Raw genomic sequence first — 57,671 nt, forward strand, 5'->3', positions numbered from 1 at the left:
TGGCAGGCGGATGGGTTAAGCTGCGCCCAGCCCACAGGAGCCCCCATGAACCTCATCGCCACCGATTTTCCCGGCAGTCGCATGCAGTCGCTGGTGTCATACCTCGAACACGATCTGCGTCCGACCATCGTGCTCGACACCGGCTACAACATCATTGCCGCCAACACCGCCTACCAGCGCCAGTTCGGCGTCGAAGGCACGCCGCATGTGGGTGAGAAGTGTTATCGGGTGTCGCATCAGTTTGCGGTGCCGTGCGACCAGGCAGGTGAGCATTGCCCGATGCGTAAGGCCCATGAAACACGGCTCCCGGAGCGTCTGCTGCACATTCACCACACACCACGCGGCCCCGAGCATGTGGATGTGGAGCTGCGGCCTATTCTCGACGATCAGGGTGAGGTCATTGCCTATGTCGAGCGGCTGAGCTCGGTGGCGGTGGCATCGGTCCAGCCACAGCAACATGGGCTGGTGGGGCGCTCGGCGGCTTTCAAGGAAGTGCTGAGCGCTCTGCAACGTGCTGCGCCCGCGCAGATTCCGGTGTTGCTGCAAGGCGAGTCGGGCACCGGCAAGGAGTTGTTCGCGCGTGCACTGCACGCCAGCAGCGCCAGGTCCGCCGGACCGCTGGTGGTGGTCGACTGCACCGGGCTTACCGAAACCCTGCTGGAGAGCGAGCTGTTCGGCTATGAGAAGGGTGCCTTCACGGGCGCATTGCAGCGCAAGACCGGACTGGCCGAAGCCGCCCATGGCGGGACATTGTTCCTTGATGAGATCGGCGAAGTGCCGCTGGCCATGCAGGTCAAGCTGTTGCGGCTGATCGAGTCGGGCAGTTTTCGTCCGGTGGGCAGCCTGCGCACGGTGCACTCGGATTTTCGGCTGGTGGTGGCCACCCACAAACCGCTCAGGGAGATGGTCGCCGACGGCAGCTTTCGCCAAGATTTGTTTTACCGCATCAGCGCCTTTCCGATTCGCCTGCCGGCCCTGCGCGAACGCAGCGACGACCTGCCGCTGCTGATCGACAGCCTGCTGCAACGAATTGCGCCCGGCGCCGCGCCGCGTGTCGACGCCGAGGCCATGAAGCTGCTGAGTCTGTACAGCTACCCCGGTAATATTCGCGAGCTGCGCAACGTACTCGAGCGCGCCCGTTTATTTACCGATGACGGCATCATTCGCGCGCAGGATCTGCCCGCCGAAGTACGCGGGCAGGGCGAGGCGGGTGGCGTGACTTACCGCCAGCAGGACGACGGCCTGGAGAAACTCGCCCATGCGCTGCGAGTGTTCAACGGCTCGCGCAGCGAACTGGCCAAGGAGCTGGGGCTGAGCGAACGCACCCTGTATCGACGTTTGCGCGCCCTGGGGATTCCGCGCTGAAGCACGCACGCTATGACGCAGAGCGTCGAGAACTGCATTCCCACGCTGGAGCGTGAGGAACGATAATCGCAACTATCGTGCGGCGCTCCGCGTCGCATGCCTTTCTGGACGCTCCGCTCCTCTTGGCGACGCAAAGCGTCGAGACCTGCATTCCCACGCTGGAGCGTGCGGAACGATCATCGCAACTATCGTGCGGCGCTCTGCGTCGCATGCCTTTCCGGACGCTCGCGTCCTCTTGGCGACGCAGAGCGTCGAGAACTGCATGCCCACGCTGGAGCGAGAGGAACGATCATCGCAACTATCGTGCGGCGCTCCGCGTCGCATGCCTTTCTGGACGCTCCGCGTCCTCTTGGCGACGCAGAGCGTCACGAACGGCATTCCCACGCTGGAGCGTGAGGAACGATCATCGCAACTATCGTGCGGCGCTCCGCGTCGCATGCCTTTCTGGACGCTCCGCGTCCTCTTGGCGACGCAAAGCGTCGAGAACTGCATTCCCACGCTGGAGCGTGCGGAACGATAACCGCAACTATCGTGCGGCGCTCCGCGTCGCATGCCTTTCTGGACGCTCCGCGTCCTCTTGGCGACGCAGAGCGTCAAGAACGGCATTCCCACGCTGGAGCGTGCGGAACGATAACCGTATCGTGCGGTGCTCCGCGTCGTATGCCTTTCTGGACGCTCTGCGTCCACCCTCGGGAGCCTTACTTGAACGTCACGACCCCACCGGCCAGTGATTCGACCCGCGCCAGGGATTCGACGCGATAGCCCTGGGCATCCAGCTCGGCGCGGCCGCCCTGGAAAGATTTCTCGATCACGATGCCCAGCCCGGCCACTGTGGCGCCAGCCTGTTTGATGATCGAGATCAGCGCCTGCGAGGCTTTGCCGTTGGCCAGGAAGTCATCGATGATCAGCACCTTATCGTCGCTGCTCAGATGGCGCGGCGAGATGGCCACGGTGCTTTCCACCTGCTTGGTGAATGAGTACACGGTCGCCGACAGCAGGTTTTCGGTCAGAGTCAGGGACTGGTGCTTGCGGGCGAAGATCACCGGTACGCCCATGTTCAAACCCGCCATGACTGCCGGCGCGATGCCGGATGCTTCGATGGTCACGATCTTGGTCACGCCAGCGTCGGCGAACAGTCGGGCGAATTCGTCGCCGATTGCTTTCATCAGCGCCGGATCGATCTGATGGTTGAGAAACGCATCGACCTTCAGCACCTGATCGGACAATACGATGCCTTCTTCGCGAATTTTCTTGTGCAGTGCTTCCACTTCAATTCCTTGGCTGCGCCATTGCGCAATAAATGATCAATAGGGTGTCGGCTAGCGTTTCAGCATGGCGCGAATGTCGGCAAGCGCGGTGTTGCCGCGCACCGCTTTGACTTCCGTCGGGGTGTCGTCATTGCCTTCCCAGGCCAGGTCGTCCGGGGGCAGCTCATCCAGAAAGCGGCTTGGCGCGCAGTCGATGATTTCACCGTACTGCTTGCGCTTGGCGGCAAAGGTGAAAGCCAGGGTCTGCCGTGCGCGGGTGATGCCCACGTAGGCCAGGCGGCGCTCTTCCTCGATGGTGTCGGCTTCGATGCTGGAGCGGTGCGGCAGGATTTCCTCTTCCATGCCCATGATGAACACATAAGGAAACTCCAGGCCCTTGGAGGCGTGCAAGGTCATCATCTGCACGCCTTCGGCACCGTCTTCCTCTTCCTGCTGACGTTCGAGCATGTCGCGCAGGACCAGCTTGCCGATGGCTTCCTCGATGGTCATGCCACCTTCTTCGTCCTTCTCCAGCGTGTTTTTCAACGCCTCGATCAGGAACCAGACGTTGCTCATCCGGTAATCGGCAGCCTTTTCGCTGGAGCTGTTCTGCCGCAGCCAGTTCTCGTAATCGATGTCCATGACCATGCTGCGCAGCGCGGCGATGGGATCGTTCTGCGCGCACTGCTGGCGCACCCCGTCCATCCAGCGCTTGAAGCGCTGCAAGCGGTCGGTGTAACGGCTGTCCAGATGCTCGCCCAGACCGATCTCGTCGGTCGCGGCGTACATCGACACCTTGCGCTCGGTGGCGTAATTACCGAGCTTTTCCAGCGTGGTCGAGCCGATCTCGCGACGCGGAACGTTGATCACCCGCAGGAAGGCATTGTCGTCGTCCGGGTTCACCAGCAGGCGGAAATAGGCCATCAGGTCCTTCACTTCCTGGCGGCCGAAGAAGCTGTTGCCGCCCGACAGTCGATACGGCACCTGATGGTGCTGCAGTTTCAGCTCGATCAGCTTGGCCTGGTAGTTGCCGCGATAGAGGATGGCGAAATCGCTGTACGGGCGGTCGGTGCGCAGGTGCAGGGTGAGGATTTCCATGGCCACCCGCTCGGCCTCGGCGTCTTCGTTACGGCAGCGGATCACGCGGATCTCGTCGCCGTGGCCCATCTCGGACCACAGTTGTTTTTCGAAGGCGTGCGGGTTGTTGGAGATCAGCACGTTGGCGCAGCGCAGAATGCGGCTGGTCGAACGGTAGTTCTGCTCCAGCATGACCACTTTCAACGACGGGTAGTCGTCCTTGAGCAGCATCAGGTTTTCCGGCCGAGCACCCCGCCAGGCGTAGATCGACTGGTCGTCGTCGCCCACCACGGTGAACTGATGGCGCGTACCGATCAGCAGCTTCACCAGCAGGTACTGGCTGGCGTTGGTGTCCTGATATTCGTCCACCAGCAGGTAACGCACCTTGTTCTGCCACTTTTCCAGGATGTCGGCGTGTTCCTGGAACAGCTTGACCGGCAACAGAATCAGATCGTCAAAGTCCACCGCGTTGTACGCCTTGAGCGTGCGCTGATAGTGGGTGTAGACGATGGCGGCGGTCTGCTCCTTGGGGTTGCGGGCGTTTTCCAGCGCCTCGGCGGGCAGGATCAGGTCGTTTTTCCACGAGCCGATCATGTTCTTGATTTCGTCGACACCGTCATCGCCGGAATACTCTTTCTGCATGATGTCGGTCATCAGCGCCTTGACGTCGGTCTCGTCAAAGATCGAGAAGCCCGGCTTGTAGCCCAGCCGCGTGTGCTCCTTGCGGATGATGTTCAGACCCAGGTTGTGGAAGGTCGAAACCGTCAGGCCGCGTCCTTCGCCGCCTCTGAGCAGCGTGCCGACCCGCTCTTTCATCTCGCGCGCGGCCTTGTTGGTAAAGGTCATGGCGACGATGTACTGGGCACGGATACCGCAGTTCTGGATCAGATGCGCGATTTTGCGGGTGATCACGCTGGTCTTGCCGGAACCGGCACCGGCGAGCACCAAAAGAGGGCCGCCGACGTAGTTCACGGCTTCCTGCTGCCGGGGATTGAGTCGGGACATGGCGGTATGAAGAGTCGTCTGCAAAAAAGGTCGGGCATTTTAACAGGCCCACGGTTTTGTGCAGTGCTCATCGTCGTCAGACAGTGACTGCTATCTAATTCTTCTGTTTTTGTTACATTTGCGCCGCGACGCGCGATACGTGTATTTGTCGCGCTCCTGCGAGAGTGCGGCCACCGGTTTTTCCTTTGCACTTAGGAAGTTAGATTGCCTACACCTGTCGAACCCTTGCGATTGCTGCTACTGGCGCACGAGCCCTTCTGGCAGGCGCTGCTTAGCGGCTGCCTCACCGCGCCGGGAAGCAACGTAATACTTCTGCATGGCGCGAACTGGGACGTTTTCAGTGCGCGATACGCTAACGAGCGCAATACCGTGCTGCTGACCACGCCTGATCTGCAGCCCAGGACCGGGGCCTGCCTGTTGCCAACGGTAGTGCTGCTCGAGACCGAACCACTGGTCGGACCGACCGGTGTCAGTGACTGGCTGGTGCGCGATGCCTTGACCGGTGACACGCTTCGGCGCTGCCTGCGCTATGTCCACGAGCGCAGTCGCCTGGAAGACAGCCTGCGACGCCTGGTCGGCCAGGACCCGTTGACCGGCATCGCTAACCGCCAGGGATTTCAGGCGCTGCTGTCGGCTCGTCTGAGCGAAGGCGGCAGCCTGGCGCTGGGGCATCTGGATCTGGACAACTTTCGCCGCGCCAACGATTCACTGGGTCATCAGGCCGGTGACCGACTGATCCTGCAAGTCGTGGCGCGCTTGAAAAACCAGCTTGATGCCGGTGATCAGATCGCCCGCCTGGGGGGCGACGAATTCGCCCTGCTGATCGACACCCGAACAGCCCCCGAACGCGCCCTGCAAATGGCCGAACGTATCACCGACGTGCTGTCCGAACCCTATTGGGTCGATGGCGAAAGCCTGTTGCTGGGTTGCAGCCTGGGCATTGCGCATTCACAAGCCCAGCCCGAAGCCGACCCGCTGATGTGGCATGCACATATCGCCATGCGTCAGGCCAAGAGCATGCAGGGCTGTACTTACCACCTGTTCGACGAGCGTATCAACCGCAACGCCCGCAGCCTCGCCGATCTGGAAGGTGAACTGCGACGCGCCTTGCGCCGCGATGAGCTGGAACTGCATTACCAGCCGCGTCTGTGCCTGGACAGCGGGCGTATCGTCGGCCTGGAAGCGCTGGTGCGCTGGCGCCATCAGGAACGCGGGCTGCTGCCGCCCAGCGAATTCGTGCCACTGGCCGAGCAAAGCGGCCTGATCGTGCCGCTCGGCTACTGGGTCATCTTCCGCGCTCTGCGTGACATGCAGGCCCTGCGAGAACAAGGCTTTGCCCCGCTGCACATGGCGATCAACCTGTCGTTCCGGCAGTTTCAGGACAGCCAGTTGCTGCCGACCTTGAATCGCCTGATCGCGGAACACGATGTCGACGCGCGCTGGCTGGAGTTCGAGCTGACCGAAACCGCGGTCATGCGACGCAGCGAGCAGGTCAGGCAGACCATGGATGCATTGCGGCAACTGGGCGTGCGCTTTTCGCTGGATGACTTCGGCACCGGCTACTCGTCGTTCATGCACCTCAACAGCCTGCCCATCGCGCTGCTCAAGATCGACATGGGCTTTGTCGCGCAGATGGAGCTACGCGAAGAGAACCGCAAGCTGGTCAACGCCATGATCACTCTGGCGCACAACCTGAACCTGGAAGTGGTCGCCGAGGGTGTGGAAACCGCCGGGCAACTGGAGTTGCTGCGCAGTTTCGGCTGCAATCAGGTGCAAGGCTATCTGATCAGCAGGCCGCTGCCGGTGGAAGAACTGGTGACCTATCTACGCTCGGAAACTGCGCACGCAGACACCTCCAGATCCGGGTGACGGTGCGCCGGATCAGCCCGGCACCGCCACCCCGGCTGCGTCCTGGCGCAACAGACGAGCAGTCTTCCATTCAAACGCGTAGGTCAGCGCCACGGCCGAGCAGAACAGGCCCAGTGCCAGCCCCCACCACACGCCTGAAGCGCCGGCATCGGTAGAGAAGCCGAGCAACCACGCGGCAGGCGCAGCGATCAGCCAGTAACAGCCCAGGCCGATCAGGAAGGTGGTGCGTGCATCCTTGAGCCCACGAATGGCGCCCATGGCAATGGTCTGGGTGCCGTCGAAAAACTCGAACAGGGCGGCAATGGCCAGCAGTTTTGTGGCCAGTACGACGATCTCGGCAAACGCCGGGTCGTTGATATCCAGAAACAGACCGATGACCAGATGCGGTGCCAGCCAGAACAGCATCCCGAACATCAGCATCACACAGCCGCCAAAACCGATGCCCAGACGACCGGCCATGCGCACCATCAACAGGTTGCCCGCACCATAATGCTGGCCGATACGCATGGTGACCGCGTAGGACATCCCCACCGGAACCATGAACGCCATGGACACGGTCTGCAGGGCAATCTGGTGCGCCGCCATCTGCGTACTGCCCATCGCCCCCATGCAGAACGCCGCAAAGGTGAACAGCCCGACTTCCACTGCATAGGTGCCGCCAATCGGCAAACCGAGCCGCCACAGCTCGCCCAGGTGACTGCGTGACAGTTTCGAAAGCCCCTTTCTGATCGGATACGCCGCGTAGGCCGGATGCCACCTGATATGCAGAGCCAGCGCGAGGGCCATGCAGTTGGTGACGATCGCGGTGACCAGCCCGATGCCCATCAACCCCAGGTTGGGTAGCCCCAGCCATTGATGGATCAATGCGTAATTGAGCACAAAGTTTGCTGCCGCACCGGCCAGGCTAATAGTCATCACCGGCCCCGCGCGCCCCAGTGCGCTGGTGAAGCCGCGCAATGCCATGAAGCTGAGCAGGCCGGGCAGGGCAAAGGGCAGGGTGATCAGAAATTGAGCAGCCATGTGCACGTTGGCTTCGGCCTGACCGAACTGCAACAGGATGGGTTCGAGGTTCCACAGCAACAACGCGGCAACCAGCGCCATGCCCCAGGCCAGCCACAGACCGGCCTGGGTCAGACGGGTCGCGCCCTCGGTGTCGCCGGCGCCGTGACGAATCGAGACCAGCGTGCCCACTGCAGCCATCACGCCGACGCAAAAGAACGACACGAAGCTGTACGTGGCAGCGCCCAGGCCACCGCCCGCCAGGGCCTCCGGGCCGATCTTGCCCATCATCACGGTGTCGGTGAACACCATCAGCATGTGCGCCATCTGCGACGCAATCAGCGGCCCCGCCAGGCGCAGGATGATCCAGAGTTCTTTGAGGGCGGAATGCTGCATGGTGGCGGTGCTCTACGGCGAAAGGACGATTGAGCGACGTATTCTGGGCAGTTGCCCGACTAAACACAAAACGATAAATCCGATGCTCAGCATGACTAAAACTCATCTGAAGCAAATTGCAGCATTTGCAGTAAAGTAGCCGTCTATCTTCCGCAGGAAGCGCCCCATGCCTCGCAGTCTCCCTCCTCTTTATGCACTAAGGGCTTTTGAAGCGGCTGCGCGGCATACCTCGTTTACCCGCGCGGCCGAGGAACTTTCGATCACCCAGAGTGCAGTAAGCCGTCACATCCGCACGCTGGAAGAGCACTTTGCCTGTCGCTTGTTTCAGCGCAACGGACGCAACTTGCAGCTCACCGAATCGGCACGCGCGTTGTTGCCCGGCGTACGCGATGGCTTCCTGGCACTGGAACGAGCCTGCAGCACCTTGCAGACCGAAGAGGGCATTCTGCGCATGAAAGCCCCGTCGACCCTGACCATGCGCTGGCTGCTCGCGCGGCTCAGTCGCTTCCGTCATCTGCAGGTGGGCAATGAAGTGCAACTGACCAGCGCCTGGATGGAAATCGATGCGGTGGACTTTACCCAGGAGCCGTTTGACTGCGCGATTCTGCTCAGCCAGGGGCATTTCCCGTCTGACTGGGAAGCCACATTACTGTTTCCCGAGATGCTGATTCCGGTCGGTGCGCCCACTTTGTTGCAGGACCCGCCATGGAACGTCGAACGGCTGGCAAAAGCTGAGTTGCTGCATCCCACCCCTGATCGTCGTGACTGGCGCACCTGGCTGAACCGCATGGGTCTGGCCGATCAGGTGTCGCTCAAAGGCGGGCAGGTATTCGACACCCTGGAGTTGGGCATGATTGCCGCAGCACGTGGCTACGGTGTGTCGATGGGCGACCTGCTGATGGTCGCCGAGGACGTAGCGCAGGCCCGTCTGAGCCTGCCGTGGCGAACGGCGGTGTTCAGTGGCGAAAACTATTATCTGGTTTGGCCGCGTACAAGGCCCGGCGCAGAGCGGTTGCGACGCCTCAGCGATTTTCTTCAGGCAGAGGTGGGCGCCATGCAGTTGCCGTTAGTTGAAGTACTCTATTAAAATTTAGTTTAATATTGAACTGCCATCATCTGTAAATGTCACGCTCCACTCTCAAGTAACGACCTTGGTGGCCGAAGCATTGCTTGAAGATTGCTCGTTCAAATAGCGTAAAAACACCAACTAAATCTATCAGCTGAATGGTAAGCCACGGACCCGGCGACTCCAATCATTCGGCACGGAGTCTCTATGTCCAAGCCTCGTACCCGAATTGCTTCGCAACTTGGTATTGCTCTGGCCGTGATCCTGGCGGTGGTTATCAGCGGTAGTACCCTGTTCGCGTTGAGGTCTCTGGACGCGTCCAACCTGGTCATTCGTGAAGAGCACATGTCGAGTGAAGCCAGGCTCCTCGCTGACCAGCTCAACACGTTCCACAGCACGCTGCGCGACAGCACTCAGCGCCTGAGTGGCCTGTTCGAAAAACGCTTCGCCGAGGGCCTGAGCCTGCAAGCCGACAAGCCGGTCACGGTGGCGGGCACGTCCACGCCAGGCCTGTTCCTGCGTGATGCCGCGCTGAACAACGACTTCACCGAAGTCGATGAATTCCGCTCGATGACCGCCGGCGTCGCGACCATTTTCGTGCGCAGCGGCGACGACTTCATCCGTATCAGCACCTCCCTGAGCAAGCAGGATGGCACGCGCGCCATCGGCACCGTGCTGGACCGCAAGGGCGCAGCCTACGAGCGCCTGATGGCCGGTCAGAGCTATGTCGGCAAAGCGGTGTTGTTCGATCGTTATTACATGACCCAGTACAGCCCGGTCCGCGACAGCAGCGGCAAGATCATTGCGGCGCTGTTCGTAGGGTTCGATTACACCGATGCGCAGAAGACCCAGTTCGATAACCTCAAGAGCTTCCGTATCGGCTCTACCGGTTCGCTGGCACTGCTCGACGACAAGGGCACCTGGCTGGTTCCACCGGCAGGCGTCAAATCCCTCGACGGTGCCGCCAAGTCAGTTGCAGAGCTCGCCAGCAAACCGGGCAAGGCGCAGTTCTGGAATGACGGTGATGACAACTATTACAGCGTCGGCCAGCCGTTCGCTGGTGGCCCCTGGACCGTCATCGCCAGCATGCCGCGCAAGGAAATCAGCGAAGTGACCTGGCACGTCGGCACGCAACTGGCGATCGGCAGTCTGCTGGCCATGATTATCGCGGTGATCAGCGCCATCTGGCTGCTGCGCAGCAAGCTGCGTCCGCTGTCCGAACTGGTACGCCAGGCCGATGCACTGGGTGCGGGCGACCTCAGCGTACGCCTGAATGTGACCAGCAATGACGAGATCGGGCAGTTGTCGGGCAGCTTCAACAAGATGAGCGAAGCACTGTCATCGATGGTGGCGCATATTCGTACTGCAGCGCAGGAAGTCAGCAGTCGTGCCAACGCATTGTCCGGCCTGTCGGGTGGCGCGTTCGAGGGCATGGAGCAGCAATCCGGCGAGATCACCAGCATGGCCGGTGCCGTCGAAGAGTTCAGCGCCACGTCGATGAACATCGCTGACAACATGGGCAATACCGAACGTCTGGCCCAGGAAAATGCCCAGCAGACGCGCATCGGTCGTACTTCGATGGAAGAGGCGTCTTCGTCGCTGCAACAGATCGCCACTTCGCTGAGCAGCACCGCGAAAGTCATCGACACGCTGGGTCAGCGCTCCCAGGAAATCGGCAGCATCGTCGGGGTGATTACCTCGATTGCCGACCAGACCAACCTGCTCGCGCTCAACGCTGCCATCGAGGCCGCGCGTGCCGGTGAACAAGGTCGCGGCTTTGCCGTGGTGGCTGACGAAGTCCGCAGCCTGGCCTCGCGCACCCGTGAAGCCACGGACGAGATTTCCGGCATGATCGCCAGCATCCAGCAGGAAACCGGCAACGCCATCACCACCATGCAGCAGGGCAATACGCTGATGCAGGAAGGCTTGTCGCTGAACGCCAAAGTGGCCTCCGCGCTGGCCCAGATCGACGAGCAAAGCCGCTCGGCCGGTCACCAGTTCGCCGCCATCACCACCGCAACCCAGGAGCAAAGCAGCACCGCGACCATGCTCAGCAGCAACCTGCAAAGCATCGCCATGGCCAACAGCGAACAGCGCCAGGTCATGTCCAACCTCGCCATCACCGCCCAGGAGCTGAATGGTCTGGCGACAGAACTGCGTCACGAGGTTGACCGGTTCCGTTGATGGCTGATTGAGGGCTCACGACTATCGTGCCGTAGCAGCTCTGCTTCGGGGAACGATAAGAGCGCTCAAGAACACCATCGTACCCATGCTCTGCGTGGGTATGCCATTCCGGACGCTCTGCGTCCGATCCTGAGTGTGTGGCGCCGCGCAGGGTTGTGACGCGGAGCGTCACGCAAGGCATTCCCACGCTGGAGCGTGAGGAACGATAAGTGCTCTCAACGACACCATCCTACCCATGCTCCGCGTGGGTATGCCGTTCGTGACGCTCTGCGTCCTATCCTGAACAGACGGCGCGGCGCAGAGTTGTGACGCGGAGCGTCACGAAATGCATTCCCACGCTGGAGCGTGAGGAACGATAAGTGCTCTCAACGACACCATCCTACCCATGCTCCGCGTGGGTATGCCGTTCCAGACGCTCTGCGTCCTATCCTGAACAGGCGGCGCGACTCAGACCTGTGACGCAGAGCGTCACGAAATGCATTCCCACGCTGGAGCGTGAGGAACGATAAGTGCTCTCAAGGACACTCATCGTACCCATGCTCCGCGTGGGTATGCCGTTCCGAACGCTCTGCGTTCGATCCTGAGTGTGTGGCGCGGCGCAGAGTTGTGACGCGGTGCGTCACGCAAGGCATTCCCACGCTGGAGCGTGAGGAACGATAAGTGCTCTCAAGGACACTCATCGTACCCATGCTCCGCGTGGGTATGCCGTTCTGGACGCTCTGCGTCCTATCCTGAACAGACGGCGCGACTCAGACCTGTGACGCGGAGCGTCACGAAATGCATTCCCACGCTGGAGCGTGAGGAACGATAAGTGCTCTCAACGACACCATCCTACCCATGCTCCGCGTGGGTATGCCGTTCCAGACGCTCTGCGTCCTATCCTGAACAGGCGGCGCGACTCAGACCTGTGACGCAGAGCGTCACGAAATGCATTCCCACGCTGGAGCGTGAGGAACGATAAGTGCTCTCAAGGACACTCATCGTACCCATGCTCCGCGTGGGTATGCCGTTCCGAACGCTCTGCGTTCGATCCTGAGTGTGTGGCGCGGCGCAGAGTTGTGACGCGGTGCGTCACGCAAGGCATTCCCACGCTGGAGCGTGAGGAACGATAAGTGCTCTCAAGGACACTCATCGTACCCATGCTCCGCGTGGGTATGCCGTTCCGGACGCTCTGCGTCACCCATCCATGCGTTATGCTCAACACCGTACACAGCGTGTTCAGCACTGCATTCCCAAGCTGGAGGATGAGGAGCGTGATGCGAATGGGGTGTTGATTTATGACACTTTTATTTCAATGAAATCCGCGCTGTGCGATGCTGGCGCCAAGGCCCATGGCCGACTAAAAGCTTAGTGGAGCGTTTCACCCATCCCCGCTCGCTACACGCTGCATCTTTCAATTCATCGCCTGTATGGGCAAACCTCAGGGGGCTTTTCGCATGCTGACCCTGCTCGATTTGCTGTCTGCCGTCGCCCTGCTGATCTGGGGCACGCATATCGTGCGCACTGGCATCCTTCGTGTTTACGGTACACAACTTCGTCGTGTGCTCAGCCAGAACATGTCCAAACGACCGCTTGCGTTCATCGCTGGCATTCTGGTGACGGCGCTGGTGCAGAGCAGCAATGCCACCGCCATGCTGGTGACATCGTTTGTCGGCCAGGGGTTGATGACGCTGACGCCTGCGCTGGTGATCATGCTCGGCGCCGATGTCGGCACCGCCCTGATGTCCCGCGTCCTGACCTTCGATCTGTCATGGCTATCGCCGTTGCTGATTTTCCTCGGCGTGGTGTTCTTCCTGTCGCGCAAGCAGACCCGTGCCGGTCAACTGGGGCGGGTCGGTATCGGCCTGGGCCTGATCGTGCTGGCCTTGCAGCTGATCGTCGAGGCCGCCGCACCGATCACCCAGGCTGCAGGGGTCAAGGTGCTGTTCGCCTCGCTGACCGGCGACCTGCTGCTGGATGCGCTGGTGGGCGCCATGTTCGCGCTGATCTCCTATTCCAGCCTGGCGGCAGTGCTGCTGACGGCGACCCTGGCGGGTACTGAAGTCATTGGCTTGCCGGTGGCGATCGGCCTGGTGATCGGCGCCAACATCGGCAGCGGTCTGCTGGCCTTTCTCAGTACCAGCATGCAGAACGTTGCCGGGCGGCAGGTGGCGCTGGGCAGTCTGCTGTACAAACTGCTCGGCCTGCTGCTGATCTTTCCGGTGCTCGATCCGTTGGTTGCGTGGATCGACACGCTGGGCTTTAGCCCGCAGGAACTGGTCATCGGCTTTCACCTGCTCTACAACACGGTGCGCTGCCTGATCATGTTGCCTACCGTGGCCCCGATGGCACGGTTGTGCTCGTATCTGCTGCCGCAACAGAACGAAGTCGGCGGCCTGGCCAAACCGCGTCACCTGGACCTGACCGCCCTGTCCACGCCCAGCCTTGCGCTGGCCAATGCGGTGCGTGAAACCCTGCGCATGGGCGATCTGATCGAGAGCATGCTCGCCTCGATGCTGGCGGTGCTGCGCGGGACACAGACCGCGGTGACCCAGGAAGTGCGGCGTCTCAACGACGACGTCGAAGCGCTGTACAGCGCGATCAAGCTGTACCTGGCGCAGATGCCGCGTGAGGACCTCGGCGAGCACGATAACCGGCGCTGGGCCGAGATCATCGAGCTGACCATCAACCTGGAACTGGCCAGCGGCCTGATCGAGCGCATGCTGCGCAAGATCCAGCAGCAGAAGACGGCGCATCGCCGGTCGTTCTCTGAAGTCGGTCTTGAAGAGCTTGCCGATCTGCAGATCCAGTTGCAGTCGAACCTGCGTCTGGGCCTCTCGGTGTTCCTCAGCGGCGATCACGAAAGCGCGCGTCAGTTATTGCGCGAGAAGCGCCAGTTCAGGGCCGAGGAGCGACGCCTGGCGCACGCCCACGTCAGCCGTCTGCGCAACAAGGTGGTCCAGAGCATCGAAACCAGTTCGCTGCACCTGGAACTGATTGCCGACATGAAGCGTCTGAACTCGCTGTTTTGCAGCAGCGCCTACGTGGTGCTGGAAACCGCCGACACCGGCGCCTTGTCGAGCGAGGCCGAGGGCGACAGATCACTATGAACGTAAGGGCGGAGGTGAAGTCTGTTAAACATACCGGCCCGCCAGGAAAGCTGTTTTATGCGTTGCCTGCTGTTCGCTTGTCTGCTCCTCGGTTCACTCCCCTCATTCGCCCTTGACCGCCTTCAGGTCGAGGGCTACCTGCTGCCCAATGGTTTGCAAGTCATCCTGAAACCCGGTTACGACAGGGGCCACGTCGCCATCCGCCTGGTGGTGGGTATCGGCTTCGATGATTTCCCGTGCCAGGACAAGGAACTGCCGCACCTGCTGGAACACCTGCTGTTCAGCGGCGTGGATGACAGCGGTGAAGGCGGTCTGGAAGAGCGCATGCAGGCACTGGGCGGCGAGTGGAACGCCTTCACCAGCAACGCCGACACCACCTTCGTGATCGAAGCACCTGCACGAAACCAGCGCAAAGTGCTCGACCTGCTGCTGGAAATCATGACCAAAACCGAGCTGAGCCAGGCGCGGCTGGACGGTGTCAAACGCGTGGTCGAGCGTGAAGATGGAGGGCACTTCTCACACTTGCAGCGCTTGCTTGACCGGCGTGATTCCGGGCGCAGCGCCAGCAGTCAACTGGCTGTGGAGCTGGGCCTCAAATGCGCCGAACGTCCCGAGGTGGACGGCATCAAGCTGGAGCACATCGAAGACATCTTCGCCAACTGGTACGCCCCCAACAACATGACGCTGATTGTGGTGGGTGATCTGGACAAGCTGTTGCCAGCCTATCTGGAGCGCACCTACGGCAAGCTCGCACCCACCGACCCGATCGACCACCCGCCACTGGCGCAGGGCACCGGCTCGGCCGAACCGCGACGCGAGCTTGAACGCGGCGGGCTGGGCGAGAGCGCCAAGCTGCACCTGATCTACCCCGAGCCGCAGCTCGACGACCAGCACGACGAAACCTGGGAGCTGGTCAAAGCCTATCTGGACTGGACGCTCTACACTGAGCTGCGCCTGAAACACAGTTTGTCCTACGGCCCCTCTGCAGAGCGCGAAGTGTTCGGCGATGTCGGGTTTCTGAGCCTGAATGCCGATGTCGAGCGTGACGATGCCGAAGAAGCCGAACGCGACATTCGCGGCCTGGTCGAGCGTCTGCAAAAAGAAGGCATGCAGCCCGCTACGTTTGCGCGCCTGCAACAGCTCGCCATTGACCGGCAATCATGGGCCACACAAGGCAATAGCGCGCTGGCCGACTACTATTGGAGCGCGCTCAACGATTATGAAAACGGGCGCTTCGAGGATCCGGCCAAACGCATCAAGGCGGTGAAGCTGGAAACGGCCAATCAGGCGATGCGCCAATTGCTTGCCCAGCCGGGTTACCTGCGCATTGAAAAGCCGCTATTCAGTTATGACGGTCTGTATTGGCTGATTGGCGGGGTACTCGGTTTCATCGCACTGCTGGCCTTGTGGCGCTGGCGTGCACGCAGCAAATAGAATCCTGACGCCGAACTGCACCCAGGGTGCAGGCTCCGCGCCGCGTTTGTTACGCAGCGCGTTTTTTGTATGAACAGAACCGAGTGACCCCTCCGATGCTTGACGTGAATCGCTATGTGACACCCGTGCTCAACTTGATGCAGCGCTATCCGGGGCTCATTGCAGCGTTTGGTTTCGTTTCCGGTATCGCCAGTTTCATTCTGGTCGATCGCCAGGCGGGGCTGGCAACCTGGATCGCGGTGGTGATGCTGATCAGCTGGCTGTGGCTGATGGTCGAAAACACCATGGTCGGGTTGCTCAACAAGGCTCTGGGCCGCGAGATTCCGCAGGGTTTGCTGCGCTACGGCACGCAGATGATCCATCAGGAAAGCCTGTTCTTCGTGCTGCCGTTCTTTTTCATCACCACCACCTGGAACAGTGGTCAGGCAGTGTTCACTGCGGTGCTCGGGGCCGCCGGGTTGATCTCGATCATCGATCCCCTCTACTACAAATGGCTGGCGCCCAGGCGCTGGCTGTTCATGACGCTGCACACTCTGACACTGTTCGCGGCACTGCTGACCGCGCTGCCGATCATCCTGCACCTGACCACCGCCGAGAGTTACAAACTGGCCCTGGGCGTGGCGATGCTGCTATCGGCGCCCAGCCTGATGTCGAATTTCCCGCTCAACACCTGGCGCAGCGCGCTGGCCGTGATCAGCATCATTCTGGCCATCGGCGCGGCGGGCTGGTTGCTGCGCTCCTGGGTGCCGCCTGCGACGCTGTGGTTGACCGAAGTGGCGGTCAGCCCGGACTTCGATAACAAGAACCGTACGCCGGGCGACAGCATTTCGCTGATCAGCGCCAAACAGCTGCGCAACGGCGGGCTGTATGCGTACACCGCCATCAATGCGCCGCGCGGGCTGGATGAGCGTATCTACCATGTATGGTGGCATGAAGGCGAAGAGATGGACCGCATCGCGCTGGATATCCACGGCGGCCGCAAGGAAGGCTATCGCGCCTGGACGCGCAAACAGAACTTCCCGGAGGACGTGACGGGGCGCTGGCAGGTGAGGGTGCTGACCGAAGACGGCCAGATGATCGGCGTGCTGCGTTTTGTCGTCACTGACGATGACCAGCCGGCAGTCAGGCGACCTACCGGGCGGATAATCAAACTCAAGCCGGGCGGTGACTCGGCCGAAGAGGCCACACCTGAATCCGCGCCCGCAGATGAGGCGAAGCAGGAAAAACAGGAAGCTGCGCCTGCCGAGCCGGCACCTGCAGAGCCAGCACCCGCAGAGTCTGCGCCTCAGGCTCCGGCGCAGTAATGTTTCAGGAGGCGGTCGCGCCGAAGAACCAGTAGCAGACGAAGATCGCGGCCACTACACCGGAAAACTCGGCCAGCAGCGCGCAACCCACAGCGTGGCGGGCGCGCTGAATGCCCACGGCGCCGAAGTAAACGGCAAGTACGTAGAACGTGGTCTCGGTGCTGCCCTGAATCGTGGCGGCGGCCAACGCAGCGAAGCTGTCAACACCCTGGGTCTGCATGGTTTCGATCAACAGGGCACGGGCGGCGCTGCCCGAGAAGGGTTTGACCATCGCGGTCGGCAACGCGTCTACGAAGCGCGTGTCCAGCCCCAGCCATTGCACCAGATGCCGAATCCCTTCCAGACCGAAGTCCAGCGCGCCGGATGCGCGCAGCACGCCCACCGCGCAGAGCATGGCGACCAGATAAGGCAGCAGGCTCTTGGCGACGTCGAAGCCTTCTTTCGCACCTTCGACGAAGGCCTCGTAGACCAGCACCTTGCGTAACGTGCCGATGAGCAGAAACATCATGATCAGGCCGAACAGTGTGAGGTTGCCCAGAATCGACGACAAACCCGCCAGCGCAGCCGCCGACAGCGTGCCGAGAAAGGCCATGAACGTGCCGAGCAGCAGGGCACCGGGGATGAGGTAGGCGAGCACCACCGGATCCCACAGACGCAGACGCTGCATAAACGCGACCGACAGCAGGCCGACGATGGTCGAGACACTGGTGGCCAGCAGAATCGGCAGAAATACCAGAGTCGGGTCAGGCGCACCCTGCTGGGCGCGGTACATGAAGATCGTCACCGGCAGCAGGGTCAGGGATGAGGCGTTGAGCACCAGAAACAGGATCTGCGCGTTACTGGCGGCGGTCTTGCTGGGGTTGAGTTCCTGCAGCGAGCGCATGGCCTTCAGGCCGATAGGTGTAGCAGCGTTGTCGAGCCCCAGCGCATTGGCGGCGAAGTTGAGGGTGATCAGCCCCAGCGCAGGGTGGCCGGGCGGTACCTCCGGCATCAGGCGCAGAAACAACGGCCCGAGGACCTTGGCCAGCCAGTCGACAATGCCGGCCTTCTCCGCGATGCGCAAAAAGCCCAGCCACAGGGTCAGGGTGCCGAACAGCAGCACCATGACCTCGACCGACAGCTTGGCCATGGCAAAGATACTTTCGACCATCGCCGCAAAAATGCCGGCGTTGCCGCCCACCAGCCACTGCACGAGCGCGGAAATCGTCGCCACGACAAAAAAACCAAGCCACAGGCCATTGAGCATCGGATAAGTCCCCCACAAGAAGCGGGGATGATAGCGGCGGGGTGCGCCGGAGGGAAATCGGCAGGTGCTGAAAGAGTCGTAGGAACCATAGGCACTCGAGAGAATACCGTCGTTTCGTGACGCTCTGCGGCGCACCTTCAGGCTAGGACGCAGAGCGTCCAGAAGCGCATTCCCACGCGGAGCGTGGGAACGATGAAAACCTTGAGATGACTATCGTGCCAATGCTCCGCGTTGGCATGCAGGTCGTGACGCTCCGCGTCACATATCCGGGGCGCTACGCACGCTCAGGATAGGACGCAGAGCGTCCAGAAGCGCATTCCCACGCGGAGCATGGGAACGATGAAACCTTGAGATGACTATCGTGCCAATGCTCCGCGTTGGCATGCAGGTCGTGACGCTCCGCATCACATATCCGTGGCGCTACGCACGCTCAGGATAGGACGCAGAGCGTCCAGAAGCGCATTCCCACGCGGAGCATGGGAACGATGAAACCTTGAGATGACTATCGTGCCAATGCTCCGCGTTGGCACGCAGGTCGTGACGCTCCGCGTCACACATCTGTGCCGCGATGCACCTTCAGGAGCGGACGCAGAGCGTCCAGAACGGCATTCCCACGCGGAGCGTGGGAACGATGATCAGGGCCGGGCCGATCATCGTGCCAATGCTCCAGCGTGGGTGCAGACAGGCTCAACGCGTGGCCAGCAGTTCCTGGCCGCGAACCACAGCGGCGCGAACCTGTTCGGGGGCGGTGCCGCCGATATGGTTACGGGCATTTACCGAGCCTTCCAGAGTCAGCACGGCGAAGACGTCCTGCTCGATCTGGTTGCTGAACTGACGCAGCTCTTCCAGGCTCATCTCTGCCAGGTCCTTGCCGGTTTCGACACCGTATTTCACCGCGTGACCGACGATTTCGTGACAGTCACGGAACGGCAGGCCACGGCGTACCAGATAGTCGGCCAGATCGGTGGCGGTCGAGAAGCCGCGCAGCGCCGCTTCACGCATCATCGCGTGCTTGGGCTTGATCGCAGGGATCATGTCGGCGAACGCACGCAACGAATCACGCAGGGTGTCGGCGGCGTCGAACAGCGGTTCCTTGTCTTCCTGGTTGTCCTTGTTGTAAGCCAGAGGCTGGCCTTTCATCAGGGTCAGCAGGCCCATCAGGGCACCGAACACACGGCCGCTCTTGCCGCGAACCAGCTCAGGGACATCAGGGTTTTTCTTTTGCGGCATGATCGAGCTGCCGGTGCAGAAGCGGTCCGGCAGGTCGATGAACTGGAACTGCGCGCTGGTCCAGAGCACCAGCTCTTCCGAAAAGCGCGACAGGTGCATCATCGCGATGGACGCAGCCGAGCAGAATTCGATGGCGAAGTCGCGATCCGATACGCCGTCCAGCGAGTTGCCGCCTACCACGTCGAAGCCCAGCAGTTTGCAGGTCAGCTCGCGGTCGATCGGATAGGTGGTGCCCGCCAGCGCCGCGCTGCCCAGCGGCATGCGGTTGAGACGCTTGCGGCAGTCGACCAGACGCTCGTAGTCGCGGCTGAGCATTTCGAACCAGGCCAGCATATGGTGACCGAATGTTACCGGCTGGGCAGTCTGCAAATGGGTGAAACCGGGCATGATGGTTTCAGCTTCACGCTCGGCCTGGCCCAGCAGGCCTTGCTGCAGACGTGTGATTTCGCTGAGGATCAGATCGATTTCGTCGCGCAGCCACAGACGGATATCAGTAGCCACCTGATCGTTGCGGCTGCGACCGGTGTGCAGCTTCTTGCCGGTGATGCCGATGCGGTCGGTCAGGCGTGCTTCAATGTTCATGTGCACGTCTTCCAGATCGACGCGCCATTCGAATTGGCCCGCCTCGATCTCGGCCTGGATATTATTCAGGCCGTCAACGATGGTATCGCGCTCGGCGTCGGTAAGTACGCCCACCTTGGCCAACATCGTAGCGTGAGCGATGGAGCCCATGATGTCGTGGCGATACAGGCGTTGATCGAAGGTGACGGAGGCAGTGAAACGCGCGACAAACGCGTCGACGGGTTCACTGAAGCGGCCGCCCCAGGACTGGTTGGTCTTGTCGGTGCTCATGGATTCGCTCGTTGCTGACTGAAAGTGACGTGCCCGATACCTGGCACAAGAACGAACGCGATGATAACAGGGTTAATGCATTTTTATCCCCGGATAGCTTGCCGCTGACGAGGCCAGGGCAGAGACTGGAGCCATGCGAATCGAACCTGTGAAACACGCTGCCCGGCCCGCGCCCGGCAAAGACTTTTTCCTCCCTGAACTGTGCCTGCCGCAGGCATTGCTGGTGCTCGTCGTGCTGGCAGAGCTGCTGGTGCTGGTTCTGGTGCTGGTAGAACCGATGCGCAGCGGCTTCGACTGGGTACGCCTGGCGTTGATGTCGCTGTTCGTGCAATGGATCGTGCTACTGTCCGCAGCGCTGCTGTGCGGGCTGCGGCCCTGGCTGGCGCGATTGACGCCGGGGCTGGCGGGCCTGCTCAGTTGCCTGCTGGTGGTCGGTCTGACGCTGTTGTGCACAGCCGTCACCGATGTTTGTCAGCTCACCGGGCGGATTTCGGTCAGCGGCATGGTCGAGCGTTATCTGCGCTACTCGACGATTGCCCTGATCATGTCCGCCCTGATGCTGCGCTACTTCTATCTGCAGAGTCAGTGGCGCAAGCAGCAACAGGGCGAACTGCGTGCCAGGATCGAATCTCTGCAAGCGCGCATCCGCCCGCATTTCCTCTTCAATACACTCAACAGTATCGCCAGTCTGGTGGCCAGCAACCCGGTCAAGGCCGAGCAGGCGGTGCTGGATCTTTCGGATCTTTTTCGCGCCAGTCTGGCCAAGCCGGGCAGCCTGGTGACATGGGGTGAAGAGCTGGCATTGGCAAAACGATATTTATCGATTGAGCAATATCGTCTTGGCGAGCGTCTACAGTTGGACTGGAGGGTGAGTGCAATTCCCGATGACTTGCCAATCCCCCAGCTAACCTTGCAGCCATTACTTGAAAACGCTTTGATTTATGGCATTGCTCCGCGGGTCGAAGGGGGCGTTGTAACGGTCGAAGCGAACTATGAAGGGGGAGAGTTCATATTGAGCGTCAGCAATCCCTATGAAGAAGTTGCCAATCGGCAGACTTCCAACGGTACTCAGCAGGCTCTGACGAATATAGGCGCACGAATTGCGGCACTTTTTGGCCCGCACGCCAGTCTGAGCGTGGAGCGCCGTGACGGTCGTCACTACACCTGTCTACGCTATCCTTGTGCGAGACTCACGCAGGAAGCCAGAGCTATATGAATGTCCTGATCGTTGATGACGAACCCCTGGCCCGCGAGCGATTGAGCCGCATGGTCAATGAAATCGAGGGTTATCGAGTACTGGAACCCAGCGCGTCCAATGGCGAAGAAGCCTTGGCGCTGATCGAAGCCCACAAACCGGACGTAGTGCTGCTCGATATCCGCATGCCGGGTCTCGATGGCCTCCAGGTTGCAGCTCGCCTGTGCGAGCGGGAAGCACCGCCTGCAGTGGTCTTTTGCACCGCTCATGATGAATTTGCCCTGGAAGCTTTCCAGGTCAGTGCGGTGGGCTATCTGGTCAAGCCTGTGCGTTCCGAGCACCTTGTCGAAGCGTTGCGCAAAGCCGAGCGGCCAAACCGTGTGCAACTGGCGGCGTTGACCCGCCCGGCTGCCGAAAGCGGATCAGGGCCACGCAGCCACATCAGCGCGCGTACCCGCAAAGGCATCGAGCTGATTCCCCTGGATCAGGTGATCTACTTTATCGCCGATCACAAGTACGTGACCTTGCGTCACGAGGGCGGCGAAGTGCTGCTGGACGAACCGCTCAAGGCGCTGGAAGACGAGTTCGGCGACCGTTTCGTGCGCATTCACCGCAATGCGCTGGTGGCCCGCGAGCGAATAGAACGGTTGCAGCGCACCCCGCTGGGGCATTTCCAGCTGTTCCTCAGAGGGCTCAATGGCGATGCACTGATCGTCAGCCGCCGCCACGTCGCCGGAGTCCGCAAAATGATGCAGCAGCTCTAGCGCTTAGCCGCTCTGGAGCCTCTGCGCCCAGGCCGATACATGGAACGGGGAGAATCCCGGATCCATGTGTTTTTCGGCTGGCCTGCGGGCCGCCTTCCCCATGCGCCCCTCAGGCACTGCCGTTTGATTGATCGGCTTGGTGTCTGAAGCAAGTTCCAATCGGCGCCGAAGCCGCCCCGACCGAGATTGAGCTGTTATTATCCGTCGCATTCACTCAGTACGGATTGTTCAATGTCCTCTCGCGAAATCCGCATCGCCACTCGCAAAAGCGCGCTGGCACTCTGGCAGGCAGAATACGTCAAGGCCCGCCTGGAACAGGCGCACCCCGGCCTGCTGGTGACGCTGGTACCCATGGTCAGCCGTGGCGACAAACTGCTCGACTCCCCGCTGTCGAAAATCGGTGGCAAAGGCCTGTTCGTCAAGGAGCTGGAAACCGCGCTCCTGGAAAACAACGCCGACATCGCCGTGCATTCGATGAAAGACGTGCCGATGGATTTTCCACAAGGCCTGGGCCTGTTCTGCATCTGCGAGCGTGAAGACCCGCGCGATGCGTTCGTTTCCAACACCTTTGCCAGCCTCGACCAACTGCCGGCGGGCAGCATTGTCGGCACCTCCAGCCTGCGCCGTCAGGCGCAATTGCTGGCACGTCGACCCGATCTGCAGATCCGTTTCCTGCGCGGCAACGTCAATACCCGTCTGGCCAAGCTGGATGCCGGTGAATACGACGCCATCATCCTCGCTGCGGCTGGCCTGATCCGCCTGGGTTTCGAGGACCGCATCACTTCGGCGATCAGCGTCGACGACAGCCTGCCAGCGGGTGGCCAGGGCGCAGTGGGTATCGAATGCCGCAGCGTCGATGCCGAAATTCATGCGCTGCTTGCGCCTCTGCACCACGAAGACACTGCTGTGCGCGTAATTGCCGAGCGCTCCCTGAACAAGCACCTCAACGGTGGCTGTCAGGTACCGATCGCCTGCTATGCCGTACTGGAAGGCGATGACGTCTGGTTGCGCGGCCTGGTGGGCGATCCGTCCGGCAGCGTGTTGCTGCACGCGGACGCCCGGGCACCCCAGACCTCCGCTCAGGCACTGGGCGTGCAGGTAGCCGAAGCACTGCTGGAGCAGGGCGCCGCCGACATTCTGAAAGCGGTCTACGGCGAGGCCAATAACGAATGAGTGGCTGGCGTCTGCTGCTGACCCGTCCGGCCGAAGAGTCGGCAGCACTGGCCAGGGTGCTGGCCGAGGACGGTATCTTCAGCAGCAGTCTGCCGCTGCTTGAAACCGAGCCTTTGCCCTTGACGCCTGCACAGCGTTCGATCATTTTCGAGCTGCTCAATTATTGTGCAGTGATCGTGGTCAGCAAACCTGCCGCGCGACTGGCCATCGAATTGATCGACGAAGTATGGCCGCAACCGCCTCTGCAACCCTGGTTCAGTGTGGGTTCAGCAACCGGGCAGATACTGATCGATTACGGGCTCGATGCGAGCTGGCCGGAGCAGGGCGACGACAGCGAGGCGTTGCTTGAACTGCCGCGCCTCAAACAGGCGATTGCCGTACCGGGAAGCCGTGTGCTGATCATGCGCGGTGACGAGGGACGCGAACTATTGGCCGAGCAGCTGCGCGGGCTGGGGGTGGGCGTTGATTACCTGCCGCTGTATCGTCGCTATCTGCCGCAGCATGCGCCCGGTGCCCTGCCGCAACGTGTCGCGGTGGAACGCTTGAACGGGCTGGTGGTCAGCAGTGGGCAGGGTTTTGAACATTTGCTTCAGTTGGCGGGGGACTCATGGCCGGGCCTGGCCGGTCTGCCGCTGTTTGTACCGAGCCCCCGGGTTGCCAGCATTGCGCGAGCAGCCGGAGCACGGACCGTTATTGATTGTCGTGGCGCCAGCGCCGCGGCATTGCTGGCAGCGTTGCGGGAACAACCTCAGCCTGCCGTCAAGGCGTAATGATCGACACCTGTCGTTTACGCTATTACGCCAAAATGCAAAGGATGGGATACGTGAGCGAAACAGCCTTGCCTAAAGACGAAGAATCGGTGTTGAAAACGCCTGCATCCAAGCCTGAGCCAGTACGCACCGAGCGCACCGGCAGCCGTAACAGTGGCCTGGTGTTCCTGGCCTTGCTGCTGGCAATTGCCGGTATTGCCGTCGCCGGCTGGGGAGTCTGGCAACTGCGCATGTTGCAGGCCGGGCACCAGCAGCAACGCGGACAGGTCGAAGACATCGCCGAACAGACCCTGGTGCTGGCGCAGAATGACCAGCAACTGAGCGCACGCATTGCGCAATTCCCGCCAGCCAATCAATTGGAAGACAGTCGACGTCTGGTCGCGCAATTGCAAGGCGATCAGCAGCGTCTCAGCCAGCGACTCGAAACCGTGCTGGGGGCGAGCCGCAAGGACTGGCGCCTGGCCGAGGCCGAGCATCTGTTGCGTCTGGCCAGCCTGCGCCTTTCCGCGCTGCAGGACATCAACAGCGCGCAGGCGCTGGTTCAGGGTGCCGATGAAATTCTGCGTGAGCAGGACGATCCGGGCTCCTTCGCTGCCCGCGAGCAACTGGCCAAGAGCCTTGCCGCCCTGCGCAGCGTCGAACAGCCGGACCGCACCGGGCTGTTCCTGCAACTGGCCGCTCTGCGTGAGCAGGCTGTACAGCTCAACAAGCTGGCTCCGGAATACGAAGACAAGGGCGAGTCGCTTATGGGGCTGACCGCTGACAAGACCGAAACCAGCCGATGGTCGCAGTGGCGGGACGAGATCTCCCATTACTTCCGTATCGATTTCAACGCCGACAAGGACATCCGCCCGGTACTCGCCGGCCAAAGCCTCTCGCAGGTGCGCTTGGCCCTGAGTCTGGCGTTGGAGCAGGCGCAGTGGGCAGCGCTTAACGGCGAGCCCGAGGTTTATTCCAAGGCCATCACCGAAGCGCAAAGCGTTCTGAAAGCCAACTTCGATCAGGACGACCCACAGGGCAAGGTGCTTGGCCAAGGGCTTGATGCTGTCGCCAGCCAGCCGGTATCGGTGAAGACACCTGACCTGGCGCCGACCCTGAGCGCCGTGCAGGCCTACCTTGAACGCCGTCACGCTGCCGGCCAGCCAGCCGAGGCGCAACAGGGGACCAGCCGATGAAGCGCTTTTATGTGCTGTTATTCATCGCGATCGCCGCTGCAGCGCTGATTGGTGTCGCCATCGCCGAGCATTCCGGCTATGTCCTGATTGCCTATCAGAACTTCCGCTATGAATCGAGCCTCTGGGCGACCCTGGCGCTGCTGGTCGTTGTGTTACTGGTGATAGCGCTGCTGAGGCTGCTGATCACCTTGCTGACGACCTCAGGCCGTGTGGTCAACCCATGGTCGCGCCGCAACCGCCGTCGTCGTGTGCAAATAGCTATCGAGCAGGGTCAGATGGACCTCGCCGAGGGCCGCTGGTCCAGCGCCCAACGTCACCTGCAACGCGCGGCCGAAGCGGATACTCATCCGCTGCTGTACTACATTGGCGCCGCACGTGCTGCCAACGAGCAGGGCCGTTACGAAGACTGCGACGCCCTGCTGGAGCGTGCGCTCGAACGTCAGCCACAAGCCGAGCTGGCGATTGCGCTTAATCACGCTCAATTGCAGCAGGACCGTGGCGATACCGACGGTGCGCTTACCACGCTGCTGGCCATGAAAGAGCGTCATCCGCACAACCCTCAGGTGCTTCGTCAACTGCAACGCCTTTATCAGCAGCGTGGTGACTGGTCCAACGTTGTCCGCCTGATGCCGGAGCTGCGCAAGGACAAGGTCCTGCCACCCAAGGAGCTGGCCGAGCTGGAACGCCGCGCCTGGGGCGAGAACCTGAGCCTGGCGGCCTACCGCGAAGGCATCGAGGGCGCACCGACCGGGCTGCCTTCACTGGAAAGCGCCTGGCAGGGACTGGGTTCTGCGCAACGCCAGGAGCCGCAACTGGTGCTGGCGTATGCCGATCAATTGCGCCGTCTGGGTGCCGAAGCTCAGGCTGAAGAGGTGCTTCGCAGCGCCCTCAAGCGCGAGTACAACAGCCATCTGGCGCGTCTGTATGGTCTGGTTCGCGGCAGCGACCCGTTAAAGCAGCTGCAAACGGCGGAGGGCTGGCTCAAGCAGCATCCTGCTGATCCAAGCCTGTTGCTGAGCCTGGGACGTATCTGCCTGCAAGGCCGACTGTGGGGCAAGGCGCGGGATTATCTGGAGAGCAGCCTGCGTCTGGAACGCAATCCAGAGACCTGTGCAGAGCTGGCGCGTCTGCTGGGCCTGCTGGGTGAGACGGATCGCAGCAATCAGCTGTTTCAGGAGGGCCTGGGCCTGCTCGACGAGCGCCTCCTGTCACGTCCCCTGCCGGTACTGACCAAGGCATGAATCCGCCGGAGGGCCCTGCGTAAGGGCTCTCCGTGTTGCCTCGCCAGCGTGCAAAGATCGGCGTGTGAGAATCCTCCTACATCTACGGGTAAAAGAACCACGCGGCGGTGTGTTCTTTTTCCTCGGTAAACAGCGACGCATCCGTACGCCGCCACCTTGAATGCGCCGCACCCCTCCTCTACCGTAATCGTCTCGTTCTTTGTTACGGATTTGCCATGTACCTGGCTCGCACACGCTTCCTGTTTTCCCTGGCATCGCTGGCCTGTGCATTAATCATTGGCGCCGCCTTTTACCTTCAGCAAACCGTCGATCTCGGCCCTTGCGCTCTTTGCCAGGTACAGCGGACTGCGCTCATCGTCTGCGGTGTACTGGCACTGTTTGCTACCTGCCACGCGCCAGGCCCGCAAGGCATGCGTCGCTACAGCCTGGGATTTCTGCTGTTCGCCCTCGCAGGGCTCACAACGGCGGGCACTCAGGTGTGGCTGCAAACCGCTTCGGCAGATCAATTGATACCTTTTATTGCCAGGCTGGAGCATCTGTTTGGCCTGCTTTCCCTGGATAAATGTATCGACGGGCTGCGAAGCGATGCGATGTTTTGCGCCGAAATTACCTGGACGCTGTTCGGTATAAGCCTACCGGAGTGGAGTCTGCTGGCATTTACCGGTCTGGCGCTGTTGCCGCTGTATCCTCTTTTCAGTGAGTTCAGCCACTGGCTGACAACCAGAGATCGGGGCAGCTATTAAACGCTTGTATGAACTTTATCTCCTGCGTACCTTGATGGCCTTGTCGGGCGGGCATAATCTGGGCCGCACGCGTCACTGGAAATATGCTGTCCTGACGCATCTATCAGGCCAGGTCCCGGCCAATCATCGGGACCGGCACAGGACTGCATGCCCCTGAAGGGAAGAGAGAAGACCATGCTGGAAAGTTGTCAGAATGCTCAGGAACGCTGGGGCGGAGTGAACAAGCTGATCGATCGCTGGCTTCAAAGCCGTCTCGAACTGGTCGAAGCCTACGATGCGCTGGGCGACACGCCCGAAGCGCTGGCAGCCGACCGCGAAGGCTTGCAGAACTTCTGCGGCGTTCTTGTGGATTACGTCTCCGCCGGGCACTTCGAGGTCTACGAACAACTAGGCGATGAAGCCCGGGCGTTCAACGACGAGCGTGGGCTCGAACTGGCAGACACGATCTATCCGCGTCTCGACGTCATCACCAAGTTTGCGCTGACGTTCAACGATCGCTGCGACAAGGGCGATTGCTCGGATGCGGCGGTGGTGGCCCGGGAATTCAACCAGCTGGGGCAATTGCTGCACGAGCGTTTCGAGCTGGAAGACTGCCTGATCGAAGTGCTGCACAACTCGCACAAGGAACAGGTCGCCGCTCAGGTGTGACCGTGTCGGTGCAAGCGCTACACGCCAAGGGTGCTCATTGCACCCTTTCGCATTTCTGAATTCCGGTTTTACGTTCGCTTACTGTGAAACCGCAACCAGCTCGATTTCAAATACCAGCGGTGTAAACGGATCGATCAGATCGCCAGCGCCCTCGGCGCCATAGGCTTGATCAGAGGGGATCACCAGCCGCCACTTCGCGCCGGTCGGCATGTTCTGCAGTGCACTGGTCCAGCCGCTGATCACACTGTCGAGCCTGAACCACTGGGGCTGGGTGCTCTGATCGAAGATCGTACCGTCCGGCAAACGACCCACGTAACGCACTTCAACCCGGCCATTGGCATCAGGCTTGGGGCCGGTGCCCGCGGTCAGTTCGGTCATGAGAATCCCGTCAGCCAGCACCTTCACACCCGGTTTGGCCTTCTCGCTGTCCATGAACGTGCGCTCGGCCTTGAGGGCCGCCTCGGTCGGCGCATCCGTACCGGCGGTCTCGGCCTGAGCGATAGCGGCGTCATGCTCGCGCAGAATCTGGTCGATGCGGTCCTGCTTGAGCGCCAGAGGCTTGCCCTGATAAGCCTGCTGCAAGCCTTCTACCAGTGCCTTGAGGTCCAGGTCAGGAACTTCCTGATGCAACCGCTCGCCAAGGCTTGCACCCAGGCTGTAAGCGAGATCGTGGCCGTCATTGGACACAGACGGCGCCTCGGCGGCCTGAGCCAGGGGTAGCAAGAGGAACAACGACGTTAACAGGTAGCGCGACATTAATGCTCTCCGGCCTGGGAAGGCAGCGATTATGCCAGCGCCAGCGCGAGTAGTGACGAGTCTTGTGACGTGAATTTCACAATGCCTTTGCATCGTGCCGAGCAATCATTTCCGTCAGTATGCAACAGCGCCCCAAGGATGCTGTCAAGATGCCCTAGCGGCGATGCGCGCAGAAGCCTAATATGAGCCGCAATTTCGTCACCCAGGAGGTAAGTCATGTCGGCCAAAAAGAAGCCAGTAAATACTCCGTTGCATTTGCTCCAACAATTATCGGGCAGCTTGCTTGAACATCTGGAAGACGCCTGCTCACAAGCCTTGGCTGATGCCGAGAAACTGCTCGCCAAGCTTGAGAAACAACGCGGCAAGGCGCAGGAAAAACTGCATAACTCCCGCATCAAACTGCAGGACGCTGCCACCGCCGGAAAATCCAAGGCGCAGGCCAAGGCCAAAGGTGCTGTGTCCGAGCTGGAAGAGTTGCTGGACGCTCTCAAGGATCGCCAGACCGAAACTCGCACTTACATCCTGCACCTCAAGCGTGATGCCCAGGAAAGCCTGAAACTGGCCCAGGGTATCGGTCGCGTGAAAGAGGCGGTCGGCAAGATCCTGACAACTCGCGATGCCAAGCCTGCCGCGCCTAAAGCCGTCGCCAAGGCACCTGCTGGCAAGACACCTGCTGCCAAAGCTCCTGCAAAAACCGCAGCAAAAGCGCCGGTTAAAGCGGCCGCTGCCAAGCCAGTCGCCAAAGCCGCAGCCAAGCCTTCTGCGGTTGCCAAGCCAGCCGTCAAAACTGCTGTTGCCAAGGCCCCGGTGAAAGCCGCCGCCAAACCTGCCGCCCGTGCGACTGCAGCAGCCAAACCTGTCGCAGCCAAGACAACTGCTGCCAAACCGGCTGCGGCCAAGCCTGCCGCCACCAAGGCGCCGGCTGCCAAGACCACCGCCAGCAGTGCTGCCAAACCTGCAGCAGCAAAAGCAGCGGCCGCCAAACCTGCGGCGAAAGCGCCTGTGAAAGCGCCCGTCAAGGCACCGGCCAAAGCGCCTGCCAAGGCACCTTTGAAAGCAGCGGCCAAGCCAGTCGCCAAACCTGCAGCGAAGCCAGTCGCGAAGCCGGCCGCCGCAAAACCGGCCACGCCAGCGCCTGCTGCCGCAGCCAAGCCGACGACGCCTGCACCTGCTGCACCAGCCGCCGCACCGGCAACACCTGCCAACGGCGCAACGCCAACCAGCGCTTCCTAAGTCTGGTCGACGGCAAGTCCAACCGCGATGCGCAGCACATCCAGCGCATCGCGGTTTTTTTCTGCGTCTCCTTCGGCAAGCTCGAGCATCCACTCCTCTGCATTCCGCGCCTCACCCGCCGGCCAGTCCCCGGTGAGTGCCTCAAGTTTCAGCATCAGGCCTTGTTCGGCTTCCAGTTCCAGCGCCTTGACCTTCATCCGTAATGGGGTCAGCAACGGATCTTCAAGCGCCGCATTGCGCCATTGGTTACGCAAATCCCGCAGCGGACGCACCACATCGTCATGCCAGGGTGTCGCCAACTGCTTTATTTGCGCCACTCGCTGAGCGTCGCACGCCACGTCGCGCGTGCCCAGCCACACCCCGCAAAGCACCGTGCACACGTTGGCCCCGTTGGCTTGCAGCGTCAGACAAGCCTGTTCCACACCCGGACGGGCGTAGAAATCGAGGGTGAAACTCCAGAGCGCTGAAGGCATAGTGATCCACCTGTTCAGGACGAAGCTGGTAGACTCCGCCGCCATTATGATTCGACTTCAAAGCCTTACCTTACAGCGTGGTCCGCAACGTCTGCTAGAAGACGCCGAGCTGACTCTGCACGCCGGCCATAAAGCCGGTCTGATCGGTGCCAATGGCGCCGGTAAATCCAGCCTGTTTGCCCTGCTGCGTGGAGAGCTGACGCCGGATGCCGGCGACTGCCTGCTGCCCGCCGACTGGCGTATCGCGCACATGCGCCAGGAGGTCGACACGCTCGAACGCCTGGCCGTGGATTACGTGCTCGATGGCGACGAGCGCCTGCGGGAAGTACAGAGCTCGCTGGCCGAGGCCGAAGCGGCGCAGGACGGTGCCGCCCAGGCACGTCTGCATTCGGAGCTCGACAGCGCCGACGGTTATACCGCCGACGCACGCGCTCGCAAGCTGCTGGCCGGGCTGGGCTTCACCAACGAGCAGATGGAGCGTCAGGTCGGCAGTTTCTCCGGTGGCTGGCGTATGCGCCTGAACCTGGCGCAGGCATTGATGTGCCCCTCGGACCTACTGCTGCTCGACGAACCGACCAACCACTTGGACCTCGACGCCATTCTGTGGCTTGAAGACTGGCTCAAGAGTTACCCCGGCACCTTGCTGCTGATTTCCCACGACCGGGATTTTCTGGATGCCGTGGTCGATCACATCGCCCATGTCGAGCAACGCAAGATCACTCTTTATCGCGGCGGCTACAGCGCCTTCGAGCGGGCCCGTGCCGAACGTCTGGCCCAGCAGCAACAGGCCTACGAGAAGCAGCAGGCGCAACGTGCGCACATGGAAAAGTACATCGCGCGCTTCAAGGCCCAGGCCACCAAGGCCCGTCAGGCACAGAGCCGGATCAAGGCGCTGGAGCGCATGGAAGAGCTGTCGGCCGCGCACGTCGACTCTCCGTTCAACTTCGTTTTCCGTGAGTCCGACAAGATCTCCAGCCCATTGCTGGACCTGTCCGACGCGCGCCTGGGTTACGGCGACAAGACCATCCTCGAGAAGGTCAAGCTGCAACTCACGCCGGGCGCACGCATCGGCCTGCTGGGTCCGAACGGCGCAGGCAAGTCGACGCTGATCAAAAACCTCGCCGGCGAGCTTGAGCCGCAAAGCGGTCGGCTGGTGCGTGGCGAAAACCTCACCGTGGGCTACTTTGCCCAGCATCAGCTCGACTCACTGGACGCCAAGGCGACGCCGTTGCTGCACTTGCAGCGCCTGGCACCGACCGAGCGTGAACAGACACTGCGCGATTTCCTTGGTGGCTTCGACTTCCGTGGCGCGCGTCTGGATGAACCGGTACTGAATTTTTCCGGTGGCGAGAAAGCCCGTCTGGCGCTGGCACTGATCGCCTGGGAAAAGCCCAACCTGTTGCTGCTCGATGAACCGACCAACCACCTGGATCTGGAAATGCGCCTGGCGCTGACCATGGCCTTGCAGGAGTTCGGTGGCGCGGTTCTGGTGGTGTCTCACGATCGGCACTTGCTCAAAAGCACGACCGATGACTTCCTGCTGGTGGCCGACGGCCGCGTACAGGAGTTCGATGGCGATCTGGATGACTACACGCGCTGGCTGGCTGAATACCGGCTGCGCAACGCGCCGGTCAGCAACACGCCCGTCAACGCCGACAAGACCGACAAGAAAGCCCAGCGCCAGCAGGCGGCGGCCTTGCGTCAGCAACTGGCGCCGCACAAGCGTGAAGCCGACAAGCTGGAGCGTGATCTCGGGCTGGTGAATGAAAAACTCGCCAAGGTCGAAGAAGCGCTGGCCGACAGCACCAACTACGAGGCTGCCAACAAGGACAAGCTGCGCGATCTGCTGGCCGAACAGGCGAAGCTGAAAGTGCGTGAATCCGAGCTGGAAGACGCCTGGATGCAAGCGCTGGAACTGTTGGAATCAATGCAGGCCGAACTGGAAGCATTGTCGTGATCGAGGCAGGCAAGTGATGGACATGCTGGGCTTGCCGGTATCCGCGTACTGGCTTGAACCGCTGCTGGTGGGGGCGCAGATTCTGCTGATCCTGTTGGCCGGTTACGTACTGCAACGCATCGTCGGTGGTTTTCTGACCGGTCTGGGCGAGCGCTATCCGCTGCCGCCAGAGTTGCTGGTGCCGGTTCGCGGCGGCTTGCGCTGGCTGATCATGGGCAGCGCCTTTGTCCTCGTGCTGGGCCGACTCGGGGTTTCGGCCACAGTGCTGTGGACCGCTCTGTCCGGCTTCGTCGCCGTCGCGGCGGTGGCGTTCTTCGCAATGTGGAGCGTGCTGTCGAACCTGCTCTGCGCCATTCTGATCTTCACCATCGGCCCGTTCCGCATCGGTGACATGGTCGAGCTGGTCGATACGCTGGACAAGCCGGGCGTGAAGGGGCGGGTGGTCGCCATCAACCTGATGTTCACCACCCTGATCGAGACCCCGGAAGCCGGTGGCGCGCTGGTCCAGGTGCCCAACAGCCAGTTTTTCCAGAAGTCAGTACGCCGCTGGCGTGGCAGCGATCTGTTTCCGCAGATGGTGGTCGCAAAGCAGCCGGATGAGCAGGATTAGGGTCTGTACGAAAAGTGGCTGCGCCGGTGATGCTGCGTTAAAAACAGGCTCGGATGCGAGTCCAATCGGAATGCTCATTTACAACACGTAGAGTCGAACGCGACCCCGGCCGTTCCTCGCCTGTTTTTGCCTTGCCTGACCTTCGCTCGCCGACGTTTCGTAAAGACCCTAGAAATCGTTAGCTTTGCAAAGCATTAAGCCCTAATTTATTGCGCATTCGACTTTCCATGAGGTGCACGATGGCGCTTGAAACGTGGCTGGGCTTTTTTGCGGCCTGCTGGATCATCAGTCTTTCCCCCGGCGCAGGCGCCATCGCCTCGATGTCCTGCGGCCTGCAATACGGCTTCTTGCGTGGCTACTGGAATGCGCTGGGCTTGCAGATTGCGTTGGTGGCACAGATCGCGATTGTCGCGGCAGGTCTTGGTGCCGTGCTCGCAGCCTCCGATATGGCGTTCACGCTGATCAAGTGGTTCGGCGTGGCGTATCTGGTCTATCTGGGCATCAAGCAATGGCGCGCCTTGCCAGCCGACCTGGCCGACGAATCTGCCGTGCGCCCTGTGGGCAAACCGATGACGCTGGTATTGCGTGGTTTTCTGGTGAATATCAGCAACCCCAAGGCGCTGATCTTCATTCTGGCGATCCTGCCACAGTTCATCGACCCGGCCGCTCCGCTACTCATCCAGTACGCGATCATCGCGGCGACCATGGTGATGGTCGATCTGATCGTGATGGCGGGCTACACCGGGCTGGCATCCAAGGTGCTGCGCCTGCTCAAGACGCCTCGCCAGCAGCGTCGCATGAACCGCACCTTCGCCAGCCTGTTTGTGGGCGCAGCAGGTTTCCTCGCGACGTTGCATCGCGGTACGGCCTGAATCGTCCAGGTCTAGAGCCCTGAGCAGATATCCCTTTTGCTCAGGGCGACTGATGGTTGAATGTAAGATTCTGTAACAAAAATGGACCTCGACTATTGAGTAGTGCCGTTGCGGCGTTAACAATGCAACGCTTCGCATTCCCGTCGAGATTCTGTAATGCCCGTCCATTCTCGTTTTCTTGCCTGGTTACTGTTGCCGCTCATGGCGCTGGGCAGCTGCATTGCACTGGCTGACCCTGTCGAGGGTGCAGCACAGGCGCTGCATCTGCTGGATTACCTGGGGGCCGATTACCCGGCGACCATGGCGGATGGCAAGGTTGTGGATACCGCCAAGTATCAGCAGCAGGTCGATAACCTGGCTGCGTTGCAGGGCCTCGTTGTCGCCTTGCCGCAGCGCGCCGAGCGTGATGCTCTGGAGCAGGCGGTAACCCAGCTGAAAAGCGCTGTGGCGGGTCGACAGGACGCTGCGCAAGTCACTCGTCAGGCGCGGCAGTTGAGTGCGAAGCTCGCGCTTGCCTACGAGGTCAGTCAGGCACCGGCCATTACGCCGGACCCCGCCCGTGGCGCGCCCTTGTACGCCCAGCATTGCTCGGTGTGCCATGGCGACAGCGGTGCAGGGGATGGACCGGCAGGTATCGGCCTGGAACCGCCACCCTCGAACCTGCGGGATACCGCGCGGCTGGATCGCCTGAGTCTCTACGATCTCTACAACGCGACCGGACTGGGGATTGCCGGCACCGATATGCCCGCGTTCGCCGACCAGCTGGATGATCGCCAGCGCTGGGACATCGCGACCTATATCGCCAGCTTCAGCGCGCAACCTGTCGCCCAGCCAGCCAAGACCTTCAACCTCGCCGATCTGGCTCGCCAGACACCGGCCGAAATCCAGGCTGCCGAAGGTCCGGACGCTACCGCCACCTTCCGGGCCCAGCGTGCGCAGCCACCTCAGGTGCAGCGCGGCCCGGCGCAACTGCTGGATTACACCAGTGTAACGCTGGACAAGAGCCTGGCGGCCTACAAGGCCGGTGACCGTGAGCAGGCCTATGATTTGTCGGTCGCGGCGTATCTGGAGGGTTTCGAACTGGTCGAAAGCTCGCTGGATAACGTCGACGCCAATGTGCGCAAGGACACGGAAAAGAGCCTGATGGCTTACCGGCAGTCCTTGCAGGACAGCATGCCGTTACCTCAGGTTGCGCAGAAGCTGGAAGCAGCCAAAGGCAAGCTCAAAGAGTCGGCGGAGCTGTTGGGCAGCGACGGCCTGAGCCTGTCGCTGAGCTATATTTCGGGCCTGCTGATCCTGCTGCGTGAAGGGCTGGAAGCGATTCTGGTACTGGCGGCGATTCTGGCGTTTCTGCGCAACACCGGCCAGCAGTCTGCCGTGCGTAGCGTCAATATTGGCTGGGGTCTGGCGCTGCTGGCCGGGTTGGCCACCTGGGCGCTCGCTGCGTATGTCATCGACGTCAGCGGCGCACAGCGTGAACTGCTGGAAGGCGCCACCGCGTTGTTCGCCAGTGTGATGGTACTCTGGCTCGGGGTGTGGATGCACGACCGTCGTCACGCCGCTGCCTGGCAGGACTATGTGAAAAGCAGTCTGGTCGGCGGCGGCGGTCGTTTCGGCTTCGCAGTGCTGGCGTTCTTCTCGGTCTATCGCGAGCTGTTCGAAGTCATTCTGTTCTACGAAACCCTATGGCTGCAGGCAGGACCTGCCGGACACGATGCCGTGCTGGCGGGTGGCGCCACGGCGCTGGTGCTGCTCGTGGGCCTGGCGTGGGTCATCCTGCGCGGTTCGGCGAAGCTGCCGCTGTCGCTGTTCTTCGGCATCAACGCTGCACTGCTCTGCGCACTGTCAGTGGTGTTTGCCGGTCACGGCGTCAAGGCGCTGCAGGAGGCGGGCATATTCGGCACAAGGCCGGTGCCGTTCTTCGAGTTCGACTGGCTGGGCATTCATGCCGACCTGTACTCGCTCAGCGCACAGGCCATCGCCCTGATCGCCATTGCTGTGCTGTACGGCAGAAGTCGTCTGGCCGAGAAGCGCAGGCTGCAAACGGCAGACTGACGTTTTGCCAGCCAGGGACAAGTGCTGTTCACCACTTGTCCCTGCTTCCCTCACAGCGTTGCTACGACTCGCCGTCTTATGTCTCCGCCCTGTACAAAAAACCACCTGTTACTTCTGCCAGTAGACGCCCTTTTTCTTCAGGCCTAGTGTAGCGAAACGCCAACTCGGCTATCGGGTACTGGCGCATTTACCTGACAACGGGGTGGGTGATGGCCAAATATGAGATTCGGTTGTGGGCTGAAGACATTGAGGAACATGACCACCCTGAGATAGCCATTGAATTTTATGAAAACGATGACCTGCAAGAACACGCCTGGGTCAGGCTGCACCCGCAGGGGAACCACAAGATTCGCGGCGAACTGGGCAGGGATGAGGAAGTGCTGACGGTGCTGGCGCTGGCCTTCAGGAAGAAAGTGTCTGAGCTGGCCGACTGGTAATTCTGCCGTTGATGGCCTGAGGCACGGCGGACAATAAAAAAGGTTCGCTCAAACGAGCGAACCTTTCATGTTCAGCACCGGCCGATCACGTCACTCCAGATCAACCGGCTTCTTCAACTTCGGGTTCGGAAAGAACTGCACACCCTGTACTTTCGGGTCTGCCGGCTTGACCGCCACCTTGTTGACCCGCGTACCCAGCTCCTTCGGTATCGAAATACCCTGCTCGTTGAGCGTGTCGCTGTAGCCGCAACTCACGCACTCGCGATGCGGCACGTCGTTTTCGTTCCACATCATCAGTTTGTCAGGCTCGCTGCACGCCGGGCAAACCGCCCCGGCGATGAAGCGTTTCTTGGTAATGATTACCGGTGTATCGGTCATGCTGCCGCGTCCTCACTCAAGCCACTGTGGCGCAAGAGTGCGTCAATCGAAGGCTCGCGTCCGCGGAAGTCGACGAACAGCACCATCGGTGCCTGCGAACCGCCACGCGCCAGAATGGCTTCGCGGAAGGCGCGTCCGGTTTCAGCGTTGAGCACACCGTCTTCCTCGAATTTCGAGAACGCATCGGCAGACAGCACCTCGGCCCACTTGTAGCTGTAATAACCGGCTGCGTAACCGCCTGCGAAGATGTGCGCGAAGCTGTTCGGGAAGCGGTTATAGGCGGGTGGACGCATCACTGACACTTCGTCGCGAATACCTTCCAGCACGTCCAGCACGCTGCGGCCGTCGCCATGCGTGGCATGCAGTTCGAAATCGAACAGCGAGAACTCCAGCTGACGCACCATCATCAGGCCGGACTGGAAGTTCTTGGCAGCAAGCATCTTCTCCAGCAGGTCCTGCGGCAGTGGCTCGCCGGTTTCGTAATGACCGGAGATCAGCGCCAGGCCTTCAGGCTCCCAGCACCAGTTTTCCATGAACTGGCTTGGCAACTCGACGGCGTCCCAGGCCACGCCATTGATACCGGATACACCGGCATGCTCGACGCGGGTCAGCAGGTGATGCAGGCCATGGCCGAATTCGTGGAACAGCGTGGTGACTTCGTCGTGGGTCAGCAGCGCAGGCTTGCCCGCGACAGCGGGTGTGAAGTTGCACACCAGATTGGCCACCGGGCTTTGCAAGGTGCCTTGCGCCGTACGGCGACGATCGCGCGCGCCGTCCATCCAGGCACCACCACGCTTGTTGGCGCGGGCATACAGGTCGAAGAAGAAACGCCCGACGTGCTGGCCGTTTTCCTTGATCTCGAACAGACGAACGTCGGGGTGCCAGGTGTCGAAGCCTTTCTGCTCGGCAATCTCGATGCCGTACAGGCGCTGAACGATGGTGAACAGGCCGCCGAGCACCTTATCGACAGGGAAGTAGGCACGCAGGATTTCCTGGGAAACGCTGTAGCGCTGCTCGCGCAACTTCTCGCCGTAGAAACCGCTGTCCCAGCTTTGCAGATCCGGGCAGCCCTGTTCAGCGGCATAAGCCTTGAGCTGCTCCAGGTCCTGGGCAGCAAAAGGCTTGCTGCGTTTGGCCAGGTCACGCAGGAAGCTCAGCACCTGATCGCTGGACTCGGCCATCTTGGTCGCCAGGCTCAACTCAGCGTAGTTTGCATAGCCGAGCAGTTGCGCGAGTTCCTGACGCAGGTCGAGGATCTGCTCCATGACCGGCGTGTTGTCGTTCTTGCCCGCGTTCGGGCCTTGATTCGACGCGCGGGTGGCGTATGCCGCATAGACTTCCTCGCGCAGTGCACGGTCTTCGGCGTAAGTCATCACCGCGTAGTAGCTAGGGAATTCCAGCGTGATCAGATAGCCTTCCAGATCCTTGGCCTTGGCGGCGGCGGCCATCTGCTGTTTGGCAGAATCGGTCAGGCCGGCGAGGGCGGACTCATCGGCGACCAGCTTGGTCCAGGCCTGAGTGGCATCGAGCAACTGATTGGAAAACTGGCTGCCCAGCTCCGACAGTTTGCTCTGCACTTCGGCGTAACGCTTCTGCTGCTCTGGCGGCAGATCGATACCTGACAGACGGAAGTCGCGCAGCGACTGCTCCAGAATGGTCTTCTGGCCAACGTCGAAGCTGGCAGCTTCCGGGCCATTGGCCAAGGCTTCATAGGCCTGGAACAGCGCACGGTTCTGGCCCATCTCGGTGGAGTAGGCGCTCAAGGCCGGCAGGCATGATTCATACGCTTCGCGCAGCTCGGCGCTGTTGCACACGGCATTGAGGTGGCTGACGGGGCTCCAGGCAGCGCCCAGGCGGTCGTTCAGCTCGTCCATGGTCAGTACCAGCCCGGCCCAGGTCGGTGTCGAACCCTGTTTGGCGAGGATGTCGGCAATCGCGGCACGGTTATCCGCCAGGATCTGTTCGATAGCAGGTTTGACATGCTCGGCACGAATCGCCGAAAAGGGTGGCAGGTCGTACGATTGCAGAAGAGGGTTGTTCGCGCTCACGGTTTTGCACCTTGCCTTGAAGAAACACTCGGCCATCTTAATTACAATCGACGCCGACCGCAGCAACCAAACCCGCTCTACACGCCTATCACTGCCAAAGAAGGAGCCTATCGTGGCCATTCGCAAGTTTCAGGAGCACACCCCGGCCCTCGGCGAACGGGCCTTTGTCGATCATTCAGCGGTGGTTATCGGTGACGTCGAAATCGGCGCCGACAGCTCCGTCTGGCCGCTGACCGTGGTACGCGGCGACATGCACCGCATCCGCATCGGCGCCCGCACCAGCGTGCAGGACGGCAGCGTGCTGCACATCACCCACGCCGGCCCCTTCAACCCGGACGGTTTTCCACTGCTGATCGGCGATGAAGTGACCATCGGACACAAGGCCATGCTGCACGGCTGCACAATCGGCAACCGCATCCTGATCGGCATGGGCACGACCATCATGGATGGCGCGGTTGTCGAAGACGAAGTCATCATCGGCGCAGGCAGTCTGGTGCCGCCAGGCAAAGTGCTGGAAAGCGGCTTTCTGTACGTCGGTCGCCCGGTCAAACAGGTGCGCGCCCTCACCGAAAAGGAAATCGCCTTCTTCCCGTACAGCGCGACCAATTACGTGAAGCTCAAGGATCAGCACCTGGCGGAGGGGTTTGATAAGGGTTGAGGCTGGCCATCGTTCCTATGCTCCAGCGTAGGAATGCCTTTCGTGACGCTCCGCGTCACAATTCTGCGCCGTACCAAGTGCTCAAGATCGGACGCAGAGCGTCCAGAAAGGCATTACCACGCGGAGCGTAGTAACGAGAATCCATCAAGGCATCAACGCCCGCAGCGCCGCCTTGCGCGACTCGGCGGGCATGGCGCCCAACTTTTCCACAGCTCGATAAAAAGCCTGCCAGTCGCCATTTACCTGCCTGAACAAAGCCTCGAACGCTGGCACCCACTGATCGTAAAGACCAAAAGGCAGCAGTTTGGCGTTGTTCATCGGGCTGTTGATCCAGGCATCGAAACGCTTGTCGCCGGCCCACTGTTCATCCCGCAACGCGCGGTAGTCACGGCGCATCCGCTCGAACGCTTCAGCCTTGCGTGCGCGCATCACCTCGGCCGACAGCGGCTGACGATAAAGCGCCTTGAGCCGCTCCCGGGTGTCGAGCACCAACCGGGTAAACTGATCACGCCGCGCAGACTGCGAAACACTTTCCGGCGGCAGCCCCCGCGCTGCACGCCATTGCCGCGTACCTTCCTGCTCGACGAAACTGGCGTAGGACTCGTTGAACTCCGTGTCGTCCTTCACATAAAAACGCTGATGCGCCAACTCATGGAAAATCAGCGTCGCCAGACGCTCGTCACCCCAGCCCATCATCGAACTGAGAATCGGATCATTGAACCAACCCAGCGTCGAATAGGCTTCCACACCACTCAAATACACATCCTTGCCCGCCTGGCGCTGCAACGCCGCCTCGCCACGCGCCCCGCCAGGGCTGTAATAACCGCGATACGCGACACACCCGGCAATCGGAAAACAATGCGTGACCGGCTCCAGCGAAAACTCATCCGTCGCGAACACATTCCACACCACATAAGGGCGGCCCAGGTCCGCATACAGGCGGTAACTCTTGTTGTCCGGCAGATGCAAATGCTCGCTGGCAAACGCCCGCGCCAACTGCGACCGGGCCAGATGCTCGCGCAAACCTGCATCCCGGGTCGGGTCAGCCACGATCTTCTCCACCGGCTCACGTGCCTGTAACAGCTGCCACTGGCCCTGCGCGAGCTGGCCGTAGTAGGAAACGCTGGAGCAGCCGGCGAGCAGCATGACGGCCGTCAGCGCCAGCAGATGCAGGTAGCGAAGGCGTGGCAGGGAGAATGTGGCCATGAAGGGAAGGGCTTTCGTGATGTGGAGAAGATGATGTTATGCCGGACGGGTGTGGCAGGCTATGCTCAATCCACACAATCCGGAACCGCCCACATGCGCTTTACGACACTGCCAATCGCATTCGCGCTCGCCACCCTCACCGGATGCGCCGGCCCCTTGCCCGCCGTCAACCCGGACATGGCGTGGGTCGACATGCGTACCATCACCGGTCAGTTAATCATGGGCGACAAGCTCGATGGCAAGAACACTTACGACGGGCGCTACTTTCAGGTCACGCCGGGCAGCCATGAGTTGCAGGTGCGTTACGACTACGAGTACCGATCGGGCGGTATGGGGATGATCGGCGACGAGTACACCGAGATCACTTGTTACGTCAGTGTTCGTTACGACCACTTCGCCGCAGGGCAGCGCTATGTGCTGGAGGTACGCTCACTGGCGAACAGTGTCGATGCCTGGCTTTACGATGCAGAGCGCAAGGTGGTAGCCGAGGAGGAAGGAGAGGGCGGGGTGCACTGCATCTGATCAGCGGCCGTTGAGCTGATAGATGATCTTTTTCGTACCGTTGTCGCAGCTGCCGACGATCATGCTCGGATCGGTGGCTTCTTCGTTGCTCACGATTTCCAGCGTGTAGGACGTGACGTTATTGGCCTGGATCTTGGCTTCGATTTCAGCCTTGAGTTCTTCGCAGGATTTAGGTGCCGCCAGGGCGCTGGTGGCCAGCAGGGTGCAGGTCGCTGCCAGAATAAAACGTTTCATGCTCGACTCCTGATCATAATCAAACCATGCGTCAACCAACGCATGACCGATGAAGCAAGCCAGCTTTATACAGCAGATACAGGAGCGCACAAGGCGCCCCCGCAAGGCTGGCTGTGAATCAGCTCAGCAATGTAGCGTCCAGGGTGATCTTGGCGTTCAGTACCTTGGAAACCGGGCAGCCTTCTTTGGCCTGCTTGGTCAACTCGTCGAACTTCTCTTGGGTCGCGCCTGGCACTTTGGCCTTGAGGGTCAAATGCACAGCGCTGATCGCGAAACCGCCTTCTACCTGATCCAGCGACACCTCAGCCTGAGTATCGATGCTTTCAGCAGTCAGGCCTGCACCGCCCAGAATCATGGACAATGCCATCGAGAAACAGCCTGCGTGGGCTGCGCCGATCAATTCTTCAGGGTTGGTGCCCTTGCCGCCCTCAAAACGGGCCTTGAAGCCGTAAGGTGCTTCGCGCAACACGCCGGTTTCCGTGGAGATGCTGCCGATACCGCTTTTCAGATCACCTTCCCAGTGGGCGGATGCTTTCTTGACGATGCTCATGGTGGCTCCTTTTGGAATGAATTTGGATCGTTGCTGTTACAGCATTCTGAGGATAGACGGCTCTGGAAAGTTCAACCGTCGGAAAGACCTACCATTTCAGTAGGTTTTTCTACACTGCCCCATTGAAAAGCCGGACTTGCGCCCGCACTGCTGTTTCATCGTGGGCAGCTCCAGCAGCCGGCCCATCACAATTCGAGGAGCTACCCCGGCCTATGAAACGTCTGGCAGATGTAAAAATTTCAACCCTTGATCTGGTGCCGGTGCGCCACGACAAAGGGCCCGCCGAATCCCTGCGCAACTCGCTGAACCTTGCCCAGCATGTCGAAAAGCTGGGTTACAACCGCTTCTGGGTGGCCGAACACCACAACATGGACGGCATCGCCAGTTCAGCGACCTCGGTGCTGCTCGCGTACCTGGCAGGCGGTACGTCGACCATTCGTATCGGGTCGGGCGGGATCATGCTGCCCAACCACGCGCCGCTGGTGATTGCCGAGCAGTTCGGCACGCTGGCCAGCCTGTATCCCGGTCGCATCGACCTGGGGCTGGGCCGCGCACCGGGTTCCGACCAGATGACTGCGCGAGCCTTGCGCCGCGAGCGCTCCGGCAGCGCCGATGACTTTCCGGATGATGTCACCGAACTGATGGAATACCTGGGCCCGCGCACGCCTGATCAAAAAGTGATCGCCGTACCCGGTTCAAACACCAACGTGCCGATCTGGCTGCTGGGTTCAAGCCTGTTCAGCGCCCAGTTGGCAGGCATGCGCGGCTTGCCGTATGCGTTCGCATCGCACTTTGCACCGCGTTACATGCACGAGGCGATTCGCGTGTATCGCAATCACTTCCAGCCTTCCGAGGTGCTCGACAAGCCTTACGTGATGCTTGGCGTGCCCCTGTCGGCGGCAGACACGGACGAACATGCCGAATACCTGGCGACCTCGGTCTACCAGCGCATTCTGGCGCTGATGCGTGGGCACAGCCTGATGCAGCGCCCGCCTGTCGAATCAATGGACGGCCTGTGGCTGCCACACGAGCGTGAGGCGGTAGCAAGCTTCCTGGGGCTGGCGATGGTGGGTGGCCCGGACAAGATCCGCGCCAAACTGGATGTGCTGCTTGAGCAGACCGACGCTGATGAGTTGATCTTCACCTGTGACATGTACGAGCACGAGGATCGACTGCGCTCATACGAGATCCTCGCGCAGGTCGCACACGGCTAGGCGATTTTCCGAATCGGAAAAAACCAGCCACAAACAAAATCGCCCCGGACTGGATGACAGTCCGGGGCGATTCTGTTCGTGAACCTGCAAACGGGATTAACCGGGCAAACCGGCCTGAGCCGGGCCAGGTTGGCAATCAACCGCGCTTGTAAACGATTTCCTTGGTACCACCTTCGCAGGTGCCGACGACTTGCTTGTCGGCCGCGCTGCCTTTCTCGACCACTTCCAGCGTGTAGGAATTTACGCCCTTCGCCTGGAGTCTGGCATCGAGTTCACTTTTCAACTCTTCACACGACTTGCCTGCCGCGAGGGCAGTGCCTGCAATGCTCAGCAAGCCTACAGCCAACAAAAACTTCTTCATGGGTAATCCCTCTCGTCCGGCCAAATGAAGACGCCATTGGAACAGGCGCCCATTGAAATCCCCACGCTCACAAAGCGAACGCGTGGCCACATCTGCGTGTAGCGCAAGTTATGGCAATCGGCCAGCCGAAAGGTTCAGATCACCCTCAGCTGTTGGTGATGCGGAAGCCCACTTTCAACGTTACCTGGAAGTGCGCGACTTTGCCGTTTTCGATATGGCCGCGGGTTTCGGTCACTTCAAACCATTCCATCAGGTCGAGGCTTTTGCTGGCTTCGGCCAGGGCATTGTTGATGGCGTCTTCGATGGTGGTCGTGGAAGAGCCGACGATTTCAACTTTCTTGTACGTGTGATGATCCGACATGGCAGTTCTCCTGAGGTCTGAAAAAGACGCGATATAGAGCGCGCTCCCTGCTTCTGTCAGGAGAAGGCGCGCAAAAGTTCAGACCTTTGCAAAAATCCCATCGCACTTTCCAAAAAGCCCGGAGTCCGAAACAACACGCTCACTCATCATTGCAGGAGAAACACCATGGCTACTACGTCACTTCGCAAAGCCTCGTTGCAGAGTATGGAAGCTGAAATCGAGAGCCTCCTGAAGTCCCTCGAGGGCCTGAAAGCCGACGCTACCGACGAGTCGCGCAAGACACTGAAGAATCTGAAAGCCAACGCTGAAAGCGCGCTGAGCCACTCGCGCAGCCTGCTCAGCGATGTCTACGAAGACGTCAAAGAGAAAACCCGCGAAAACGCACTGGCAACCCGTGACTACGCTCAGGAACACCCTTGGACCACCGCCGGCGTTGCGGTAGGTGCCATTGGCCTGATCGCTGCCTACATGCTGTTCAAGCGCGGTAACTGATCAGTTTCTGATCGGTTCCCCGGACCGCTTCAGCTCATTTTTCAACCACTGAGCAAGCTGCTGCGCCCGTCCATCGGCCGCACGTCCGGGTACCCAAAGCGCCAGCTGCGCCGGGGTTTCACTGAATCCCCAAGGCGCAGCCAGGCGACCGGCTTTCAGGTCATCGATGACCAGAGGTTCCGGCGAAATCGCGATGCCAAGGCCCGCTACGGCCGCCTCCAGCAAATAATACAAATGCTCGAAACCCTGCCCGTAACGCAATGACTGCGGGTCGATGCCGTTCTGTTGCGCCCAGCTTGGCCACGCCTGCGGACGCGATGTGGTTTGCAGCAATGATTCTTCCAGCAACGCCTCGACAGGCGCATCGAACAAACGCTCGAATCGCGCGAAGCGTGGGCTCAATACCGGTCCGATTCGCTCGCTTGCCAGTTCGAATACCTGCATGTCTGCCGGCCATGGCGGCTCGGCAAATATCAGCAGGGCATCAAGGCCCGGCCGACGCGGGTCAAGATCACCTTCGCCTGCCGACAAGTGCAGACGCAGGTCCGGCAGCTCGGCATTCAGGCGGCTCAAGCGCGGAATGAACCAGCGCGCCAGCAGGCTGCCCGAGCAACCCAACACGAACGGCGCGTCTGCGCTGCCCTTGCTCAGCTCTGCACACACGACGCGCAGCCGGTCGAACGCGTCGCCGCTGACATCGCGTAGACGAATACCTGCATCTGTGAGTTTCAAGCCTCGTCCGTCCTTGCTGAACAGGCTTACGCCCAAGTGTTCTTCAAGCACTTTCAATTGGCGACTGACCGCGCCATGCGTCACGTTCAGCTGTTCGGCCGCCTGACTGACACTGCCAAACCGGGCAGTGCTTTCGAAGGCGCGCAGCGCATTGAGGGGAGGGAGGTCGCGGCTCATGATCTGTGAGTTTTCCTGACAGGTTGCAGCGATCTTATCGGTTTTCATCCGGCCTTGCGCTGGTTAAAGTGGACCCATTGCCAATACGGCTCGACCCATTCGCCCAATACTGCAACTGGAGCACTTCATGACCCAGACCAATTTCCGCAGCGGCCCCGACGCCAACGGCCTGTTCGGCTCATTCGGCGGCCGCTACGTGGCTGAAACTCTGATGCCGCTGGTGCTCGACCTCAACCGCGAGTACGAAGCCGCCAAGATCGATCCGGAATTCATCAAAGAGATGGCCTATTTCCAGCGCGATTACGTGGGCCGTCCAAACCCGCTGTACTTCGCCGAGCGCCTGACCGAGTTCTGCGGCGGCGCGAAGATCTACTTCAAGCGTGAAGAGCTCAATCACACCGGCGCACACAAGATCAACAACTGCATCGGCCAGGTGCTGCTGGCCAAACGCATGGGCAAAAAACGCCTGATCGCGGAAACCGGTGCCGGTATGCACGGCGTTGCGACTGCCACCGTTGCTGCACGTTTCGGCCTGCCTTGCGTGATCTACATGGGCGCCACCGACATCGAGCGCCAACAGGCGAACGTGTTCCGCATGAGGCTGCTGGGCGCTGAAATCGTCCCGGTCACTTCCGGCACCGGCACCCTGAAAGATGCGATGAACGAAGCGCTGCGTGACTGGGTAACCAACGTCGACGACACTTTCTACCTGATCGGTACCGTTGCAGGTCCGCACCCTTACCCGGCGATGGTCCGTGATTTCCAGGCCATCATCGGCAAGGAAACCAAAGAGCAGATGCTGGAGAAGGAAGGTCGTCTGCCAGACAGCCTGGTCGCCTGTGTCGGCGGCGGTTCCAACGCCATGGGCCTGTTCCATCCGTTCCTGGATGACGCCAGCGTGGAAATCATCGGCGTTGAAGCGGGCGGTCATGGCGTCAGCACCGACAAGCACGCGGCCAGCCTGAACGGCGGCGTACCGGGCGTGCTGCACGGCAACCGTACCTACCTGCTGCAGGACGGCGACGGACAGATCACCGATGCACACTCGATCTCTGCCGGCCTGGACTACCCGGGCATCGGCCCGGAGCACGCATTCCTGCACGAAGTGAAGCGCGTCGAGTACGTCAGCATCACCGATGACGAAGCGCTGGACGCTTTCCATCAGTGCTGCCTGCTCGAAGGCATCATCCCGGCGCTGGAAACCGCTCACGCCCTGGCCGAAGCCATGAAGCGCGCGAGCAACCTGCGCGACGATCACCTGATGGTCGTGTGCCTGTCCGGGCGCGGTGACAAAGACATGCAAACCGTCATGAACCATATGGCCGCCGCCGAACACACTCAGGAGCAGCTGGTATGAGCCGTCTAGAACATCGTTTCGCCCAGCTTAAAACCGAAGGTCGTGCGGCGCTGGTCTCCTTCATCACCGCCGGTGACCCTGGCTACGACACTTCGCTGAAAGTCCTGAAGGGCCTGCCTGCTGCGGGTGCCGATGTAATCGAGCTGGGCATGCCGTTCACCGATCCGATGGCTGACGGCGTGGCGATTCAGCTGGCGACCCTGCGTGCTCTGGACGCTGGCCAGACCTTGCAGAAAACCCTGCAGATGGTCAGCGAATTCCGTGTCGACGATCAGACCACGCCGATCGTGCTGATGGGTTACTACAACCCGATCCACCGCTTTGGTGTCGAAGCCTTTGTGGCGCAGGCAAAGGAAGCAGGCGTTGACGGTCTGATCATTGTTGACCTGCCACCCGAGCACGACGCCGAGCTGGCGACGCCTGCACAGGCGTCCGGCATCGATTTCATCCGTCTGACCACACCGACCACCGACGATGCGCGTCTGCCGCGTGTGCTGGAGCGCAGTTCCGGCTTCGTCTACTACGTGTCGGTTGCCGGTGTGACCGGTGCTGGCTCGGCCACCACCGAGCACGTCACTGAAGCCATCGCTCGCTTGCGCCGTCACACCGACCTGCCGATCAGCGTCGGTTTCGGTATCCGCACACCCGAGCAGGCCGCAGCGATTGCGCGTCTGGCTGACGGCGTGGTCGTGGGCTCGGCGTTCGTCGACAAGATCGCCAGCGCCGAGTCGCCGGAGCAGGCCGTCGACGGCGTGCTGACGCTGTGCGCGGCACTGGCCGAGGGCGTACGTAGCGCTCGCCGCTGAGGGTAAAGTTTCTGATACAGAGGAATCAAAGCCTGACCGGCGGTTCTATGTAGCAAGACATAAGGGGTTCATGACCAGCGTCATGAACCCCTTTTTGCTGCATCGCGTGAAGCCGAGGAAGCACCATGAAACTGCCAAACCGTTTTATCACCGGACTGGGTATCTTGATGATCAGCACCAGTCCGCTGCTGCAAGCTGCACCACCTGATCAACGCGGTGGTGGCCCGGACGACAACCGTGGTGCCCAGCAGCCGGGTCCGCAGAACGACGGCGGGAATAACCAACGCGGCAATGACCGTGGGCCGGGCAACGACAATGGCAGGGGTCTGGACAAAGGTCCGGCCAACCCGCCCGGCAGACAGGCCCATCAGGACAACCGCGGCGGCAACCGCCCACCGCAGGATTTCGGCCCGGTACGCGAGACCTTCCAGCAACACCGCGACGTCATCGGCCGGGGCCAGCCACTGCCGCCGGGCGTACACATCGCCAAAGGCCGTCCGTTGCCACCTGGCTACGGCAAACGCCTGGACAGCCGCTCGCTGCAATACCTGCCACATTACGACGGCTATGAATGGCGCCGCCTGGGCACCGACGTCGTGCTGATCGCCGTCGGTTCGGGGATTGTGTACGCGATTCTGGACGGTGTGCTGAATTGATGGGGTGCTGCCGTCCTTGAATGCGCGGCGACGCGCAGACTTGTGACGCGGAGCGTCACGCAAGGCATCCCACGCTGGAGCGTGAGGAACGATAATCTCGACTATCGTGCGACGCTCCGCGTCGCATGCCGTTCTGGACGATCCGCGTCCGATCTTGAGGGCCGCCCAGCGCGGAAACCAGCTCAGCTCAACCCTGCTTCTGATTGACCCGCGCCAGAAACGCCATCAGCGCACCCGATACAAACGCCGGGTTTTCCAGATTGGCGATATGCCCGGCCTCAGGCACCAGCACGTAAGGGCAGCCGATCAGGTTCGCCATCTCACGGGTTTCCTCGGGAGGTCTGGGGATATCCGCGTCGCCACACATCACCAGCGTGGTGTCGGCATTCAGTTGCTCGATCAACCCGAGGCGGTCATCACGACCAAAAATCATCCTTCCCAGTGGTACGACGGACTGACGCAACTGCTCGGCATTCATGCCGGCAAGCGCTTTACGAAACGAGGTGTACACAGGCGACTGCGGATCAATCCCGGGACGGAAGAAGATTGGTACAACGATATCCAGCAGCGGCGCAGGGAACGCACCCGTCTCTTCCAGCTTGTCGAGCAGCGAAAAGTAATAGGCTTTCTTGGCCTCGGTCTCCTTGCCCAGATAGGTGTCCATCAGCACCAGCCCGGTGATGCGCTCCGGCGCGAGCAGCGCAGCGATTGCGCCCCACATACCGCCGACCGACAGCCCGACGATACTGCAACGCTCGATATTCAAATGATCCAGCAGCGCCAGCGCATGCCGCGCCAGGTCATCGAGATTGCGAGTGCCCTCAGGAAACCCGCTGGAATCTCCGTGTCCCCACAGATCCGGCACGATTACCCGATACTGGCTGGCCAGAGTATCAATCTGTGCACTCCACATCGCCTTGTCCCAGAGATAACTGTGACCGAGCAATACCACCGGGCCAGTGCCCTGGTCGGAATAGTGAAGTGTCTTACCATCGATGAGCAGATCCGGCATTTCTGATGATCCTCTGTTCTGGTCTTTCAGCATTCGATTCAATCGCCCATGGCAGGCAGCTCATGAGGTTGAAGCGTATACGTGACCATTTTGTTGATGTGTGCGCTGCGACGGACCGAGCGGTCATTTTTCAGCGGAGCTATCTTACACCGATCTTTTCGACGATGGATGCGCTGGTAACCGTAGAAGGAAAATGGCCAGGAAGCTGGCTATCAGCCAGTCAGCGCACTCAAATCAAGAGGCCTGACTTCGCCCATCCAGATCGCATGATCGGTATGGTCACGCAACTCATTGCCCGTCAAAGGATGCAGAAACACCACCAGCCCATCGCGATTCAGTGCCAGCCATAGGGTAACGTCAGCCAACAACTCATGCCCAAAAGCCAACTGACAACTCCAGTCCGGATGCGGCCCGACCAGCTTCTGATGGACACGTCCCATCTGCACGGCAAATTTCTCGGTTGCGGCTTCGCACAGGGCTCGGGCCTGGTCGAGGGTTTGGGCGTTGAAATAGATGTGGGCGTGGTAGCCGTGGATGTCTTGCATTGAGGTAGGGGTTCCTTTCTCGGCTGAAGACCTTACTGGTGCAGGTGTGTGACCAGCCTTGCTCGTTTTTCTCGTGTGTAGATCGATCGTAGATCCTGCATGATGGTTGATAAAGCGGCCTCACAAAAAAGCCGTCCAACCCATAACGCTGGAGTTGGATGACCTTCTAAACGCACAACGCTACATCGTGTCAAAGAGTCTAAACTAACGCTCTCCGCCAACACAATAAATGTTGCACCGTAAATATCCTCAAGCTCAAACAAGACAAGCTTACCGATGAGAACTAGGTCCGGCTTCTGTAAGAAGCCAGCGTCTTTCAAGTCTTCTGGTTGAGGATTGCGCCCCGCATCAGAAAACCAAACGGCGCGCAATTTCTACTTCTTGATCGTTACTGGCATCGAAAAAATCTATCTTCACCCTTTACTTCTCTCGACGCGGTGTAAAAACTCTTAACCCATCTACAGCTAGCAGAGCAAGGCTTATACTTATCCATACAAGCCCATGCATCTTAAACCAAGTAAAGCTAATTCCAGATAACCATAGGAAATCCTGGCCTCAAAAGCTGCATAGCCTCCGGCCCTTGAAATCCATCCGGACTCATATCAACTCTAATTCTTGTTAAACCTTCGAAAACCAACTCAACTTCTTGCTCGTCTTCTGAGACGTTTACAAGTTTTTTCCCACGCAGGCTCTTCACTGTCGAGCCAACAATACGATATGAATTGTTGACATTTAATATGATACCTTCAGCAAAAGATATTTGAAAGTAGTCATGCACTATGCATGCACTTACAACATTAGACCCAACAAGACTGGTAAGTACGCTCATCGCACAACACTCCATTATTTGATTGGAAAATGACTTTTTGAATTTGGCAATGTCCGTCCTGTATAAGGGTCGACACCCTGACCTGACCTATTCTCATATTTAATGTATCCATTTTTATAGCCCGGGCTACTGCCTCTCGGAGGTGTCGGCTGCATAACGCGCATTACATTAACCTGTCCGTTATCGCCACCCCTACCATTAGTGAAAGCAGAACCTGTGACATTCCCTGCAGGATTCACACTAGCCGAAGGGCCCGTCGCATCCTTGGGCACAGGAAAGACAGTCCCGTTGGGTGATATCAAGAAGTCAGGGGCTGCGGATGATGTAGTGTTGTCGACATGCGGACGTATATCGGATGCCCTTTCCAGTCCTCGTGCTCCCTGAATGGCCAAACCTGCTGCTCCAGGTACCATGGGAATCGCAGCGAGTACCCCATCTGCAGCGATACCGACACCATCTAAGGCCGCTGCGCCATAATTCCCCTCTTTTACATTCTGATGAAAACTAGCCATACCAACCGCTAAGCTCATCGTCTCGATAATGAGGTCAGCATACATACCGCTAGGATCAGAGAACTTATATGGATTATTGTTAGCATAAGCATATCGATTAAAGCTATGCAGATTACCTTCCTGAAAGTCGACCGGATCAGCACCCATGAAGCGACCGAGCAGTGGATCGTAATACCGTGCCCCCATATAAGAAAGGCCGCTATTATCGTCAAATACTTTTCCATGAAAACCGACCTTGTTGCTACTGACTGGACTCGTTTGGTTTAGTTTTTCTCCATACGGTTTATAACTTTCCTTCCAGAGTAGATTGCCAGTTGCATCGGTCGCAACCATAGGGCTGCCGGATATATCATTATGAAAATAGGTAACATTGTTTGCCAAAGCGGCATGAGTCACCATGAGTGCCAGCATTGCGACACTGATCTTGCGAAATAGCTTTTTTACAATTTGCATGGTTCGGTTTCCTTGACACCCGATCATGGGCTTACCTGCTGTGCAATGCGCTGGTCACCCAAATAGAAATACTCGGTTAGCTTATCTCCCTCGAGTTCCATCCGTAACCTTCCATCGGCATCTTGCATCTCGTATATTTTGTTGCCCGCAGAACTGACGGAACTGCGTTGATTCAAACCATCGTACTGATATTCAACTTTTTTGTCGGGACTCTCGCAGTTAATGCATACAAGATTGGGAACATTATTGTAAAGGTAAGCGTTGTCAGCACTACTGCTGACGTTGCCATAAGCATCGTAGTTTATACTATCAATGCGCTGTCCATCGACAGAAGTCAGGCGGTTTTGTATATCGTAGTTATAGTTCAGGCTTGAATCGCCAAACGTTTTTTGGGTCAAGTTTCCTACACCGTCGTAGGCGAGGGTTCCTACCCCCCAGAAACCATCGGCACTCACCAAACGATCAAGGCTGTCGTAAGCAAGGGTACGGTCCATGCTGTTGTCCACACCGTCCCTGATGGTCAACAAGTTACCCGCACCATCATAGTCGTACATGCTTTTCAGGTAATCGACTCCAGCGGGTGAGGTAATGTTGAAAGAAGCTGGCCAGAGACGACTATTTTGTTCGTAACTGACCGCCGCACCGTTGGCATAGATGACCTGCTTAATCATACCGTTCGGCCAATAAGCAATATTGCTAACGTAGCCCGATACCATTGTGGGCCTGCCTAATACGTCTGGCGCATATTCAACTATGCGACCAGACGGATTATAAGTGAGGCTTTTCAGCCGATCATTTTCATCGTAGCCATAAGAAAGCTCAAACAGCTTACCTTCAATAGAAAGGCTTTCCGTTATGACGCCCCCTGCAGGATTGTATGTAAAGCTTCGAATACCCGTACTGCTGTCCGCTATTAGCAGATTATTTTGTTTATCATAAGTATTTTTGATAGCGGGAGTGCCTTGCGCATAATCGATTGCAGTTTGTCGATTCTGCCCGTCGTATGTGTACGTTGTAATATCTGACTGCCCCACCTGCTTTGAAGTCATATTGCCTGCAATGTCTCGACCGTAGACGGTGTCTCCAGTTTCGGGATTGCTGACCGAGATCAAATAACCATTTGCGTTATAGCCGTAATGGCGTGTGAAATTGCCTTGTGTAACCGACGTCACTTGTTCGCGACCATTTCGAGTCAAGGTTATACTGGCTGCCGGATTCGACGGCTGAAATGACATCAGAGACAATTTTTCGGGGTCGCCATAGCCACGATAGTTATAAGTAGTGGAATTGTCTCGTTCGTCAGTTATGACTTTGTGGGCAAAACCGTAGGCAGTGCTCTGGTAGGTACCGTCCGCATGGGTGATCCGAATGACGCGACCCAGCGCATCATACTGATAACTGGTTCCCATACTTGAGTTAGGGTCTGAAGTAAACGTTACGCGGCCATAGGCATCGTACGCATAGGTGGTTGTTATATCACCTCTGACAATACTGGAGACACGACCAGATAGATCATATTGAGTTATCTCGGACAGATTGCCGCGCAGATATGTCTTGCTGGTGGGTGTGTATATTATTTTTTGACCAGCGCCTTGCGGCGGAGTGATAGATGTTATGCGATTCAGCCTGTCGTATTCGTAGTGTGTTGTGTGGCCTTCACCGTTGGTCTCAGAGGTAACATTGCCAGCGTCGTCGACTGCACGCGAAATAGTAATACCCTCTGGCTGAACCTCAGTTTGCGGAGTACCGAGTTTATAATTCGTGTAGTTGTAATGACGATCACCCGGGCAAATTTGCGTTGCTTTATTACCTTGCGCATCGTAGGTATACGCAGTCGCAACACCATCGCGATTGTAATTGATTAGCTTACCGTTCTCATCGTAGATACGATGTACAGAACTATCAGGTGACATCTGATCTATAGGGCGACCTATTATCCATTTATCAGTATTATTATACCAAGTCAGCGTAGTAGTTCGACCATCACTATTAGGACCTGTTTCAGTCAGTATTCCAGGATTGCCATAAGCATCGTAGTTAGAGTAGTGACTACTGTAGGTTGCGCCATCACGGACAAAAGTTCGCTCTTGAAGGTCAGCTGCCCAGATTGTATCGTCCGTGACTACACCGAGTTCAAACACATATTCTCTTCCATGTGAAATAAACCGTTGCTGCCACTTGTATGTTTCATAACTCCCGTCCGGGCGGGTAATTTTAACCGGACTTCCTATACTCCATACGGTATTATTTATAGTGTTTCCATCTGTAGCAATACTGTATCCAGGGCCAATGAACTCATGGATGGTTGTGCCATCCGGCCCGGTGATAACTGTACTATCGTATTGTCCAATATTTCCACGATTATAGGCATAAGCCCAGTGATTTCTGGCTGCATCAATTTTGCGGCTTATACGCTCGAAACGCGACCAGACAAAGCGTCCACCAAGACGGCCTTCTAGATCCACATATGAGTATTCATATGTCGTTTTTCCACCGCTGGGCTGCTCAATCGATATAAGTTTGCGAGCGGCAGCTCTTTGATCATTCGCATAACTTTCATTGGAAACTACTATCTGAAACCATTCTCCAGGGTGATATGCATACTTCCAGACTTCTCCAGTAGGCCCAGTTACCTGCGCCAGGGCCTGAGAGTTCAGATGGTCTTTCGCGGTATATCCATACTGAACCATGCGCTGATTATTATCGACCAGCGAAAGCAGGCGGCCTGTCGCAGGGTCGTAATTAAAATCAACAGCTCTGCCGTCACTGGACGTTATCCTAGATAAAAGCATATCGGATTTTTCGCAGTTGGCGGCGTCTTCAAGGTTGGCTTGAAGACAGTGGTCAATATAAACACTCCCTGAAATTGGAACGCTTAAAGGGGGGCCAAACTGAGTATAGTCGTAAGCAATCCAGTTACCATTAAGGTCAGTTGCCTTTTTTGTCAGAAAAATAGATTCTGTAAAATCTGGATCTTCGATAGGAAACGATGTAACTGAAGCACTAAATTTCATATCTACATCGGCACGCCCCATGTCATACCTAATTCCAGATGGCGACGTTAGCGTAAGCACCATTGAATCGCAACGTAAACGCCAATTTGATTTGGTTCTGTCTTCATAAGGTGCAACACGATAAAATTTTTCGCTACTACCATCCGGAAGTCTTAAATTAAATCGGGCACTGGGACGTTCACCTTGATTGTTACACAACTGAAAAGTTGAGTTCATGTAATAGTTAGGTGTCCCGCTACGATCACGAAGATGATAATTGGTGGCATGATAAATCTTCGGCGCTGCCGCGATTGTCCAACCGGGTCCTAAAGCGGTCCATTCCGTACTTTGCCTATAAGGCGCAGCAAGCCCGGCGGTTAAACGCTGTAGGTCGTAGCTTCGATGAATATTGATATCCATGCCTGCCGTCCCAGGAATACTTAAATCAATATGACTGACTTTGAGATTCCCGGACCAAGGGTCAACGCTGTCAACCGCATTAGAAACCAGCCCACGATTTTTCTTCGGTGCTAAATCATACGGCGTAGACTCTAACTCTTCAGAATGTCCAAGCTGACTTCCCAATAGCGCGCCAAACAGCAAAACTTTCATAATATTGTTTTTCTTTTTTCCAAGCACGTTAAATCCATCCATTATCTTAAATAGTAAAAAGCAAAGCTCATAGCAGCCTTCCACAGCCTTATTGATTTGATATAGATTTTTGGGCCTATGATCACTCGCTGCATGCCATAAACTGGTCAGTATTGATACGGCATGGACAAAGCGCTCTATTTAGGAGCACTTAAACTGATCTATAAGTTAAATCTCAAATACTCGCTTTATGCGCTTTTAAGCAAGATCCATGATGATTGAAATTATCAAATCGCGTCACACACGTCTATTTGAGAAAGCCATAACTTAAAGTCATTCCAGGTGCAGCCGCCATCTAATACACAACCTAAGTAATGCTATATAAGAACAAAAGTAAACCCGCTTACGTCCGTAAAACTTGTAAGAAATTTCCTATCTAACCACTAATTGCTTCGAACTTACATTTAATTCAACCTTGAACACCGCCTCCCTAAACCGCAATCGACGGCAATGGCCTACCCGTCAGCGAAACCCCGCTCAATGCCTGCTCGCTGGCCAGCCAGTCCACGAACTGCTGAACGATCTGCACGCGGCGTTTGCGCTGGGGCAGGACCACGTAATAGCCCTGGCCGGAAATCGCAGCGCCGGCGATAGGGCGGCAGAGCAGGCCCTGATCGAGCAGGTCGTCGACCAGGTGACGCCAGCCGATGGCGATGCCTTGTCCGCCGATGGCAGCCTGGATCAGCAGGGTGTAGTTGTCGAAGCGCAACTGACCGGGCGCGGGGGCTTGCGGGATGTCGAGCGCGCGAAATACGCCAGCCCAGTCAAACCAGTGGTTGATGCTTTCGCCACGCAGATGCAGGAGCGGAAAGTCGCGCAGTGCGTCGTTGGGCAGCGGTGTCTGGCGACCGGCGAGCAATTGCGGACTGCACACCGGAAAGACCTCTTCGCTGAACAGCCAGTGGCTTTCGCCCTGTTTGAAGCGCCCGTCACCGAACAGCACGGCCACGTCGATATCGGCGCGTAACATGCTGTGGGTACGCTCGCTGGTGACCAGGCTGACATCCACGTCCGGGTTGACCTTGTGGAAGCGGTGCAGACGCGGCATCAGCCAGTAGGCGGCGAAGGCGAAGTCGGTCGCCACTTGCAGCACTTCATGCTGGTGTTGTTCGGTGATCGCTATCAATCCGCTGTCGATGGATTGCAGCCCGGCCTGCACATGGCTGAATAACACTTCACCGGCGTCGGTCAATTCGATGCCACGGTAGATGCGGTCGAACAGGCGTGTAGCGAGTTGCTCTTCGAGGCGCTTGATCTGCTGGCTGACAGCGGGCTGTGTCGTGCCCAGTTCGAGGGCTGCCGCGGTGAAGCTGCGCAAGCGCGCCGCGACTTCAAATGCACGCAGCAGGTCGAGTGACACATCGCCGAAAGATTCAAACATTAGCTGGGCTTATCCTAGGCATTGCTGTGTATGGGCTTTACCCTGAAACGTATGGACTCCATCCTCATAGCCGGCACTTTCGCATAACTTTTCACAATGGGATGCAGCGATTACATGAAGCGCAAAAATATTCTGTTCATCATGGCCGATCAAATGGCCGCGCCAATGTTGCCGTTTTACGCCCGGTCCCCGATTCTGATGCCGAACCTGAGCCGTCTCGCAGCCGACGGCGTAGTGTTCGATTCGGCGTATTGCAACAGCCCCCTATGCGCGCCGTCGCGCTTCACCCTGGTCAGCGGCCAACTGCCAAGCAGGATCGGTGCGTACGACAACGCAGCCGACTTCCCGGCTGATATTCCGACCTATGCCCACTACCTGCGTACGCTGGGCTACAAGACCGCCCTGGCAGGCAAGATGCATTTCTGCGGACCGGACCAGTTACATGGCTACGAAGAACGCCTGACCAGTGACATCTACCCGGCCGACTACGGCTGGTCGGTCAATTGGGACGAGCCGGACGTGCGGCCAAGCTGGTATCACAACATGTCATCGGTGTTGCAGGCCGGTCCGTGCATCCGCACCAACCAGTTGGACTTCGATGAAGAGGTGGTATTCAAGTCCCAGCAATACCTCTACGACCATGTGCGTCAGGACGGTGATGCACCGTTCTGCCTGACTGTTTCCATGACTCACCCTCATGATCCGTACACCATTCCCAAGCCGTTCTGGGACCTGTACGCCGACGAAGATATTCCGATGCCCCCGCCGCACGCCAATCAGGCCGAGCTGGATCCGCATTCGCAACGGCTGCTCAAGGTCTACGACCTGTGGGACAAGCCCATGCCGACCGACAAGATTCGTGATGCACGCCGCGCCTATTTCGGCGCATGCAGCTACATTGACTTCAACGTCGGCAAACTGATGCAGACGCTCGATGAAGTCGGGCTGGCGGAAGACACCATCGTGGTGTTCTCCGGCGATCACGGCGACATGCTCGGCGAGAAGGGCCTCTGGTACAAAATGCACTGGTTCGAAATGGCCGCCCGTGTGCCGCTGGTGGTGTACGCGCCGGGGCAAT

General features: G+C 59.3%; 50 protein-coding genes (1 of these 50 only partly in view). 29 read left to right on the forward strand and 21 right to left on the reverse strand.

What is annotated here, in order from left to right; all coding sequences use genetic code 11:
* Positions 1-45 precede the first annotated feature (45 nt).
* Positions 46-1,365, forward strand: a complete 1,320-nt coding sequence (locus JOE33_RS13695; RefSeq protein WP_187625333.1) for a sigma 54-interacting transcriptional regulator — start codon at positions 46-48, stop codon at positions 1,363-1,365.
* Positions 1,366-2,063: 698 nt separating this feature from the next.
* On the opposite strand, the gene JOE33_RS13700 is transcribed toward JOE33_RS13695, so the two are convergent.
* Positions 2,064-2,633 (reverse strand): xanthine phosphoribosyltransferase, encoded by a 570-nt coding sequence (locus tag JOE33_RS13700; RefSeq protein ID WP_010434892.1) that lies wholly within the window; start codon positions 2,631-2,633, stop codon positions 2,064-2,066.
* Between the two features lie 51 nt (positions 2,634-2,684).
* Entirely contained in the window at positions 2,685-4,694 is a 2,010-nt protein-coding gene (rep, locus tag JOE33_RS13705) for a DNA helicase Rep (protein WP_096130708.1), read from the reverse strand.
* A 204-nt stretch (positions 4,695-4,898) separates the two neighbouring features.
* On the opposite strand from rep, the gene JOE33_RS13710 reads away from it, so the two are divergent.
* The gene (locus JOE33_RS13710) at positions 4,899-6,563 is read left to right on the forward strand and encodes a bifunctional diguanylate cyclase/phosphodiesterase (protein ID WP_032613503.1); all 1,665 of its coding nucleotides are present in this window, start codon (positions 4,899-4,901) and stop codon (positions 6,561-6,563) included.
* 12 nt (positions 6,564-6,575) lie between these two features.
* Here JOE33_RS13710 and JOE33_RS13715 read toward each other — a convergent pair whose 3' ends face one another.
* Complete coding sequence (locus tag JOE33_RS13715; protein ID WP_032613505.1) at positions 6,576-7,958, reverse strand: NorM family multidrug efflux MATE transporter; 1,383 nt, start codon at positions 7,956-7,958, stop codon at positions 6,576-6,578.
* Between the two features lie 166 nt (positions 7,959-8,124).
* Here JOE33_RS13715 and JOE33_RS13720 point away from each other — a divergent pair, with 166 nt between their 5' ends.
* From JOE33_RS13720 to JOE33_RS13740, 5 genes are all read left to right on the forward strand, one after another.
* Complete coding sequence (locus tag JOE33_RS13720; protein WP_010434901.1) at positions 8,125-9,045, forward strand: LysR substrate-binding domain-containing protein; 921 nt, start codon at positions 8,125-8,127, stop codon at positions 9,043-9,045.
* Between the two features lie 186 nt (positions 9,046-9,231).
* Positions 9,232-11,208 carry a methyl-accepting chemotaxis protein gene (locus tag JOE33_RS13725; RefSeq protein ID WP_010434903.1) on the forward strand — a complete coding sequence of 659 codons (1,977 nt, stop codon included), beginning with the start codon at positions 9,232-9,234 and terminating at the stop codon, positions 11,206-11,208.
* Between the two features lie 1,436 nt (positions 11,209-12,644).
* Positions 12,645-14,297 (forward strand): Na/Pi cotransporter family protein, encoded by a 1,653-nt coding sequence (locus JOE33_RS13730; RefSeq protein ID WP_122529342.1) that lies wholly within the window; start codon positions 12,645-12,647, stop codon positions 14,295-14,297.
* A 57-nt stretch (positions 14,298-14,354) separates the two neighbouring features.
* Positions 14,355-15,731 carry a pitrilysin family protein gene (locus JOE33_RS13735; protein WP_010433856.1) on the forward strand — a complete coding sequence of 459 codons (1,377 nt, stop codon included), beginning with the start codon at positions 14,355-14,357 and terminating at the stop codon, positions 15,729-15,731.
* Positions 15,732-15,826: 95 nt separating this feature from the next.
* Positions 15,827-17,035, forward strand: coding sequence for a DUF5924 family protein (locus JOE33_RS13740; RefSeq protein WP_010433854.1), 1,209 nt, complete (start codon positions 15,827-15,829; stop codon positions 17,033-17,035).
* A gap of 4 nt (positions 17,036-17,039) precedes the next feature.
* Here JOE33_RS13740 and JOE33_RS13745 read toward each other — a convergent pair whose 3' ends face one another.
* On the reverse strand, positions 17,040-18,281 hold the full coding sequence (locus JOE33_RS13745) for a spore maturation protein (RefSeq protein ID WP_032611313.1): 1,242 nt from the start codon (positions 18,279-18,281) through the stop codon (positions 17,040-17,042).
* A 687-nt stretch (positions 18,282-18,968) separates the two neighbouring features.
* The gene (gene argH, locus JOE33_RS13750; RefSeq protein WP_010433435.1) at positions 18,969-20,363 is read right to left on the reverse strand and encodes an argininosuccinate lyase; all 1,395 of its coding nucleotides are present in this window, start codon (positions 20,361-20,363) and stop codon (positions 18,969-18,971) included.
* A 133-nt stretch (positions 20,364-20,496) separates the two neighbouring features.
* Between argH and JOE33_RS13755 the strand changes: the two genes are divergently transcribed.
* From JOE33_RS13755 to JOE33_RS13790, 8 genes are all read left to right on the forward strand, one after another.
* Positions 20,497-21,579, forward strand: coding sequence for a sensor histidine kinase (locus JOE33_RS13755; RefSeq protein ID WP_010433438.1), 1,083 nt, complete (start codon positions 20,497-20,499; stop codon positions 21,577-21,579).
* The gene (locus tag JOE33_RS13760) at positions 21,576-22,322 is read left to right on the forward strand and encodes a LytTR family DNA-binding domain-containing protein (protein WP_003401565.1); all 747 of its coding nucleotides are present in this window, start codon (positions 21,576-21,578) and stop codon (positions 22,320-22,322) included. Before JOE33_RS13755 ends, JOE33_RS13760 begins: the two co-directional genes overlap by 4 nt.
* A gap of 231 nt (positions 22,323-22,553) precedes the next feature.
* A complete protein-coding gene (gene hemC / locus JOE33_RS13765; RefSeq protein ID WP_003318426.1) occupies positions 22,554-23,495 on the forward strand; it encodes a hydroxymethylbilane synthase in 942 nt (313 codons plus the stop codon).
* Positions 23,492-24,265: a uroporphyrinogen-III synthase gene (locus JOE33_RS13770; protein WP_187625334.1), complete on the forward strand. Its 774-nt coding sequence runs from the start codon at positions 23,492-23,494 to the stop codon at positions 24,263-24,265. Before hemC ends, JOE33_RS13770 begins: the two co-directional genes overlap by 4 nt.
* Positions 24,266-24,318: 53 nt before the next feature.
* A complete protein-coding gene (locus JOE33_RS13775; RefSeq protein ID WP_209924091.1) occupies positions 24,319-25,440 on the forward strand; it encodes a uroporphyrinogen-III C-methyltransferase in 1,122 nt (373 codons plus the stop codon).
* Complete coding sequence (locus tag JOE33_RS13780; RefSeq protein WP_187625335.1) at positions 25,437-26,681, forward strand: heme biosynthesis protein HemY; 1,245 nt, start codon at positions 25,437-25,439, stop codon at positions 26,679-26,681. Before JOE33_RS13775 ends, JOE33_RS13780 begins: the two co-directional genes overlap by 4 nt.
* 215 nt (positions 26,682-26,896) lie before the next feature.
* The gene (locus tag JOE33_RS13785) at positions 26,897-27,424 is read left to right on the forward strand and encodes a disulfide bond formation protein B (protein WP_032611308.1); all 528 of its coding nucleotides are present in this window, start codon (positions 26,897-26,899) and stop codon (positions 27,422-27,424) included.
* Between the two features lie 174 nt (positions 27,425-27,598).
* On the forward strand, positions 27,599-28,072 hold the full coding sequence (locus JOE33_RS13790) for an Rsd/AlgQ family anti-sigma factor (RefSeq protein WP_010433450.1): 474 nt from the start codon (positions 27,599-27,601) through the stop codon (positions 28,070-28,072).
* A gap of 78 nt (positions 28,073-28,150) precedes the next feature.
* Here JOE33_RS13790 and JOE33_RS13795 read toward each other — a convergent pair whose 3' ends face one another.
* A complete protein-coding gene (locus JOE33_RS13795) occupies positions 28,151-28,828 on the reverse strand; it encodes an FKBP-type peptidyl-prolyl cis-trans isomerase (protein WP_010433453.1) in 678 nt (225 codons plus the stop codon).
* 216 nt (positions 28,829-29,044) lie between these two features.
* On the opposite strand from JOE33_RS13795, the gene JOE33_RS13800 reads away from it, so the two are divergent.
* Complete coding sequence (locus JOE33_RS13800) at positions 29,045-30,061, forward strand: AlgP family protein (protein WP_122578754.1); 1,017 nt, start codon at positions 29,045-29,047, stop codon at positions 30,059-30,061.
* Here JOE33_RS13800 and JOE33_RS13805 read toward each other — a convergent pair.
* Positions 30,058-30,534 (reverse strand): TIGR02444 family protein, encoded by a 477-nt coding sequence (locus JOE33_RS13805; RefSeq protein WP_187625336.1) that lies wholly within the window; start codon positions 30,532-30,534, stop codon positions 30,058-30,060. The two genes, JOE33_RS13800 and JOE33_RS13805, sit on opposite strands and share 4 nt — an antisense overlap.
* Positions 30,535-30,580: 46 nt before the next feature.
* On the opposite strand from JOE33_RS13805, the gene JOE33_RS13810 reads away from it, so the two are divergent.
* From JOE33_RS13810 to JOE33_RS13830, 5 genes are all read left to right on the forward strand, one after another.
* Positions 30,581-32,491, forward strand: coding sequence for an ATP-binding cassette domain-containing protein (locus JOE33_RS13810; protein WP_187625337.1), 1,911 nt, complete (start codon positions 30,581-30,583; stop codon positions 32,489-32,491).
* Positions 32,492-32,507: 16 nt separating this feature from the next.
* The gene (locus JOE33_RS13815) at positions 32,508-33,101 is read left to right on the forward strand and encodes a mechanosensitive ion channel family protein (protein ID WP_002551363.1); all 594 of its coding nucleotides are present in this window, start codon (positions 32,508-32,510) and stop codon (positions 33,099-33,101) included.
* A 239-nt stretch (positions 33,102-33,340) separates the two neighbouring features.
* Positions 33,341-33,973: a LysE family transporter gene (locus JOE33_RS13820; protein WP_010431386.1), complete on the forward strand. Its 633-nt coding sequence runs from the start codon at positions 33,341-33,343 to the stop codon at positions 33,971-33,973.
* Positions 33,974-34,129: 156 nt separating this feature from the next.
* Entirely contained in the window at positions 34,130-36,028 is a 1,899-nt protein-coding gene (locus tag JOE33_RS13825) for a cytochrome c/FTR1 family iron permease (RefSeq protein WP_122578753.1), read from the forward strand.
* Between the two features lie 209 nt (positions 36,029-36,237).
* Positions 36,238-36,465 carry a hypothetical protein gene (locus tag JOE33_RS13830; RefSeq protein ID WP_010431381.1) on the forward strand — a complete coding sequence of 76 codons (228 nt, stop codon included), beginning with the start codon at positions 36,238-36,240 and terminating at the stop codon, positions 36,463-36,465.
* A gap of 90 nt (positions 36,466-36,555) precedes the next feature.
* Here the strand turns inward: JOE33_RS13830 and JOE33_RS13835 are convergent, their stop codons facing one another.
* Both JOE33_RS13835 and prlC read right to left on the reverse strand, forming a co-directional pair.
* The gene (locus JOE33_RS13835) at positions 36,556-36,843 is read right to left on the reverse strand and encodes a YheV family putative zinc ribbon protein (protein WP_010431378.1); all 288 of its coding nucleotides are present in this window, start codon (positions 36,841-36,843) and stop codon (positions 36,556-36,558) included.
* Positions 36,840-38,891: an oligopeptidase A gene (prlC, locus tag JOE33_RS13840; RefSeq protein ID WP_032611329.1), complete on the reverse strand. Its 2,052-nt coding sequence runs from the start codon at positions 38,889-38,891 to the stop codon at positions 36,840-36,842. The genes JOE33_RS13835 and prlC overlap by 4 nt, the downstream gene beginning before the upstream one ends.
* Positions 38,892-39,003: 112 nt before the next feature.
* On the opposite strand from prlC, the gene JOE33_RS13845 reads away from it, so the two are divergent.
* Complete coding sequence (locus tag JOE33_RS13845; RefSeq protein ID WP_187625338.1) at positions 39,004-39,549, forward strand: gamma carbonic anhydrase family protein; 546 nt, start codon at positions 39,004-39,006, stop codon at positions 39,547-39,549.
* 144 nt (positions 39,550-39,693) lie between these two features.
* Here JOE33_RS13845 and JOE33_RS13850 read toward each other — a convergent pair whose 3' ends face one another.
* Complete coding sequence (locus JOE33_RS13850) at positions 39,694-40,755, reverse strand: aminopeptidase (protein WP_187625339.1); 1,062 nt, start codon at positions 40,753-40,755, stop codon at positions 39,694-39,696.
* Positions 40,756-40,911: 156 nt separating this feature from the next.
* Between JOE33_RS13850 and JOE33_RS13855 the strand changes: the two genes are divergently transcribed.
* Positions 40,912-41,277, forward strand: coding sequence for a hypothetical protein (locus JOE33_RS13855; RefSeq protein WP_187625374.1), 366 nt, complete (start codon positions 40,912-40,914; stop codon positions 41,275-41,277).
* Here the strand turns inward: JOE33_RS13855 and JOE33_RS13860 are convergent, their stop codons facing one another.
* Positions 41,278-41,511 (reverse strand): DUF1161 domain-containing protein, encoded by a 234-nt coding sequence (locus JOE33_RS13860; RefSeq protein ID WP_003318449.1) that lies wholly within the window; start codon positions 41,509-41,511, stop codon positions 41,278-41,280. It lies immediately after the preceding gene.
* Positions 41,512-41,629: 118 nt separating this feature from the next.
* A complete protein-coding gene (locus JOE33_RS13865) occupies positions 41,630-42,061 on the reverse strand; it encodes an OsmC family protein (protein WP_003340074.1) in 432 nt (143 codons plus the stop codon).
* Positions 42,062-42,273: 212 nt separating this feature from the next.
* On the opposite strand from JOE33_RS13865, the gene JOE33_RS13870 reads away from it, so the two are divergent.
* A complete protein-coding gene (locus tag JOE33_RS13870) occupies positions 42,274-43,275 on the forward strand; it encodes an LLM class flavin-dependent oxidoreductase (RefSeq protein WP_010431363.1) in 1,002 nt (333 codons plus the stop codon).
* Between the two features lie 136 nt (positions 43,276-43,411).
* On the opposite strand, the gene JOE33_RS13875 is transcribed toward JOE33_RS13870, so the two are convergent.
* Together JOE33_RS13875 and JOE33_RS13880 are read right to left on the reverse strand one after the other, a co-directional pair.
* The gene (locus tag JOE33_RS13875; protein ID WP_187625340.1) at positions 43,412-43,636 is read right to left on the reverse strand and encodes a DUF1161 domain-containing protein; all 225 of its coding nucleotides are present in this window, start codon (positions 43,634-43,636) and stop codon (positions 43,412-43,414) included.
* Between the two features lie 145 nt (positions 43,637-43,781).
* Positions 43,782-43,997, reverse strand: a complete 216-nt coding sequence (locus JOE33_RS13880; RefSeq protein WP_003318455.1) for a dodecin — start codon at positions 43,995-43,997, stop codon at positions 43,782-43,784.
* Positions 43,998-44,162: 165 nt separating this feature from the next.
* Between JOE33_RS13880 and JOE33_RS13885 the strand changes: the two genes are divergently transcribed.
* Positions 44,163-44,489, forward strand: a complete 327-nt coding sequence (locus JOE33_RS13885) for a DUF883 family protein (RefSeq protein ID WP_003318456.1) — start codon at positions 44,163-44,165, stop codon at positions 44,487-44,489.
* On the opposite strand, the gene JOE33_RS13890 is transcribed toward JOE33_RS13885, so the two are convergent.
* Positions 44,490-45,446: a LysR family transcriptional regulator gene (locus JOE33_RS13890; RefSeq protein ID WP_187625341.1), complete on the reverse strand. Its 957-nt coding sequence runs from the start codon at positions 45,444-45,446 to the stop codon at positions 44,490-44,492. It lies immediately after the preceding gene.
* Between the two features lie 79 nt (positions 45,447-45,525).
* On the opposite strand from JOE33_RS13890, the gene trpB reads away from it, so the two are divergent.
* The 3 genes from trpB (at position 45,526) to JOE33_RS13905 (ending at position 48,217) form a co-directional block, all read left to right on the forward strand.
* Positions 45,526-46,755 (forward strand): tryptophan synthase subunit beta, encoded by a 1,230-nt coding sequence (gene trpB, locus JOE33_RS13895; RefSeq protein WP_032611291.1) that lies wholly within the window; start codon positions 45,526-45,528, stop codon positions 46,753-46,755.
* Positions 46,752-47,561 (forward strand): tryptophan synthase subunit alpha, encoded by an 810-nt coding sequence (trpA, locus tag JOE33_RS13900; protein ID WP_187625342.1) that lies wholly within the window; start codon positions 46,752-46,754, stop codon positions 47,559-47,561. Before trpB ends, trpA begins: the two co-directional genes overlap by 4 nt.
* A gap of 125 nt (positions 47,562-47,686) precedes the next feature.
* The gene (locus tag JOE33_RS13905; protein ID WP_187625343.1) at positions 47,687-48,217 is read left to right on the forward strand and encodes an anti-virulence regulator CigR family protein; all 531 of its coding nucleotides are present in this window, start codon (positions 47,687-47,689) and stop codon (positions 48,215-48,217) included.
* 187 nt (positions 48,218-48,404) lie between these two features.
* Here JOE33_RS13905 and JOE33_RS13910 read toward each other — a convergent pair whose 3' ends face one another.
* The 6 genes from JOE33_RS13910 to JOE33_RS13935 form a co-directional block, all read right to left on the reverse strand.
* Complete coding sequence (locus tag JOE33_RS13910) at positions 48,405-49,229, reverse strand: alpha/beta fold hydrolase (protein WP_187625344.1); 825 nt, start codon at positions 49,227-49,229, stop codon at positions 48,405-48,407.
* Between the two features lie 212 nt (positions 49,230-49,441).
* On the reverse strand, positions 49,442-49,774 hold the full coding sequence (locus JOE33_RS13915; RefSeq protein WP_054091601.1) for a DOPA 4,5-dioxygenase family protein: 333 nt from the start codon (positions 49,772-49,774) through the stop codon (positions 49,442-49,444).
* A 523-nt stretch (positions 49,775-50,297) separates the two neighbouring features.
* Positions 50,298-50,603, reverse strand: coding sequence for a hypothetical protein (locus tag JOE33_RS13920; protein ID WP_096124899.1), 306 nt, complete (start codon positions 50,601-50,603; stop codon positions 50,298-50,300).
* Positions 50,604-50,617: 14 nt separating this feature from the next.
* The gene (locus JOE33_RS13925; protein WP_096124900.1) at positions 50,618-51,568 is read right to left on the reverse strand and encodes an RHS repeat-associated core domain-containing protein; all 951 of its coding nucleotides are present in this window, start codon (positions 51,566-51,568) and stop codon (positions 50,618-50,620) included.
* A gap of 23 nt (positions 51,569-51,591) precedes the next feature.
* On the reverse strand, positions 51,592-55,200 hold the full coding sequence (locus JOE33_RS26045) for a hypothetical protein (protein WP_338125241.1): 3,609 nt from the start codon (positions 55,198-55,200) through the stop codon (positions 51,592-51,594).
* Between the two features lie 442 nt (positions 55,201-55,642).
* Positions 55,643-56,593, reverse strand: a complete 951-nt coding sequence (locus JOE33_RS13935; protein ID WP_010430202.1) for a LysR family transcriptional regulator — start codon at positions 56,591-56,593, stop codon at positions 55,643-55,645.
* A gap of 114 nt (positions 56,594-56,707) precedes the next feature.
* Between JOE33_RS13935 and betC the strand changes: the two genes are divergently transcribed.
* A protein-coding gene (gene betC, locus JOE33_RS13940; RefSeq protein WP_187625345.1) for a choline-sulfatase crosses the window boundary here: on the forward strand, positions 56,708-57,671 show its 5' portion. The gene runs 542 nt beyond the window's last position; the window shows 964 of its 1,506 coding nt (coding positions 1-964); it begins with the start codon at positions 56,708-56,710; its stop codon lies off the right edge, out of view.

It is taken from the genome of Pseudomonas sp. PvP027 (genome assembly GCF_017833005.1).
Lineage (GTDB): Bacteria > Pseudomonadota > Gammaproteobacteria > Pseudomonadales > Pseudomonadaceae > Aquipseudomonas > Aquipseudomonas congelans.

Coding starts and splice junctions, on each gene's coding strand:
- JOE33_RS13880 (WP_003318455.1), bottom strand. CDS start 43,997: ATGTCGGATCATCACACGTACAAGAAAGTTGAAATCGTCGGCTCTTCC.
- JOE33_RS13830 (WP_010431381.1), top strand. CDS start 36,238: ATGGCCAAATATGAGATTCGGTTGTGGGCTGAAGACATTGAGGAACAT.
- JOE33_RS13720 (WP_010434901.1), top strand. CDS start 8,125: ATGCCTCGCAGTCTCCCTCCTCTTTATGCACTAAGGGCTTTTGAAGCG.
- JOE33_RS13760 (WP_003401565.1), top strand. CDS start 21,576: ATGAATGTCCTGATCGTTGATGACGAACCCCTGGCCCGCGAGCGATTG.
- JOE33_RS13935 (WP_010430202.1), bottom strand. CDS start 56,593: ATGTTTGAATCTTTCGGCGATGTGTCACTCGACCTGCTGCGTGCATTT.
- argH (WP_010433435.1), bottom strand. CDS start 20,363: ATGAGCACCGACAAGACCAACCAGTCCTGGGGCGGCCGCTTCAGTGAA.
- JOE33_RS13870 (WP_010431363.1), top strand. CDS start 42,274: ATGAAACGTCTGGCAGATGTAAAAATTTCAACCCTTGATCTGGTGCCG.
- JOE33_RS13790 (WP_010433450.1), top strand. CDS start 27,599: ATGCTGGAAAGTTGTCAGAATGCTCAGGAACGCTGGGGCGGAGTGAAC.
- JOE33_RS13875 (WP_187625340.1), bottom strand. CDS start 43,636: ATGAAGAAGTTTTTGTTGGCTGTAGGCTTGCTGAGCATTGCAGGCACT.
- JOE33_RS13780 (WP_187625335.1), top strand. CDS start 25,437: ATGAAGCGCTTTTATGTGCTGTTATTCATCGCGATCGCCGCTGCAGCG.
- JOE33_RS13915 (WP_054091601.1), bottom strand. CDS start 49,774: ATGCAAGACATCCACGGCTACCACGCCCACATCTATTTCAACGCCCAA.
- JOE33_RS13735 (WP_010433856.1), top strand. CDS start 14,355: ATGCGTTGCCTGCTGTTCGCTTGTCTGCTCCTCGGTTCACTCCCCTCA.
- JOE33_RS13785 (WP_032611308.1), top strand. CDS start 26,897: ATGTACCTGGCTCGCACACGCTTCCTGTTTTCCCTGGCATCGCTGGCC.
- JOE33_RS13695 (WP_187625333.1), top strand. CDS start 46: ATGAACCTCATCGCCACCGATTTTCCCGGCAGTCGCATGCAGTCGCTG.
- JOE33_RS13745 (WP_032611313.1), bottom strand. CDS start 18,281: ATGCTCAATGGCCTGTGGCTTGGTTTTTTTGTCGTGGCGACGATTTCC.
- JOE33_RS13755 (WP_010433438.1), top strand. CDS start 20,497: ATGCGAATCGAACCTGTGAAACACGCTGCCCGGCCCGCGCCCGGCAAA.
- JOE33_RS13925 (WP_096124900.1), bottom strand. CDS start 51,568: ATGCAAATTGTAAAAAAGCTATTTCGCAAGATCAGTGTCGCAATGCTG.
- JOE33_RS13890 (WP_187625341.1), bottom strand. CDS start 45,446: ATGAAAACCGATAAGATCGCTGCAACCTGTCAGGAAAACTCACAGATC.
- JOE33_RS13885 (WP_003318456.1), top strand. CDS start 44,163: ATGGCTACTACGTCACTTCGCAAAGCCTCGTTGCAGAGTATGGAAGCT.
- JOE33_RS13810 (WP_187625337.1), top strand. CDS start 30,581: ATGATTCGACTTCAAAGCCTTACCTTACAGCGTGGTCCGCAACGTCTG.
- JOE33_RS13725 (WP_010434903.1), top strand. CDS start 9,232: ATGTCCAAGCCTCGTACCCGAATTGCTTCGCAACTTGGTATTGCTCTG.
- JOE33_RS13715 (WP_032613505.1), bottom strand. CDS start 7,958: ATGCAGCATTCCGCCCTCAAAGAACTCTGGATCATCCTGCGCCTGGCG.
- trpB (WP_032611291.1), top strand. CDS start 45,526: ATGACCCAGACCAATTTCCGCAGCGGCCCCGACGCCAACGGCCTGTTC.
- JOE33_RS13910 (WP_187625344.1), bottom strand. CDS start 49,229: ATGCCGGATCTGCTCATCGATGGTAAGACACTTCACTATTCCGACCAG.
- JOE33_RS13740 (WP_010433854.1), top strand. CDS start 15,827: ATGCTTGACGTGAATCGCTATGTGACACCCGTGCTCAACTTGATGCAG.
- JOE33_RS13805 (WP_187625336.1), bottom strand. CDS start 30,534: ATGCCTTCAGCGCTCTGGAGTTTCACCCTCGATTTCTACGCCCGTCCG.
- JOE33_RS13905 (WP_187625343.1), top strand. CDS start 47,687: ATGAAACTGCCAAACCGTTTTATCACCGGACTGGGTATCTTGATGATC.
- JOE33_RS13795 (WP_010433453.1), bottom strand. CDS start 28,828: ATGTCGCGCTACCTGTTAACGTCGTTGTTCCTCTTGCTACCCCTGGCT.
- JOE33_RS13850 (WP_187625339.1), bottom strand. CDS start 40,755: ATGGCCACATTCTCCCTGCCACGCCTTCGCTACCTGCATCTGCTGGCG.
- JOE33_RS13920 (WP_096124899.1), bottom strand. CDS start 50,603: ATGAGCGTACTTACCAGTCTTGTTGGGTCTAATGTTGTAAGTGCATGC.
- trpA (WP_187625342.1), top strand. CDS start 46,752: ATGAGCCGTCTAGAACATCGTTTCGCCCAGCTTAAAACCGAAGGTCGT.
- JOE33_RS13835 (WP_010431378.1), bottom strand. CDS start 36,843: ATGACCGATACACCGGTAATCATTACCAAGAAACGCTTCATCGCCGGG.
- JOE33_RS13860 (WP_003318449.1), bottom strand. CDS start 41,511: ATGAAACGTTTTATTCTGGCAGCGACCTGCACCCTGCTGGCCACCAGC.
- JOE33_RS13825 (WP_122578753.1), top strand. CDS start 34,130: ATGCCCGTCCATTCTCGTTTTCTTGCCTGGTTACTGTTGCCGCTCATG.
- JOE33_RS13815 (WP_002551363.1), top strand. CDS start 32,508: ATGGACATGCTGGGCTTGCCGGTATCCGCGTACTGGCTTGAACCGCTG.
- JOE33_RS13865 (WP_003340074.1), bottom strand. CDS start 42,061: ATGAGCATCGTCAAGAAAGCATCCGCCCACTGGGAAGGTGATCTGAAA.
- JOE33_RS13800 (WP_122578754.1), top strand. CDS start 29,045: ATGTCGGCCAAAAAGAAGCCAGTAAATACTCCGTTGCATTTGCTCCAA.
- hemC (WP_003318426.1), top strand. CDS start 22,554: ATGTCCTCTCGCGAAATCCGCATCGCCACTCGCAAAAGCGCGCTGGCA.
- JOE33_RS13770 (WP_187625334.1), top strand. CDS start 23,492: ATGAGTGGCTGGCGTCTGCTGCTGACCCGTCCGGCCGAAGAGTCGGCA.
- JOE33_RS13730 (WP_122529342.1), top strand. CDS start 12,645: ATGCTGACCCTGCTCGATTTGCTGTCTGCCGTCGCCCTGCTGATCTGG.
- JOE33_RS13820 (WP_010431386.1), top strand. CDS start 33,341: ATGGCGCTTGAAACGTGGCTGGGCTTTTTTGCGGCCTGCTGGATCATC.
- rep (WP_096130708.1), bottom strand. CDS start 4,694: ATGTCCCGACTCAATCCCCGGCAGCAGGAAGCCGTGAACTACGTCGGC.